The 41,458-nt window shown below is 37.6% G+C and carries 38 protein-coding genes, 2 pseudogenes and 2 other annotated features; of the genes and pseudogenes, 8 read left to right on the forward strand and 32 right to left on the reverse strand.

Going from position 1 to position 41,458, the window contains the following annotated elements:
- Nucleotides 1–449 (forward strand): IS30 family transposase (locus AC5KOD_RS07890; protein ID WP_496914002.1); only part of this gene is annotated, 449 nt, incomplete at its 5' end.
- Nucleotides 450–807: 358 nt separating this feature from the next.
- Here the strand turns inward: AC5KOD_RS07890 and AC5KOD_RS07895 are convergent.
- Nucleotides 808–1,593, reverse strand: coding sequence for a pseudouridine synthase (locus AC5KOD_RS07895; protein WP_496914003.1), 786 nt, complete (start codon nt 1,591–1,593; stop codon nt 808–810).
- 760 nt (nt 1,594–2,353) lie between these two features.
- On the opposite strand from AC5KOD_RS07895, the gene AC5KOD_RS07900 reads away from it, so the two are divergent.
- Nucleotides 2,354–3,382 carry an ROK family protein gene (locus AC5KOD_RS07900; protein ID WP_496914004.1) on the forward strand — a complete coding sequence of 343 codons (1,029 nt, stop codon included), beginning with the start codon at nt 2,354–2,356 and terminating at the stop codon, nt 3,380–3,382.
- A gap of 62 nt (nt 3,383–3,444) precedes the next feature.
- Here AC5KOD_RS07900 and trpA read toward each other — a convergent pair whose 3' ends face one another.
- The 18 genes and pseudogenes from trpA to parE all read right to left on the reverse strand — a co-directional run bounded on the left by trpA (nt 3,445) and on the right by parE (nt 26,621).
- On the reverse strand, nt 3,445–4,221 hold the full coding sequence (gene trpA, locus AC5KOD_RS07905) for a tryptophan synthase subunit alpha (protein WP_496914005.1): 777 nt from the start codon (nt 4,219–4,221) through the stop codon (nt 3,445–3,447).
- Complete coding sequence (gene trpB / locus AC5KOD_RS07910) at nt 4,214–5,419, reverse strand: tryptophan synthase subunit beta (protein WP_496914006.1); 1,206 nt, start codon at nt 5,417–5,419, stop codon at nt 4,214–4,216. Before trpB ends, trpA begins: the two co-directional genes overlap by 8 nt.
- A complete protein-coding gene (locus tag AC5KOD_RS07915) occupies nt 5,416–6,033 on the reverse strand; it encodes a phosphoribosylanthranilate isomerase (RefSeq protein ID WP_496914007.1) in 618 nt (205 codons plus the stop codon). The genes trpB and AC5KOD_RS07915 overlap by 4 nt, the downstream gene beginning before the upstream one ends.
- Nucleotides 6,030–6,791 carry an indole-3-glycerol phosphate synthase TrpC gene (gene trpC, locus AC5KOD_RS07920; RefSeq protein WP_496914008.1) on the reverse strand — a complete coding sequence of 254 codons (762 nt, stop codon included), beginning with the start codon at nt 6,789–6,791 and terminating at the stop codon, nt 6,030–6,032. Before trpC ends, AC5KOD_RS07915 begins: the two co-directional genes overlap by 4 nt.
- A gap of 3 nt (nt 6,792–6,794) precedes the next feature.
- The gene (gene trpD, locus AC5KOD_RS07925; RefSeq protein ID WP_496914009.1) at nt 6,795–7,817 is read right to left on the reverse strand and encodes an anthranilate phosphoribosyltransferase; all 1,023 of its coding nucleotides are present in this window, start codon (nt 7,815–7,817) and stop codon (nt 6,795–6,797) included.
- Between the two features lie 4 nt (nt 7,818–7,821).
- A complete protein-coding gene (locus AC5KOD_RS07930; protein ID WP_496914010.1) occupies nt 7,822–8,403 on the reverse strand; it encodes an anthranilate synthase component II in 582 nt (193 codons plus the stop codon).
- Nucleotides 8,387–9,763, reverse strand: a pseudogene (trpE, locus tag AC5KOD_RS07935) (anthranilate synthase component I). The gene AC5KOD_RS07930 and the pseudogene trpE overlap by 17 nt, the downstream one beginning before the upstream one ends.
- Before the next feature lie 69 nt (nt 9,764–9,832).
- Nucleotides 9,833–10,063: a binding site (T-box leader), on the reverse strand.
- A 47-nt stretch (nt 10,064–10,110) separates the two neighbouring features.
- Nucleotides 10,111–10,333 (reverse strand) — a binding site (T-box leader).
- Nucleotides 10,334–10,436: 103 nt separating this feature from the next.
- Complete coding sequence (locus AC5KOD_RS07940) at nt 10,437–11,369, reverse strand: DUF1803 domain-containing protein (RefSeq protein WP_496914011.1); 933 nt, start codon at nt 11,367–11,369, stop codon at nt 10,437–10,439.
- A gap of 165 nt (nt 11,370–11,534) precedes the next feature.
- Nucleotides 11,535–12,461 (reverse strand): manganese-dependent inorganic pyrophosphatase, encoded by a 927-nt coding sequence (locus AC5KOD_RS07945; protein ID WP_496914012.1) that lies wholly within the window; start codon nt 12,459–12,461, stop codon nt 11,535–11,537.
- A gap of 15 nt (nt 12,462–12,476) precedes the next feature.
- A complete protein-coding gene (locus tag AC5KOD_RS07950) occupies nt 12,477–13,430 on the reverse strand; it encodes a LysR family transcriptional regulator (RefSeq protein WP_496914013.1) in 954 nt (317 codons plus the stop codon).
- A 157-nt stretch (nt 13,431–13,587) separates the two neighbouring features.
- Nucleotides 13,588–15,307 (reverse strand): annotated as a pseudogene (locus AC5KOD_RS07955) (ABC transporter permease/substrate binding protein).
- Nucleotides 15,300–16,493, reverse strand: a complete 1,194-nt coding sequence (locus AC5KOD_RS07960; RefSeq protein WP_496914014.1) for a quaternary amine ABC transporter ATP-binding protein — start codon at nt 16,491–16,493, stop codon at nt 15,300–15,302. Before AC5KOD_RS07960 ends, AC5KOD_RS07955 begins: the two are co-directional and overlap by 8 nt.
- Before the next feature lie 236 nt (nt 16,494–16,729).
- Nucleotides 16,730–17,368, reverse strand: a complete 639-nt coding sequence (locus AC5KOD_RS07965; RefSeq protein ID WP_496914015.1) for a GntR family transcriptional regulator — start codon at nt 17,366–17,368, stop codon at nt 16,730–16,732.
- Nucleotides 17,352–18,443, reverse strand: a complete 1,092-nt coding sequence (locus AC5KOD_RS07970; protein WP_496914016.1) for a zinc metalloprotease — start codon at nt 18,441–18,443, stop codon at nt 17,352–17,354. The genes AC5KOD_RS07965 and AC5KOD_RS07970 overlap by 17 nt, the downstream gene beginning before the upstream one ends.
- Nucleotides 18,444–18,535: 92 nt before the next feature.
- Nucleotides 18,536–19,312 (reverse strand): pyruvate formate-lyase-activating protein, encoded by a 777-nt coding sequence (pflA, locus tag AC5KOD_RS07975; RefSeq protein ID WP_496914017.1) that lies wholly within the window; start codon nt 19,310–19,312, stop codon nt 18,536–18,538.
- A 150-nt stretch (nt 19,313–19,462) separates the two neighbouring features.
- Nucleotides 19,463–21,709, reverse strand: coding sequence for a formate C-acetyltransferase (pflB, locus tag AC5KOD_RS07980; protein ID WP_496914018.1), 2,247 nt, complete (start codon nt 21,707–21,709; stop codon nt 19,463–19,465).
- Between the two features lie 350 nt (nt 21,710–22,059).
- Nucleotides 22,060–24,528: a DNA topoisomerase IV subunit A gene (parC, locus tag AC5KOD_RS07985; RefSeq protein ID WP_496914019.1), complete on the reverse strand. Its 2,469-nt coding sequence runs from the start codon at nt 24,526–24,528 to the stop codon at nt 22,060–22,062.
- 14 nt (nt 24,529–24,542) lie between these two features.
- Nucleotides 24,543–26,621 (reverse strand): DNA topoisomerase IV subunit B, encoded by a 2,079-nt coding sequence (parE, locus tag AC5KOD_RS07990; RefSeq protein WP_496914020.1) that lies wholly within the window; start codon nt 26,619–26,621, stop codon nt 24,543–24,545.
- A 355-nt stretch (nt 26,622–26,976) separates the two neighbouring features.
- On the opposite strand from parE, the gene AC5KOD_RS07995 reads away from it, so the two are divergent.
- Both AC5KOD_RS07995 and AC5KOD_RS08000 read left to right on the forward strand, forming a co-directional pair.
- Entirely contained in the window at nt 26,977–27,156 is a 180-nt protein-coding gene (locus tag AC5KOD_RS07995; protein WP_496914021.1) for a hypothetical protein, read from the forward strand.
- 294 nt (nt 27,157–27,450) lie between these two features.
- Nucleotides 27,451–27,852 carry a Rossmann-fold NAD(P)-binding domain-containing protein gene (locus AC5KOD_RS08000; protein ID WP_496914022.1) on the forward strand — a complete coding sequence of 134 codons (402 nt, stop codon included), beginning with the start codon at nt 27,451–27,453 and terminating at the stop codon, nt 27,850–27,852.
- Nucleotides 27,853–28,048: 196 nt separating this feature from the next.
- On the opposite strand, the gene AC5KOD_RS08005 is transcribed toward AC5KOD_RS08000, so the two are convergent.
- The 3 genes from AC5KOD_RS08005 to AC5KOD_RS08015 form a co-directional block, all read right to left on the reverse strand.
- Nucleotides 28,049–28,327 carry a hypothetical protein gene (locus AC5KOD_RS08005; protein ID WP_496914023.1) on the reverse strand — a complete coding sequence of 93 codons (279 nt, stop codon included), beginning with the start codon at nt 28,325–28,327 and terminating at the stop codon, nt 28,049–28,051.
- A 433-nt stretch (nt 28,328–28,760) separates the two neighbouring features.
- Nucleotides 28,761–29,189, reverse strand: coding sequence for a CoA-binding protein (locus AC5KOD_RS08010; RefSeq protein WP_496914024.1), 429 nt, complete (start codon nt 29,187–29,189; stop codon nt 28,761–28,763).
- 83 nt (nt 29,190–29,272) lie between these two features.
- Nucleotides 29,273–29,599, reverse strand: coding sequence for a MazG nucleotide pyrophosphohydrolase domain-containing protein (locus AC5KOD_RS08015; RefSeq protein WP_496914025.1), 327 nt, complete (start codon nt 29,597–29,599; stop codon nt 29,273–29,275).
- Nucleotides 29,600–29,740: 141 nt separating this feature from the next.
- Here AC5KOD_RS08015 and AC5KOD_RS08020 point away from each other — a divergent pair, with 141 nt between their 5' ends.
- The 3 genes from AC5KOD_RS08020 to ald all read left to right on the forward strand — a co-directional run bounded on the left by AC5KOD_RS08020 (nt 29,741) and on the right by ald (nt 32,337).
- Nucleotides 29,741–30,307, forward strand: coding sequence for an LOG family protein (locus AC5KOD_RS08020; protein ID WP_496914026.1), 567 nt, complete (start codon nt 29,741–29,743; stop codon nt 30,305–30,307).
- 109 nt (nt 30,308–30,416) lie between these two features.
- Nucleotides 30,417–31,046, forward strand: a complete 630-nt coding sequence (gene plsY / locus AC5KOD_RS08025; protein WP_496914027.1) for a glycerol-3-phosphate 1-O-acyltransferase PlsY — start codon at nt 30,417–30,419, stop codon at nt 31,044–31,046.
- Nucleotides 31,047–31,224: 178 nt separating this feature from the next.
- Complete coding sequence (gene ald / locus AC5KOD_RS08030; RefSeq protein WP_496914028.1) at nt 31,225–32,337, forward strand: alanine dehydrogenase; 1,113 nt, start codon at nt 31,225–31,227, stop codon at nt 32,335–32,337.
- A gap of 196 nt (nt 32,338–32,533) precedes the next feature.
- Here ald and AC5KOD_RS08035 read toward each other — a convergent pair whose 3' ends face one another.
- From AC5KOD_RS08035 to AC5KOD_RS08075, 9 genes are all read right to left on the reverse strand, one after another.
- The gene (locus AC5KOD_RS08035; RefSeq protein WP_496914029.1) at nt 32,534–33,409 is read right to left on the reverse strand and encodes an aldose 1-epimerase family protein; all 876 of its coding nucleotides are present in this window, start codon (nt 33,407–33,409) and stop codon (nt 32,534–32,536) included.
- Nucleotides 33,410–33,425: 16 nt separating this feature from the next.
- A complete protein-coding gene (codY, locus tag AC5KOD_RS08040) occupies nt 33,426–34,217 on the reverse strand; it encodes a GTP-sensing pleiotropic transcriptional regulator CodY (RefSeq protein WP_496914030.1) in 792 nt (263 codons plus the stop codon).
- 18 nt (nt 34,218–34,235) lie between these two features.
- A complete protein-coding gene (gene hslU / locus AC5KOD_RS08045) occupies nt 34,236–35,633 on the reverse strand; it encodes an ATP-dependent protease ATPase subunit HslU (protein ID WP_496914031.1) in 1,398 nt (465 codons plus the stop codon).
- A gap of 12 nt (nt 35,634–35,645) precedes the next feature.
- Nucleotides 35,646–36,194 (reverse strand): ATP-dependent protease subunit HslV, encoded by a 549-nt coding sequence (gene hslV / locus AC5KOD_RS08050; RefSeq protein ID WP_496914032.1) that lies wholly within the window; start codon nt 36,192–36,194, stop codon nt 35,646–35,648.
- 47 nt (nt 36,195–36,241) lie between these two features.
- Complete coding sequence (xerC, locus tag AC5KOD_RS08055) at nt 36,242–37,141, reverse strand: tyrosine recombinase XerC (protein WP_496914033.1); 900 nt, start codon at nt 37,139–37,141, stop codon at nt 36,242–36,244.
- Between the two features lie 187 nt (nt 37,142–37,328).
- A complete protein-coding gene (locus AC5KOD_RS08060) occupies nt 37,329–37,877 on the reverse strand; it encodes a GNAT family N-acetyltransferase (RefSeq protein ID WP_496914034.1) in 549 nt (182 codons plus the stop codon).
- Nucleotides 37,878–38,332: 455 nt separating this feature from the next.
- Nucleotides 38,333–38,800 (reverse strand): ASCH domain-containing protein, encoded by a 468-nt coding sequence (locus tag AC5KOD_RS08065; protein ID WP_496914035.1) that lies wholly within the window; start codon nt 38,798–38,800, stop codon nt 38,333–38,335.
- A gap of 31 nt (nt 38,801–38,831) precedes the next feature.
- Complete coding sequence (locus tag AC5KOD_RS08070) at nt 38,832–39,185, reverse strand: hypothetical protein (RefSeq protein ID WP_496914036.1); 354 nt, start codon at nt 39,183–39,185, stop codon at nt 38,832–38,834.
- A 279-nt stretch (nt 39,186–39,464) separates the two neighbouring features.
- Nucleotides 39,465–39,941 (reverse strand): GNAT family N-acetyltransferase, encoded by a 477-nt coding sequence (locus AC5KOD_RS08075; RefSeq protein ID WP_496914037.1) that lies wholly within the window; start codon nt 39,939–39,941, stop codon nt 39,465–39,467.
- Between the two features lie 115 nt (nt 39,942–40,056).
- Here AC5KOD_RS08075 and AC5KOD_RS08080 point away from each other — a divergent pair, with 115 nt between their 5' ends.
- Entirely contained in the window at nt 40,057–40,833 is a 777-nt protein-coding gene (locus AC5KOD_RS08080) for an HNH endonuclease (RefSeq protein ID WP_496914038.1), read from the forward strand.
- Here AC5KOD_RS08080 and AC5KOD_RS08085 read toward each other — a convergent pair.
- Nucleotides 40,830–41,312, reverse strand: a complete 483-nt coding sequence (locus AC5KOD_RS08085; RefSeq protein WP_496914039.1) for a hypothetical protein — start codon at nt 41,310–41,312, stop codon at nt 40,830–40,832. The two genes, AC5KOD_RS08080 and AC5KOD_RS08085, sit on opposite strands and share 4 nt — an antisense overlap.
- Nucleotides 41,313–41,458 lie beyond the last annotated feature (146 nt).

Consider the following 41,458-nt stretch of genomic DNA (forward strand, 5'->3'; position numbering starts at 1 on the left):
TGTCTAAACGTGGTGTATCAGCTTGTTTAGCAACGTTTGTAGAGCGAAAGACACGGAAATACGTTGCGATTAAGATGGCGAATCAAGACTCCCATTGTATGTTGAAAGCAATGAAACAGTTAGTCGAGCTTCAACCAAAAAATAGTATTAAATCGATCACTTGCGACCGTGGTAATGAATTTGTCCATCATGCAAACATTGGGATTGTTGAAACAACTTTAGGTGTCAAGATTTATTATGCCAATCCTTATTCACCGCACGAACGTGGATCTAATGAGTATCACAATGGCTTATTGCGTGAATACTATCGAAAACCCACTGACTTTAGAAAAGTCAGTCAAGAGCACTTAAATGACTCCATAAACGCCATCAATACTCGTCCACGTAAAACATTGAAATGGCAATCAGCAAATTATAGATTTGAAAAAGAATGTCTCATGCTAAAATAATTAGTTTAATAGACGTATTCTTATTTCTAAGTCAAAAAAATAATTATGTTATTTTTTACCTCCAAACGATTTTTACCTAACACGTAAAACTGTCACGTATTAAAAACAGCTAAAATGTTATTTTAATTGGTATATCAACAATACTTTGTTGCATTTAACCTTGACATGTGGCCCCTAAAATCTACTTCGTATAATATATATTATGTAAACTAAAATGTTATTTGATTTTCAAGAGAAATACTATAGTACTTCTCTATCCTTTTCCTAAGATAAAGAACATTTTAAAACTGCTTTATATGTCTGTTTAAAGCCAATTAACTGCTAATTGATATTCATAACAACTAATTGGCTAATATTTTTATTTTTTTATAGCTTCATTAATATCAATTAATTCTTCTTTAGTCAAGTAGCGCCATTGTCCTTCAGCTAAATTTCCTAATTCAACATTCATAATTCGTTTGCGTTTTAAGTGAACTACTTGATAGCCTAACTCTTGACACATCCGTCTAATCTGACGATTTAATCCCTGTCTTAATATTAAATTAAAGCTTTTATGCCCGATAACTTCCACTTTTGTAGGTAAAGTAATTTGTCGTTTATCTGCTACTGGATTGTATATCTCTACCCCAGTCTCCATACACGTTACAAACGTTTCATCAAATTTCTTGTCCACCATTACCTGATATTCTTTATCATGACCATTTTCTTCCCGCAGGATCTTATTCACGATATCACCATCACTTGTTAACAAAATCAGTCCGGTAGACTCCTTATCCAGACGACCAATAGGGAAAATCATTTCCGGATAATTCATAAAATCCGTCAAATTTCCTTCAACAGCCTGATCCGTAGTACTTGTTATACCGGCAGGCTTATGTAAAGCGATATAAACTTTCTCAATTCTAGGAGTTACATTATTGCCATCAATGGCTACTTTCTGCTCTGGAGTGACTCTTAATCCAATTACAGCAGCCTTCCCATCAACGGTCACTCTACCAGCTTCAATTAAACGATCAGCTTCACGGCGGGAACAATGACCCGCATCACTAATATATTTATTCAATCGCAAGCTTTCTTTTGCTTCATGCTGAATATGAGAACCTTGGTTAGCTTGCTTAAGCGATTGTTGACGTGCTTGTTTCATTCTTAACTCCTTTTTAGACCTGTTATTTTATTCAATTATAACATATATCAAAGCACTTAATTCAAATTATTATCTCTTTAGCTAACTCATAACATAAGGGTTAGTTCCGTAAGTTCAATAAATCACATAGATAGATATAGTAATTATCATAAGAATTAAAATGAAGTAACCGAGCTGTTTATTATACTTGATTATTTGTGCTAGATTAGTTTTTAACAGATTCATTTTTAAAGAATAACGAGGATCCTTTAGAAACCAAGCTTCTTTATTAAGTATTGTGTCTTTTTCCAACGAAATGAGTGATAAATTTAGATAAGCAAGTTCATCAGAAGTCTTTCTATAAATGAATATAATAATAAATAACAAAAAAAGCATAAAAAGAAACGGAAGCCACTGAATGATGTACAATACTAAACTGAGCACCAAAAAAGTTGGCAACCTAGCATAAGTTGTTGCTGCTTCGCCATTGATTGATTTAGGTTTTGTAACCATTGTTTAAATGCTTTCTCCCCAAAAGCTCCCCTCCCAACTAACTTCTTTTATAAACATTGTAACATGTTGGAACAAGCAACTCTAGCCTTCCGCTTAATAAATATACCTTTAACGAAAAAATGGAAATAAAAAAAGGAAGTAGTTTCCGCTACTTCCTCCCCATAGGATGAAAAAAATTTAAACAAAATTATTGTGAACATTTACATACTTAATATAACATCTTGAAGCATATTCGTAAAATCAAAAAATTCATGATGATGTGCAGTTTTTGAAACTTTTTTATCAACAACTAAAAGTAATATACTTTGCACTTCTAATCATGATAACTTACTATAAAGAGAGAAAGAAATTAAATAACAGAATGGATGTGACTATTTTGGCTCTTTTAGCACTAGACATTGGTGGCTCAGCGGTTAAATTTGGTATTTGGGAAGAGAATGATTTACATGAAAAAAATAGCTTTCCAACACCTCTTACACGTAAATTGTTTTACGATGCAATAAACGACTTATTAAAAAGACAAAACGATACTTATCTAATTACTGGTATTGCGCTAAGTTGCCCTGGAGATACTGATGAAACAACTGGGATGATTAATGGGCTCAGTTATGTGCCATTTTTACATCTTGGAGAATTTCAACAAGAATTTGCAACAGCGACTGGACTTCCAGTATCAATGTTAAATGATGCAAACAGTGCTGCTCTAGCAGAAATGACAATGGGCGTTGGTGTGGGTCATCAAGAAGCTATTTTTCTAATTATTGGATCTGGAATTGGATTTTCTATTGTTTCAAAAGGAAAAATTCTGACAGATACTGCTGATAAACTCGATAAATTAGATAAGTTAGTGGCTGATGGCGTTAAAACAATTAACAATAGTAAAGTATCACCTGTACACATCGCTCGCCGTGTTTCCTTAAAAAAACTTAAACTCCCCTCTGCTATTGATGGCAAAGATGTTTTCCAATTGGCTGCAGATGGTGATTCTGTGGCATCTAAAGAACTGGATAATATGTATAAATCGCTTGCTGAAATTGTTATTTCTTTAAATACAGCCTTCCAGCCAGAATTAATCGGTATTGGTGGCGGTGTGAGTAATAACAAAGAACTTTTACCTAACCTAGAAAAAGCAGTTGATACATTGTTGAAAGAAGAAAATGGGTTGTTAACTATTTTCAAAACTCTCTTTACTTCTCAAAAAGAATTACCTAATCCTAAATTAACTCTGTGCAAATACAAAAATGATGCCAATCTTTTAGGTGCTGTGATTCATTTTCAACAAACTAAACAAAATTAACTATATTAACTATATTGAAAGGATCTGTCTTATGAATTAATTACGATAAGACAGATCCTTTGTTAATAAGTAACTGAAACTACCTCTGTTAAGAAATCAGTTAGCTCTTCCGTCTGGTTATCAAGTAATAATTTAACCAGTTTACTGCCAATAATTACACCGTCACAGCTCTTAATAAATATCTCAACCTGCTCTTTATGAGCGATTCCAAATCCTGCAAGGACAGGAATATCCGTCTGCTGTTGTAAATTTGCCAAGTATGAACCAACTGAATGATCAAACGCTTGTCGCTGTCCTGTTGTTCCATTCACTGTTACAGCATAGATAAAGCCCTCAGCTTGACTAATCAACTCTTTGATTCGCTTCTCTGAACTTGTAAGTGAAACTAATTGAATTATGGCAATATCTGTTTGTTCCAGATGAGGCTGTAGATAATCTTGGTGTTCTACAGGTAAATCTGGAATAATCAGCCCCTTTACAGTTGTTCCCTTGAGTTCTTCAACAAAATGCTCTATGCCCATTGAATAAATAGGGTTAAAATAACTCATGATCACTAAAGGTGTTTTAACGGTTGTCTGCTGAATAACTTTGATAATTCTTTTTAAAGTAACTCCGGCTTCCAACGCTCGCAAACCTGCCATTTGAATTATCGGTCCATCTGCTACTGGATCAGAGAAAGGAATTCCTATTTCAATCGCGCTAACGCCAGCTGCTTCTAACAATTTTAATTCGTGTTCTAGCTGGTCTAACCCCTGGGCCCCTGCCATTATATACGGAATAATCAAAGCTTCTTTTCGTTTCTTAATTGTCTGCAAATGAATTTCTAGTGTCTTAGCCATTAATATTTACTCCTTCTAACCGTTTCTTTATTTGCGCAACATCCTTATCGCCACGTCCAGATAAGCAAATGATCAGCGACTTATCTGAGCCTAACTCAGCTGCAAGTTCAACTGCATAAGCAATTGCATGAGAGCTTTCCAATGCTGGAATTATGCCTTCAGTTTGACATAATAATTGAAACCCGGTCAGTGCTTGATCATCAGTAATACTTACATAACGAGCCCGTCCTAAGTCATTAAAATAGCAATGTTCGGGACCTAAGCCAGGGTAATCTAACCCTGCTGAAATTGAAAAAGCTTCCTCAATTTGTCCATGTTCATCCTGCAAAAGCTTCATCAGAGCGCCGTGTAAGATGCCATTTGTTCCTTTTGTAATAGACGCTGCATGAAAAGCTGTTTCTAATCCCAACCCAGCAGCCTCAACCCCATACATCGACACCTCTTGATCGTTAACAAAAGGATAAAACAAACCCATAGCATTACTACCGCCACCCACACAAGCTACTAAAGCATCTGGCAATTTTCCAGTTAAATCAAGATATTGCTGCCGAGCTTCTTTACCAATTACACTTTGATAATCACGAACAATTTCTGGAAAAGGGTGAGGGCCTAAAACTGAACCCATCACATAATGTGTGTCCTCTACATTAGCCACCCAAAATCTCAGTGCTTCATTGACGGCATCCTTGAGTGTTTTACTGCCAGATTCAACGCTTACTACTTTTGCTCCAAGCAACTCCATCCGAAACACATTAAGAGCTTGCCGCTCGACATCCTTAGCACCCATAAAAATGGTACATTCCATGTCAAACAATGCTGCTACTGTTGCAGTCGCTACTCCATGTTGGCCAGCTCCTGTTTCGGCAACTACTTTCTTTTTGCCCATTCGCTTTGCAAGTAGCACCTGACCAGTTGTATTATTAATTTTATGAGCGCCTGTATGATTTAAGTCTTCTCGTTTTAAGAAGATTTTCGCGCCACCAGCCGCTGCTGTTAATCGTTCAGCAAAATATAGCGGTGTCTCCCTTCCGACATATTTTGTTAAATAATAATTAAGCTCCTCTTGAAAAGACTTGTCATTTTTAGACTCCTCGTATGTTATCGCTAATTCATTAACAGCCTTCATCAATGATTCTGGTACAAATTGGCCGCCATATTGTCCGTAAACCCCTTTTTTTGTAGGTGCTTTATAAGTCATTTCTTGTGTTCCCCTTTCGCTTTCATAACAAATTCATTTATTTTATTGCCGTCTTTTCTTCCCTTTGTTTCTACTCCAGAAGAAACATCCACTCCGTAAGGTTGAAAATAAGCAATAGCTGCGTTCACGTTTTCTGAGGTCAAGCCACCTGCAATAAATAATCGATCTTTAGGTAACCTCTCTGACTCAATCTTCATCCAATCAAATACCTGACCATTTCCTCCTAGACACCTGTCACCTTGTGTATCAATGAGAAAAGACACAGTAGAAGGAAAGGTGTCGATCGTTTGTAAATAATGTCTATCATTAGCGGCAATCGCCTTAATAACTGGACAATTAAACTGGGCAACAAACTCTGGTTTTTCTTGACCATGTAACTGAACAACATCAAGAGGCACCTTCTTAATGGCTAAAAGTACCTCTTCTAATGTTGGATTGACAAATACCCCCACTATTTTAACTTTATCAGGAATATTTTTAGTCAAATCATGAGCTTCTTCCAGAGTTACTTGACGGCGACTGGACGCAAATACAAACCCGACATAGTCAGCTCCGGCAATCACAGCTGCTTCAACATCCTCTTTTTTACGCAGTCCACAAATTTTTACTTTCATCTCCTCACCTGTAAACTGCTAGCCACACTAGCTGGATTTTTTGCTCTCATCAAGGTTTCTCCTATTAAGACGCCATTGAAATAAGGAGCTAACGCCATTACTTCATTAGAGTCACGAATACCAGATTCACTAAAATACAGAGCAGATGTTTTAAAATGAACGCCTAATTGATGGCTCACATCAAGATTGACTTCAAAAGTCGTGAGATTTCGGTTATTAACACCAATTAATCGAGCCCCTAATGATTCTGCAACATCCAACTCAACTTGATTATGTACCTCTACCAAAATCTCAAGTCCCAAATCAACTGCCTTTTGATATAGCTCCTCTAATCTCACTTGATGTAAAGCAGCAACAATCAATAGCACGATAGATGCACCAGCATTTCGTGCCCGAATAAGTTGTTTCTCATCAATAATGAAATCCTTACATAAGATAGGGAGCTCAATTCTTTGAGCAATAGCTTGCAAATCAGTGATTGATCCTTTAAAAAATTGTTCATCTGTTAACACTGAAATCGCACTAGCTCCAGCCTTTTCATAAACCTCTGCCTGTTTGATGCTATCTACAGCCACCATAATATCCCCTTTTGAGGGTGAAGCTCGCTTGACTTCTGCAATAAGGTGCATCTTCGTTGGATTAGCTTTAACCATTTGATAAAAAGATGGTCGCTCTTTAATTATTGCCAGTTCTTCAAAAGGCATTTTAGCTATTTCTTCTTTTTTTACCGCGATAATTGTATTAAGAAAATCTGTCATTTATTATTCCCTCGCTTTCATATACTGTTGAAAAGTCAATAGATTACTTAACACTTGCATAGCAGCACCGCTTTGCAAAAGTTGATTCGCTTCATGAACGCCTTCTTGAATAGTTGTAACTCTTCCACCGGCAAATAACCCCAATCCAGCATTCAAAAGGACAGTATCATAGTAGGGGCTCTTCTCTCCCCTTAACACCGCTAATAAAATCTCAGCATTCTCAGTAGCATCACCTCCACGAATAGCCTCATACTCATAAAAAGGTAGGCCTACATCCTCGGGAGTTAGGACATGACAAGAAATTCTACCATCGGCTAGTAGGGCATAATGTGTCTCGCCAGACAAAGAAGCTTCATCCATCTCTTTTGATCCGGTCACTACGATGGCTCGTTTACGTCCTAATTTTTGAATTGTTTCAGCCGTTTTTATTAATAAACTTCGTCGATTAATCCCCATCAGTTGATACTCCAAAGCAACAGGATTAGTCAAAGGTCCGATTAAATTCATAATTGTAGGAGTCTCCAAACTTTTGCGTACTGGCATCACGTAACTCATCCGCGGATGAACATGGGGAGCGAACAAAAAAGTTAAATTAGTCGCAGCCAGCTGTTGAGACTGTTGCTCAGCAGATACTAGGAAATCTATACCTAGAGCCTCACATGTATCAAAACTTCCAGCTTTGCTTGAGATACTTCGATTTCCCGTTTTAGCGACCTTCATTCCAGCGGCAGCCAGAACGAACGCTGCCGTTGTACTGATATTAAAGCTGTTTGACAGGTCTCCGCCTGTCCCACAATTACAGATCGTATCTGTTAATTGGGTCTCGATTGGCACTGAAAACTCTCTAATTGTCTCCACCAACCCAGTCATCTCTTCGACTGTCTCACCTTTTATTTTCAAGCCAATTAGTAACGCTCCGATTTGCGCATCACTTAACTCTCCCTCAAATAATTGTCGCGATAACTGTTTCATCTCTTCTTGAGCTAAATCATTTTGCTCATATAATTTAGTTAGTAACGTATTCATTCATCTACCCTTCTTCCTCATTAACGATTGTCATAAAATTCTTTAGTAACTGATGCCCATATTCGGTCCCGATTGACTCTGGATGAAACTGTAAGCCATAAATAGGCAATGTGCGATGCTTCAATGCCATAATTTCTTGATCGTCAGTAGCAAAGCCTATTATTTCAAGCTCAGCAGGTAGCGTGTCTATCTTCAAAACTAAGGAATGATACCGCATAATCGCAAATTCATTAGGTAAATCTATAAATAATGAGTTATCTTTCATCCAACTCATCCTAGAAATTTTTCCATGACGGATTTCATTAGACTGAACAATCTCTCCTCCGTAGTGCTGAGCAATTCCTTGATGCCCCAAACATATACCAAGAAGAGGCTTGTATTCGGCATAAGCCGCAATCAACTCGTTCATTTTGCCAGCATCCTCAGGTCTTCCAGGTCCAGGTGAAAAGACTATCGCTTTTGCTTTTTCGGCCAACACAACCAGATCGTCAGCGTCATTCCGTCGGACTATCACCTCGCCATAAGGACTCAGGTAATGCAATAAATTGTAAGTAAAAGAATCGTAATTATCAACAAGTAAAATCATTACTATCAACCTCCAGTAAGGCCCTAGCTTTATGTAAGGTTTCCTCATATTCTTTGGTTGGATCAGAATCATGAACCACTCCCGCTCCAGCTTGAACATGAGCAATCCCTTTGTGTAAAACCATTGTTCTAATCGCAATTGCAAAATCGGCTTTACCTGAGTGAGTTAGATAACCGACTGCCCCACCATAAACATTACGCTTGGTTGGCTCTAACTCGTAAATACGCTGCATCGCTCGAATCTTTGGTGCACCACTGATTGTTCCAGCAGGTAAGGTAGCCTTTAGCGCATCCATCGCAGTCACGTCCGGACTGCGGACACCTTCAACAACTGAAACCAAGTGCATGACATATCGGTATTTTTCAACAACTAAATATAGCGGCACAGTAACCGAACCAGCTTCGGTAATTTTACTAATATCATTTCGACTTAAATCTACTAACATCCGATGTTCGGCCAACTCTTTTTCATCATGACTTAGCTCATCTGCCAATTGCTGGTCTTCTTGTACAGTTCGTCCTCGCTTACATGTTCCTGCAATTGGATTAGTTATAACTCGAGGTCCTTGTACACTCACAAGGCTTTCTGGTGAGGAGCCAATAATCTTAGTTTCACCAAAATCTAAATAGTAAAGATAGGCTGATGGATTAGTTAATCGGAGCCCTCGATAATAATCAAAGCTATCAAAAGTAAAGGGAGCTGATAATCGTTGTGAGGGTACTACTTGAAAAATATCTCCCCTTTTAATAAGTGTCTTACTTTTTCTAACTAATGCTTCGTATTCGTGTTGCTTAAGATTACTAGTAAACGTCAGAGGCTCAAGCTTGAGTTTTCGCGTTTCATCCGGATGTGGCACTTTCAACTGTGCTACCATCACTTCAATAGTGCTCTCCATGTCCTCTACACTCCGTTGAGAATATAGATTATCTTGAATTAATATGACCTGTTCCTTCAAATGATCAAAAATAACAAAAGACTCCTACACATAAAAATGACAATCAGGTATACCTAACTGATCTTCTGGTATCCTTCCAACCTCTTCATAGAGTGCACTGACATCATAGCCCACATAGCCAATTGTCCCAGCTTCAAAAGGTAGGTCTGTTTCTTGCTCTTCACGACTTATGAAGCTTTCAATTTCTTTCAAAGGATCGCTTACTTCTTTGATTTGATTATCAATTATAAGTTGGTGACCAAAGGATTGAATCTCATGGACTGGATCCACCCCAACAATTGAGTAACTAGCTTGTTCTCGATCCCGTGGAATACTTTCTAATAAACACTTTTTATTACCTGATAATCGTAAATAAATACTAATAGCTGTTAAACAATCAGCCGACTGAGTTCTAATCCTTCTCATTTCTCCAACATCCTTTCATACTTTTATAACCAAAACACAAAAAGCCCTCAAATAATTAATCACTAATCATTTGAGGGCGAATTTCACTCACGGTGCCACCTCAATTTGGACATACCTCTGCCCATCTCAACAGTCATCTAACAATAACCTACTCTGTAACGGGAGCTCCCGTAAATCCCTACTATTATTTCAAGATTTAACTAACAGGTCCATTCCTTTTTGTGTTGCTATTAGCTCTCACCACCGCTAACTCTCTGAAAACATCAACTAAAAAGTACTCATCCTGCTTAACGCAGTTACTATTCACTTATAAAACAAAAAAGCTCTCACACCTATTTTCTACTGAAAATAAGGACGAGAAACCCGTGGTACCACCTTAATTGATTGATATGTCAATCCACTTATGCGCTAAAAACGCGTGTCCCGATAACGGTGAACTAACCGAATATGCCTACTAACTTCAACACTTAGCTCAAAAGTCCATTCATAATTGTGGTTTACTAACTTCCAGCACCGTTAACTCTCTAATAAAACCGATCAATTACTACTAATCTTTCTCATTGCTTGTCTTTTTTACAATACTACGTGATTAAAGATTAAAAGTCAATGATAAAATAAAAAGTTTTTTATCATAACATTTTTTAATTATCTCTAACAAAAAATCAACACTAGATTAAGTGCTGATTTTTTTGGGTTTTGATACCATGACAAGTTCTTTTTTTCCTTGCTGTTTTTTTAGCAGAGCATTGATAACTAAAGCCTTAAGAACATCTTTTTCTACATCGTCATCTAGATTCATCTTATTCAGGGAACCATCAATAATTTGACTAATAATTTTCTGACTTTCATTTAATTGAGACGCCTCAATTTTAGACAACACTGCTTCCGTTTGATAGCCTTCTGTCTCTTTTATCACATAATCTAACATTTTAAGAGTCTTCAAAAAGATATTTCCTCGACTATTTCGTGGTTGCTTACCGTCAGCGATTAATTTTAATTGTTTGCCTGACATTTCTAAAAAATAACTTGGATTAACATCCCCAATATCTTTCAACAACTCTTGACTAAAAGAGCTTTCCTTAGAACCAGCGAAATAGCTCGCTAAACCTATAGGTTCATCCTTAGTTTTATTAACATCAACATAGAGAAATTTTCCACTTTGCTGAACAGCAAAAAAAATCGGGTGAACAGCTGATTGAGGCAAAGCTACAACTCGAGAAAATGTTTTTCGCTTCACTTCAGCCAAAGTCGCAACAATTAGCCAAGGAAATTCTGTTATTATCGGTAAATCAGTAAACACAGACTCTTCGATTTCCTTACAAATTTGTAAACTATTATCATTAAGCGCAGTAAGCTCATCTTCAGTTATCTCTGGAACCAGACATCGATAAACACGCTTATCACGTTCGATCAGATGATGACTCACAAAAATTTCCATTTCTCGGTCAACTGTCTCCCAATCTGGAATAGCGCGTTTAATTTCTTGCATCGTCGCTCCATTAGTTTGACGCCTTAACCAATTATGAAGCTTTCCTAATTGAGTCAAATTAACCAATTCAAACGTATCTACTTGCTTTAAAAACGGCACTTTAATCATATCAAACATCTTATCATCCCAATCTAGTTAACATAATATTATTATGATCTACTTATAATGAAAAATAACGAGGATGGGACAAAAAGTCTCATCCTCCATTTATTTCACGTATGTTATGTGACAAACGTGCTCGGAGTCAAACCACTTTATGTCCGAGCTACGTTTGGTTAACAATTATTTAAATGCTTCTGTCAATTGTGGTACCACTTGTTTTTTACGTGAAACAACACCTGGTAAATGTGCAACGCCGTTCATCAATGACGTGTTAAAGGCTTTTTCCACCTTATCTTGATCATCCCCGACAACAATAATGGCAGAATCACTGTCTAATATATTGGTAATAACCAAGATAAATAAATCATAGCCTGCTTCACTATTTTGAGTCGTCATCGCCGTCTCTAACACTTCTTGACGAGCCAAAACTTCATTAACATCAACCGTGTTAACTTGACCAATTCTTACATTCTTCTCACCCATCGGGAAGCTTTTAGCGTCCATATCCAACAACTCAAATTCAGTTTTAGTACTAAGATTGGTTCCCGCTTTTAACATCTCTAATCCATATGACTCAATGTCTACCTCGGCAATTGCGGCTAATTCATTAGCAGCAGCCATATCTTCTGGCGTACATGTTGGTGATTTAAACAGTAGAGAATCAGAAATAATCGCTGATAACATCAATCCTGCAATATTTTTCGGAATCTCAATGCCGTGTTCTTTAAATAGCTTTAAAATAATTGTGTTCGTACAACCAACAGGCTCAGCGCGGTAATAAAGTGGATTAGCCGTCTCAAAATTAGCGATACGGTGATGATCAACAACCGCTAAAACCTCTAACTCACTAATATCACTCACACTTTGTTGCGCTTCATTATGATCCACAAGCATCACTTGCTTTGTTTCACCACTTGCTGATTCAATCACACGGGGAGCCGGAGTATTAAAATAATTTAAGGCGTAATCTGTTTCTTCATTCGTTGCTCCTAAGGCAACAGCTTCAGCGTCAATCCCCAATTGTTGTTGTAAATAAGCAAAAGAAAGAGCTGATGTAATCGCATCAGTGTCGGGATTTTGATGCCCGAAAATTAAAACGTTAGACATAATAAAATGACTCCTTTATTCTTTATTTTTTAAACGAGAAATATAATCCTCATTGTTTATATAGTGATCGAATTCTTTAAAAAAATGATGAATTCGTGGAACATCGATTTTTTCCTTGCGGTAAACAAACGCTAGCTCCAATTGAATAGCAGGTTCAAATGGTATCGCCCTAAGCGCCCCTTCTGTTTGATGAGCTTGAAAAAATGAACGGGGTAAAGCGGTATTTATCTCAGTTTCATTGCTAAAACGAAACATTTGATCCGGTTTTGTAAAATGCGCCACACTTTGCGGCAGTTTTAAGCCATGCTTTTCAAAAGCTGATTGAATAACCTGAGAAACAAAATAACTTTTAGGATAGGACACCCAAGGAAAAGACAGCGCCTCATCGTACGTAATACTTTTTTTATTAGTTAACTCATCATTATGATGCAAAAATAACAATTCATCATGAATAATGGTTCGAGCAGTAAAATCCTTATGTTTAAGTAATGCACCTGTCGGTAAATATAAAATAGCAATATCAATTCGATTTTTTTCTAAAAACTCCCAAACTTCTTTACGCCCTACCATAAACAAAGTAACAGCAATATCAGGATAGTCCTTAAAATACTCAGTAATAAAGTTGGTAAAAACTCGGTCTTCAACTGAAGCAGAAATCCCAATTGTGATTTTACCCCGAGTGCTTGAATTCTCATCATGAATCCGTTCTGTCGCCTCTACTAGTGTTTCATAAATTGACTCAACTGTTTCCCGCATAATCAAACCAGCTTTAGTTAAATGAAGCTGCTTGCCAACCGTATAAAATAGAGGAGCCTCGAGCTTACTTTCCATCTTTTTAATCTGTTGAGTTAGAGCTGGCTGCGAAATCCCTAAGAGATGAGCCGTTTTTGTATAATTTAATGTTTCCGCCAACTGCAAAAAATAGGCAAATGCTCGTGACGCAATCAACTCATTTGGATTATCCTTCATCAACGTCCCCTCTTTCTAACTTAAAGATTCTTACCTCATTCATCGAACTCTAAACCCCTGTATATTGTATCATAAAACCATTGGATTAGACATTCGTTTTTAATTGACAGAACAAAAAACAATCATTTCCCTCTTTAAGAAAATGATTGTTAGTTAGTTATTCTTTCCACTTAGCGACTTTATCAGGATTCGTAGTAATCCAATTCTTAGCTGCTACCTCAGGGTCTTCCCCTTTATTGATTTGCAACATTACCTCTTCCATATCTGACTCATCCCATTGGAAGTTATCTAAAACATGATACACTTCTGGTAAATCCTCCTGTAGACCTTGACGAACAATTGTGTTTATTGATTCTTTTCCACCAAAGCTTTGTTCAGGATCGTCTAGATATTTTAAATCATGTTTAGCAAACTTCCAATGAGGAGACCAACCAGTGACAATAATTTCTTCTTTATTACGAATGGCTTGGTCCAAAGCAACTGTCATCACACCTGATGACGAAGTATCAATTGTCCAATCACTCAAATTCGGATAATCTTTTAAGGCTTTTTCAGCAGCCATAACAACACCAGCACCTGGTTCAATACCAACAATTGTTTTCTTTGCTTCATCCTTCAAATCAGCAATTGAATCAACTGACATGTAAGTTGGAACAACTAAACCTACTCGAGCTGTTGGCAAATTAATCCCTAAATTATCAACTTTATCTTTAAATTTTTCGTAATGAGCGCCACTCGTATTTGGTAGCCAAGCCGCTACCATACCATCTGCTTCTCCTTTTGCCACAGACTCCCACATAATAGCATTATCTAAAGGGGTTAACGTGACGTTGTAGCCCATATCTTCAATCACTTGTCCGATAACATTAGTTGAAGCTAACTCGGTATCCCATTCCACATAGACAAGAGAAACATCGCCCTTACTTTCGCTTTTTTCTGTTTGACCACAACTGCTTAATATGAATAGGGACAATACTCCCAGCATGATAACCCATTTCGTTTTTCTCACAACAAAACTCCTTTTATGCATCGTATTTATCCTTGTTAAGGTATTGAGTAAAACGATCAATTATAATCGCCAAAACAACAATTGCCACCCCACTCACAAAGCCATTTCCAACCTGAGCACGTTGTAAAGCAGACAATACTCCACGCCCTAGCCCGGGTGCTCCAATCATTGATGCAATAACAACCATTGACAAAGCAAGCATCACTGTTTGGTTAACGCCAGCCATAATAGTATTTTTAGCTAATGGTAGTTCTACCTTCAATAGCTTTTGCCAACCTGTGCTACCAAAAGAATCTGATGCTTCAACTAATTCAGTCGGTACCTGACGGATGCCTAAATTAGCAAAACGAACTGTTGGGGGTAAGGCAAAAATTACCGAAGCAAATACTCCCGGTACGACACCAATACCGAAAAATGCAACTGCAGGTATTAAATAAACAAAGCCAGGCATTGTTTGCATGAAATCGAGAAAAGGCGTCACAATTGTTTGAACTTTGTTGCTTTTCGCCATTAAAATACCGAGTGGCACACCAATAACCACAGAAACTAAACTCGACACAATAACTAACGTAATAGTATTCATTAAGTCATTCCATAATTGCTGATTATAAATAAATAATAGCCCTACGCCACTAAACACTGCAAGTCCCCATTTTTTACCAGAAACAAAATACGCAGCCACCATAACAATTAAAATAAAAATAAACGGCGGAATCATCACTAGCGAAGACGTAAAAGATTCCATAATAAATTGCCCAATAACCTGAATAACTCTAAAGAAGCCTGCAAAACTTTCAGTTAACCAATCAACCAATGTTGTGATCCATTTAGCAACAGGTAATTTCGTCATCATACTTGTATTACTCATTATTCGTCACCCCATTTGTCTTAGTTAAAGCTGCTACAATCGCGCCTCTAATGATAATTCCCAATAGACGACCATTATCAGTAACTGCTACAGGTGCAGGTGAATCATGAATCAAATCAAAAATATCATTCAGTAAGGTATCACGATCAATTGAAATTATATCCGTTCGCATAACCTCAGCCAATGATAACTCTTCCTTACGAGCTCTCAAAGCATCGTCAACCGTTACATAGCCTTTTAATTGACGTTTTCGATCAACTGCAATTAGCAGACTTACTTCTGATTTTCTTATTCGACTTAACGCCACATTAGGGCCATCAACATCGATGTTTGTCGTAATTCCAGGAATCATAATACTCTCTGCTGTTAAAACTTTAGAGCGATCAATTCCTTCGATAAAACTTTCCACATAATCATTTGCTGGATTTTTTAAGATTTCTTCCCCTGTCCCGACTTGCATAATTTCGCCATCTTTCATCAAGGCAATTCGATCACCTAAACGTAGCGCTTCATTCAGATCATGGGTAATAAAAATAATAGTTTTCTTTACAGTTGCTTGTAAATCTAATAGCTCATCTTGCATCTCATGACGGATTAATGGGTCTAAAGCTGAAAAAGCCTCATCCATCAATAATATTTCTGGATTATTAGCTAATGCACGAGCCAAACCTACACGCTGCTGCATTCCGCCAGACAACTGGTTAGGGTACTGGTCCTTATAGGGTAACAAGCCAGAGTTTTCCAATGCTTGAATAGCCTTTTTTTCACGCTCTACCTTAGTAATTCCGCGAATTTCTAGCCCAAATTCTGTATTCTCTAAAATTGTTTTATGTGGAAATAAACCAAAATTTTGAAAAACCATACTCATTTTAGTGCGTCTAACTTCACGCAACCCTTCTTTATCCAAAGTTGAAATGTTTTGATTATCGATAAAAATATCGCCATCAGTTGGCTCAATTAAACGGTTTAAAAGACGAATCAAGGTTGACTTACCACTACCAGATAAACCCATAATAACAAAGATTTCACCTTCTTCTACTTCAAAATTCACATTATAAACACCAACTGTCGCACCTGTGGCTTTCAAAATAGCTGTCTTACTTTCATTATTTTTTGTCATTGACAACGCTTGTTTAACTTTTTTTCCAAAAATTTTTGTTAAGTTTTCTATTTTTACTTTTGGCAAACTGACTCCTCCAACTAACTTTTTTTTTTACGATACATCGTAAAAGTGACTTATCTACCATATAACGATAGAGTCACTTTGTCAAAAAAACACCTTAATTATCAGTCTAAAACTAGTTAAAAAAACTACTCTGTTACACGTTTCCATTAGTATAATGATAAGGATTTTAAACTACCACAAAAAGAGACTACCTTTAGTCTTGCTAACTGACTTAAGGTAGTCTCTTTTCTTCTGTTTTAAGATGGCTCTTCAGGGTAAAATAAGTTTTCAACCTGCTGATTAGAAAAATCATTGCCGACAAAATAAAGTAAATCATCAACTAACAATTGGGCATATGGACCTGGAGAAACAAATAATTCATTGTCACGATTAATCGCGATTAAGGTCGCCGTGGTCTGTTGCCAAATATTAATATCTGCTACAGTTTCATTAAGATAACGACACTCTTCTGTCACCTTGACATGAAAAGGGTTCAAGGGATTAGTTGTGTAAAAATTATCTGTTTGTGCAAGTAATTGATTAAGCGCACCAGCAAAAAAATTAAGCTCCTCTTGTTGGCGAAGCATGCTATCTTCTAACATAGTTTTCAAATCACCAATCGACTGAACGTCGTGATACTGCTCAACAAACTCTCTCGCTAGTTCTGTTGAAGCAACTGTAAAACCACTACCATGCTTTACTTTGACTATATCCAAATCAACTAAGACTGTCACAGCTTTTCGAGCAGTTTCTGGTGACACTTGATAATACTTTGCTAATTTTGAACGAGCATGAAGTTTGTCACCTACTTGAAACTCATTTTTAGCAATTCTCTTGGCTACATCAACGGATACTTTCTGATAGCGTGAGCGACGTGCCTTAGGCTGGTTTAACATCTGCTTCACCTCTTGTATTAATATAAATAACCGCCTGCTCATCTACCCATTCAATTAATTTGACTTCCAAAACAGCTTCACCCTTTAATGGAGACTTGTCGACTAGCTCTAAGCCGGCTTGTGTCAGCTGAGAACCAGTTTTCCAATCGTCCTTCACAAAATAATGATAGCTGGCCAATATTCGTTTATTACTCATCAAAGGATAATTAAGACTGCTAGCGACTAATTTATCAGCCATAATTGCCTCAATTCGCGGATCCTTAGAATCTAAGACTGCCAAACAAAATAAGAGCTCTTTCTTTAATTCGATACGATAGAGCGGAACAAGCGATTCTAATTCACACCACAATTCCTCTAGTAGCCCTCTTGCTTGATCTAACTCAAATCGCTCTAGATAATAGGTATAACGAATCAGTGTATGATAAGTAAAAAAATAATTATCATTTGCTGCCGACAATGGCTTAAAATAAGTTTCAGGTAAATCATCAAAAGTCTTCTCTCTGGAGAATTGGTAATTTATTTCAAATTGTAAGTATAATAAGTACTGAACCTCTTGATTATTCCAAGCCAATTTTAAACTCATACCATCATTGAAACCAAAAGGAATCAAATTAGTTATTGCTAAAAAAACACCAATCACAAAAAATAGAAAACTATATACTGAGGTTGGAAATATAGCGAACACAAAACCACTACTAATAAAATTGGCCAGAACACCGCCTAACAAATAAAGCTTAAAAGGATACTTTCCTGACACATAGGTCGGTGGTTTCATTAAGCACTGCCCCAAAGTGCCTGGGACCTTTTGTCGACGATAAACTACCCCACCTTCTTGCCACACCCAGAGATGAGAAAATAATCGATAGCTGACCATCCGATACCCCGTAATATACCCACATATTGCGTGACCTGCTTCGTGAATAGCGATTTGAGCAATAAAAAATAGGACTAACAAACTTACCTGATAAAAAGATAAGTCTTTATTGGCCAGATAATACCCAATAAAAAAACCAGCGATACCACAAATAATTAGAAAAAATAAAATAGCGATACTCTTTTTAATCCCTTTTTTCATCGACGCTTAACTCCTTACTAAACTAGCTTTCTTGGACAATTATATCGTACCTACCCAAAAAAGGCACTAAGTGTCTTACTCAGTGCTTACTACTATTTACCGTAGGTTTGAGTCGCATAGCCTTGGTAATCATTAACATGGAGTATCTCTTGAGCATTTTTAACCCGCTCCTGAGTAGGTGGATCGATCCCTAGTAACGGATAGTCCAGACCTAGTTCATCCCATTTATAGATTCCCATTTTATGATAAGGTAAAATTTCCACTTTATCTACATTTGATAATGTTTCGATAAACGCATTTAAACGAATTAAATACTCATCATAATCAGTGCGTTCAGGAACTAAAACGTGGCGAATCCAAACTGGTTTCCCTATTTCAGATAAGTATTTTGCCATCTCTAAAATATTTTCATTCGTGTTTTGAGTCAAAATCTTATGTCCTTCAGCATCAATGTGTTTAATGTCAAATAATAATAAATCAGTATACTTCATTAACTCCTGAAATTCGCTAAAGAACGGTTCTTCACGAGTGAAAGGCTTACCACAGGTATCGATCGTAGTGTGAATCCCTTCAGCTTTTGCCTTTTTAAAGAGATCGGTTAAGAAACCTAGTTGCAACAATGGTTCACCACCACTGACTGTTATACCACCTTTTTCACCCCAATAACTGCGATATTTAATCGCCTCGGCTAAAATTTCATCCGCAGTCACTTCGCGGCCGCCAACTCCAATTTTCCACGTATCAGGGTTATGACAAAACTGACAACGCATTCGACATCCTTGAGTAAAGACGATAAAACGCACGCCTGGTCCATCAACGGTACCAAAACTTTCTGTTGAGTGAATTCTTCCTACTGCTGACTCTGTCATGTCTCTTCCTCTTCTCCTATTTAAAAAGGTGTGACTTGGCTTAGTCACCTAGTCACACCTCTAAGTATCAGTTTATTTTAAAACTTTTTTGTAAGAATAGCTACTAGAATGTCTTACTAGAACTATATCACTTACGTTTTAGGCACTTTCTTACATGTGGTCATGAGATGTTCTTGAAATAACATCTGCTTGTTGTTCTGGTGTTAAATCACGGAATTTAACTGCGTAACCAGATACACGAATTGTTAAGTTAGGGTATTTTTCTGGATGAGCTTGCGCATCTAACAATAATTCGTTAGTAAAGACGTTAACATTCAAGTGATACCCACCATTGTTAAAGTAACCGTCCATTACGTTACGTAAGTTGTTAATACGTGTGCTATCATCTTTACCTAAACCATTAGGATTGATTGTTTGTGTATTTGAAATACCATCTAAAGCATGAGTGTAGTCCAAACGAGCAGTTGAATTAAGTGATGCTAACAAGCCGTTCTTTTCACCTAAGTATTGACCGTCTTGATAACTTGGGTTTGCCCCTGGAGCCAATGGTTTACCAGCACGACGTCCGTCAGGTAAATTACCTGTAGCTTTACCATAAACAACGTTAGACGTAATTGTCAATAATGATGTTGTTGGTGTAGAGTTACGGTAAGTATGTTGACGTTTAATTTGTGTCATGAAGTAATCCAAGATCCAGTTAGCCATTGCATCAGCCTCTTCTTGATCATTACCATAAGTTGGGAACTCATGAGTTGGTTTGTAGTCAACTGCAAGACCATTTTCATCACGAATCACTTGAACGTTACCATGTTTAATTGCCATGATACTATCTGTTGCATGAGAAATCCCAGCAATACCAGTAGCAAATGTACGTTTTAGGTTACTTTCCATGAAAGCTAATTGTGGTGCTTCATAAGCGTATTTGTCATGCATATAGTGAATAACGTTTAATGTGTTAACGTATAATTCAGCTAACCAATCCAAGATATCTTTATAGCGATCCATAAATTCGTTATAGTCTAACGTGTCACCAGTCATTGGACGGAATTTAGGTGCTACTTGTACTTTAGTCATTTCATCTACGCCACCATTGATTGCGTATAATACAGCTTTTGCTAAGTTGGCACGAGCGCCAAAGAACTGCATGTCTTTACCCATAACTGTTGCAGATACACAACAAGCAATTGCACAGTCATCAGATCCCCAGTTAGCACGTAACAAGTCATCATTTTCAAACTGAATAGAAGAGCTTTCTTTTGCAATTTTAGCAGCAAAAGTTCGGAAGCCTTCTGGTTCATGTGAAGAATACAAGACAGTCAAGTTTGGCTCTGGTGAAGGACCCATGTTAGTTAATGTATGTAAGATACGGAAGTCATTTTTCGTAACTAATGAACGGCCATCTAATCCCATACCAGCAATAGACAATGTTGCCCAAATTGGATAACCAGAGAATAATTGATTGTATTCTGGCGTTCTAGCAAATTTAACCATACGTAGTTTCATGATTAAATGATCAATCATTTCTTGTGCTTCAAACTCAGTAATAACCCCATTATCTAAATCACGTTGGATGTAGATATCTAAGAATGCAGAGATACGTCCGATAGACATAGCAGCTCCATTTTGAGATTTAATTGCTGCTAAGTAACCAAAGTATAACCATTGGATTGCTTCTTGAGCATTTTTAGCTGGCTTAGAAATATCATAGCCATAAGTAGCAGCCATTTCTTTAATTTGTCCTAATGCACGATATTGTTCAACGATTTCTTCACGTAAACGAATAACGTCATCTGTCATCACTTTATTACCTGTATTAGCATGGTCTTTTGATTTTTCTTTCATTAAGAAATCAATCCCATATAAAGCTAAACGACGGTAGTCACCAATGATACGACCACGGCCATATGCATCAGGTAACCCAGTAATGATTTTGTTTTTACGAGCCGCTCTCATTTCAGGTGTATAGGCATCGAAAACACCTTGGTTATGTGTTTTTCTCCAGTTTGAGAAGATGTTAGTCATTTCTTCATCTACTTCATAACCATTTGCTGTCAAGGCATTGTTAGCCATGTTAATCCCACCAAATGGCATGAAAGCTTGTTTCAATGGTACATCAGTTTGTAAACCAACGATTTTTTCTTCTTCTTTAATTAGGTAACCAGGACCATGAGACGTCACTGTAGCAGGGATATTGCTATCCATGTCATACACGCCATTTTTTTCATGTTGAACTTCAAATAGTTCTTGTAATTTTGTCCATAATTTGTCTGTACTTGGTGCGATTGGTTCTAAGAAGCTATCATCGCCAGTGTACTCTGAGTAGTTCGCTTGAATAAAGTCACGAACATCTACTGCTGTTTTCCATTTTTTGCCTTTAAAGCCATTCCAAGATTCCATTTAATGGGCCTCCTTAAGATTATATGATTTTTATCATATGTAACAGGTTGATAAACATAGTATAACACAAGATCATAAAATCACAAGCATATTTTGCTTAAAAACCAACAAATTAATAAAATTCAATTAAAATAAACAAAGAAACGCTGTTTTAACAGCGTTTTTAATTTGAACATTATTTAACAAAGTTTATTTAAACAAAGAAAACACTGTGTTAAAATAGCGAAACACTGTACTATAACAGAGTGTAACAACTCCATCTTTTGTATAACAGAAACGGTTACCTTTGTTTGTTGATTCACTAACAAACAAAAAAACGAGGCAAGAAGTTACTCCTGCCCCACTCTCATTTAATTAGTTGCCTCAGGCTCAGGAACACTCACCTTCGTGACTGTTCTAACTGAGTAAACTGTCCCATCCTTCTTTTCATCAGAGATGAAAGAACCATTCGATGTTCGATCACTAACTGGATATTCCTTAGCTTCAAATTCATAACGAGTATTATTTTGAGTCGTTATTTCAATTACCTGATTAGCAACAGATTCATTCATAAAGACCACGCGATGTGGATTATTTTTTAACTCACGGATAACCATCAATCCACGCTTAGCGCGACTTAAAGTCGTTACCTCCTGAGCCAACATCCGCTTAATTGAGCCACGTTGCGTCACAATCGTAATCGGTGTGTCACCATCTGGTAGCACGAGAACCCCATTAACCACGTAATCACCATCTTTTAAATTGATTGATTTAACACCTGCTGCACGAGCGCCAACTGTCGGCACCTCGTTTAGCGGGTAACGTAAACCAAATCCACGATAGCTAACTAAAAAGACATCCAAATCTGAGCCATCCTCAACTAAATAGCAATTGACGATTTCTTCAGCCTCACCTTTTAAATTCATGCACATTGTTGGACGACCTTTATAAGTTCGCCAAACTGCAAATTCAGATAATTTAGTTTGCTTAATCATACCTTCACGAGTAATGAAGACTAATGATTTCTCTTGACTAAGTACTTTATAGTCAAACACAGCAACAATCACTTCGTCGACTTCAAGTCCTGAAATATGTTGTGAAATATGCTCACCGACATCCTTCCAGCGAATATCTGGCAATTCATGAACCGGCCGATAGATCATATTACCTTGATTAGTCACCAATAGAACATGCTCTAGCGTGTTTAACTGTTTGGCAAAAATTAGATAATCTGTATCCTTCATACCAATTTCATCTGCGCTCGAAGCAGCAAAGGAACGCAAGCTACTGCGTTTCATATAGCCTTCCTTTGTAACCGTCACAATTACATCTTCTTGTGTCACCAATACTTCTGTCTCAACAACTAATTCTTGAATTTCATCTTCAATAATGGTCATTCTTGGAGACGCGTATTTCTTTTTAACTTCCCGTAATTCAGCTTTCATCAGCTTCATCAATTCAACATTATCATTTAAAATAGTAGTCAAGAAATCAACAGTTGCCTGTAATTCCTTCGCTTCACCTTCCAACGCCGTAATATCTGTATTGGTCAAACGATACAACTGTAAAGAAACAATTGCTTCAGCCTGCTCCTCAGTAAAGTCATAGGCATCAACTAAATTTAGTTTGGCATCTTTTTTATCCTTACTGCTACGAATCGTCGCAATGACCTCATCTAAAATGGATAACGCCTTAATTAATCCATCAACAATATGCTGACGCTTGCGGGCCTTCTTCAAATCAAATTGACTACGGCGCGTAATCACCTCTTGACGGTGAGTGATATAAGCTTCTAAAAAGCGTTTCAAGCCGACCTGTTTAGGCCGCTGCTGATCAATCGCCACCATATTAAAGTTATAGTTAACCTGTAGTTCGGTATTTTTAAACAAATAGTTTAAAATTCCCGTCGCATTGACATCCTTCTTTAATTCAACAACAATCTGCAAGCCAGTCCGGTCAGTTTCATCTCGAACTTCCGCGATTCCGTCAATTTTCTTATTCAGACGAATTTCATCCATCTTCTTAACTAAATTAGCCTTATTAACCTCATATGGAATCTCGTTAATTACTATCTGCTCTTTGCCACCTTTAATGCTTTCAATCTTTGTTTGCGAGCGTAAAACAACTCGCCCCTTGCCAGTTTCATAAGCTTGCTTAATTTCCTTTCTCCCTTGTAAAATTCCACCTGTTGGAAAATCAGGTCCAGGGATATAAGTCATCAATTTATCTAAAGTAGCATTTGGATGGTCAATTAAATAAATCGTGCCATCAATAACCTCACCAAGATTATGAGTAGGAATATCCGTCGCATAACCAGCAGAAATTCCTGTAGAACCATTCACTAATAAATTAGGGTACTTAGCAGGTAACACAGTCGGTTCTTTTTCAGTATCATCAAAGTTCCACACCATATCAACGGTTTCTTTTTCAATATCTTCCAGCATTTCGCCACTTAATTTAGACAGTCTAGCCTCTGTATAACGCATAGCCGCCGGTGGATCACCATCCATACTCCCGTTGTTCCCATGCATTTCAATCAAAATAGCTCGTAGCTTCCAATCCTGACTCATCCGAACCATCGCTTCATAAATACTGCTGTCACCGTGGGGATGATAGTTACCCATGATATTCCCCACAGATTTAGCAGACTTACGAAAACCTCTGTCATACGTATTACCATCATGATCCATCGCGTATAAAATCCGACGCTGAACAGGTTTTAAACCGTCACGAATATCAGGCAATGCTCGCTCTTGAATAATATATTTTGAATAGCGACCAAAACGATCGCCCATGACTTCTTTCAGGGCAAGTTCTTGAATATCATCGCGTGCACTCATCTCGTTCTTCCCCCTTAATCCTCTAAATCAAACAAGCTAATGTCACTTATTTCATCATTTGTTTCATTCAAGTCTTTCTCTTGACTTGTAAATTCTTCATAAGACAATGAATCTGTTTCATTCTCATTGTTTTTGTTTTCTAAAATACTGTCGGCCTCTTCTAATGTAAAGGCTACATTATGTTCAATCCAAGATCGACGACGATCAACTTTGTCGCCCATTAAAGTAGAAACAATTCGCTCATTGCTCCCAGCTTCGCCATCCTCTTCATCTAAAGTAACGCGAATTAATGTCCGAGTCTCAGGGTCCATCGTTGTTTCCCATAACTGATCAGCGTTCATTTCACCCAGACCTTTGTAACGTTGAAGCATATATCCCTTGCCGATCCTTTCAGCTGCCGCTTCCATCTCTTCATTCGTCCAAGCGTATTCTGATACAGCTTTACGACCAATTCCTTTTGATATTTTATACAAAGGCGGTAAAGCAATATAAACCTTTCCCGCTTCAACTAAAGGTTTCATAAAGCGATAAAAGAAAGTTAATAGTAGGGTTTGAATATGAGCCCCATCAGTATCCGCATCGGTCATGATAATTACTTTATCATAGTTGCAGTCTTCCAAAGAAAAATCGGGATCAATCCCTGCCCCAATAGTATAAATCATTGTATTAATTTCTTCATTCTTTAAGACATCTTGAAGTTTTGCTTTTTCCGTATTCAGAACTTTTCCTCGAAGCGGTAAGATCGCTTGGAACTTCCGATCTCTACCTTGCTTTGCTGAACCTCCAGCAGAGTCCCCCTCCACTAAATAAAGTTCATTTCTTTTAGGATTACGAGATTGAGCAGGAGTCAATTTACCCGACAATAGGGATTCGCCTTTTCGACGTTTTTTACCCGACCGACTTTCTTCACGAGCTTTCCGCGCCGCATCACGGGCCTCACGAGCCTTGATCGCCTTACGAATCAGCATTTGACTCATGTCACTATTCTCTTGTAAATAAAACCCCATCTGTTCGCTAATAACATTTTCAACAACAGATCGAGCCATTGGTGTTCCTAATTTCCCTTTAGTTTGCCCTTCAAATTGCAACAAATTCTCAGGAATGCGAACAGAAATAATCGCAGTCAAACCTTCGCGAAAATCACTGCCCTCTAGATTTTTTTCTTTTTCTTTTAACAACCCCGCTTTACGAGCATAATCATTAAAGGTTTTAGTCATGGCTGTCTTCATCCCAACTTCATGGGTACCGCCATCTTTAGTCCGCACATTATTAACAAAAGACAAGACATTCTCTGAGTAGCCGTCATTATACTGGTACGAATACTCAACCTCGATGCCCTCTTTTTCACCAGAAAAATAGACAACAGGTGTCAAATCATCCTTATCTTCATTCAAATACGCAACAAACTCTTTAATTCCTTCCTCATAATGGAAGACCTCTTCAACTGGTTCTTCAGGACGTTCATCGCGAATTGTAATCTTAACGCCTTTTAATAAAAAGGCTGACTCACGCAAACGCTCAGCTAACGTGTCATAAGAAAACTTAGTAGTCGAGAAAATAGTATCATCAGGTAAGAAACGGATAAAAGTACCGTTTTTCTTCTTTGTTTTACCAATCTTCTTTAATTTGCCGTCAACTTTACCACCGTTGATGAATTTTTGTTCATACTCGACGCCGTCTCTAACAATTGATACGTGTACCCATTTAGATAAGGCATTGACCACACTCGCCCCAACTCCGTGAAGTCCACCAGACGTTTTGTAGCCCCCTTGGCCAAATTTACCACCTGCATGCAGAACAGTGAAAATCACTTGAACCGTTGGCACACCAGAAGCGTGCATCCCAACAGGCATACCCCGACCATAATCTTGAACCCCAATACTATTATCTTTATAAATTGTTACATCAATTTCATTTCCATAACCAGACAAAGCTTCATCCACTGCATTGTCAACAATTTCATAGACCAAATGATGCAATCCGCGAGAATCTGTTGAGCCAATGTACATCCCTGGTCGCTTACGGACTGCTTCAAGTCCTTCAAGCACTTGAATGGAAGCATCATTATAATCATTCATAACTTTTTTTGGCATTATATAACTCCCTTGTTTCAAACTAATCAGGCTTGGTGGCCTCTACTTAACTATCACAATTGACCACACCATTTTTAATCATACTCTAAAATTAGCAAATTGAAAAGGCAAATCAAATGATAAATCAGATTTTTTTCGCTCATATTCGCATTTCGACGCCAATCTTAGCCGTAATTACTTCAAAAGTTCCTCAGATAGTCCCTATCTGTCATCTATTGAAGCTGTGCTACTTTACCATAAAACGCTGCTCATTTCAACTTTTACAGACATTAGACAATTGACTTTTATGACCAGTCCTCATACACTGAAATAAATCAAGTAACCCAATCCTATTCCCAAGAAAGGAAACATCTTAATGAAACAACTTTTAATTTTTGGCGGCACTCGTTTTTTCGGTAAAAAAACAGTTGATTACTTTAGCAAAAATGGCTACGATGTGACACTCGCTACAAGAGGTAACACCCCTGTTTTATCTCATCCAACAATAAAACACATCGTCATCGATCGAGCTGATCCCAATCATTCAAACTGGTAGATATTAGCTGCTACTCATTGGGACGTTGTTTTTGACAACATCTGTTAGACGTGGGAAGAGGCAAAGATTTCTATCGATCAACTCCCGTCAGTCACCCACTATCTAGTCACTTCAAGTTTAGCTGTTTATCAAGGTCACGTAGATGAGTTCGGTTTTAATGAATCTCAATTTGATCCAACTGTCTATACCTATCAGCCGAGCCTAGAGGTCAGCTACGGTGAAGGAAAACGACAGGGTGAAGCGTATTTTGCAACTCATGGGAATTTCCCCGTTACCTACTTACATTTTCCTGTCGTGCTTGATGACGATGATTACACCGAACGCCTTCACTTTTATATTCGCCAAGCGTTAGCAGAGAATGAGATTATCTTTAAACGAAAATCTGGCATATTTTCCTTTGTAAAAGCCTCTGACATCCCCTTAGCTATCGAATTTATTCTTGACCATCAGCTAACAGGTCCTATCAACATCAGCTCAAGTGAGCCTTTTACAACCAATCAATTCCTCAATTGCTTACAAGTAGCTACTAATAAAAATCTGGCGATTGTGATTGATCCTACTAAAAAGCTATCCCCTCTTTCTCAATACGACCAAGCCATGGATCCGACATTACTCGAAAAAACTGGCTACCCAGTTTCACCACTGGTCTCTTGGCTACCCGCGTTAATGAAGCGGTTAGTTGAACAAGAGCGGTGAACTTAAGAAAAAACTAGTCATAGTAAGATAGGGTGGTGAGACAATTTATCTCCCTAGCTACTATGACTACATGTGAAAAGCACTTTCAAAAATCTACTCTCTTTTTAATGTAACTGCCAACAAAAAAACCGCCACCCTAAAATAAGTTGACAGTTTTTTGCTTATTATTAACATTAGCTCACAAAGTACAGCGAACCTAATCTTTGTTACGTTTCTTTTTCTTACGAGATCCGCCATCTTTCATAGATAATTCTTCTAACTTATCCTCAAGATATTCTACTCGGCCTTTAGTTCCATTTGCTTTAATAAAAGCAACTAAACTAATAATTAATGCTAAAACACCTGCGACGATGCCGACATATTGCATGATTGCATCCATTAAATCCCTCCATTCGATCATTTCAATTGTTGGTTTATTTGTTGACTTGTTGTCGATTGTTAGTGGAAAATAAATAAAGAGTCCATTCGTTTTCACTACACTCTCTCATTTTATCACATGTTTCTAGGGATGTTAACTAATTCCTGATATTTATTAAGCTTCACTTTCAAAAATCACCCTTTTATTTAACGGGTTCTTTTCTATTTATTGAACTAAAATCTCACGTCTCATCTAAGCCAAAGTTCCTTACCACTCACACTTGTTGTTAAAGGTTCAAATTACGCAACGAAACGTCGCAGCTCAACCACTTTCTTATCAGGTGTATTCCAAAAAAATAAGTAGAAATGGCTTCTCATTTCAAAAAAACGCTTATCCTCGGATTTGTTCCTCTCCAAATACTCACAGCTGACTAATTCAAGTGTTTCTCTTGATAGTTCATTAATCCTAAGACTAATATCTCAAAAAAATCAGTTATAATAGCTTACTAGTTTTAATTGCTAAAAAAAGCAAACATTGCCACTCTTATATTCTAGCTTTGTCCTAATTGCTGTAATTCAATCGCAGTGCATCGATTCATGACAACTGCTGTTCGACCAGCAGCCGCTAAAATATCCGCTGCTTCATGACTTTCTAAGCCTAGTTGGGCCCAAAAAACAGTCGCATCTGTTTGGATAAACTCCTTTGCCACCTCTGGTAAAAATTCACTTCGACGGAAAATATCAACCAAATCAATTTTTCCAGGAATCTCTTTCAAACTTCCGTAAACCCTTTCTCCTAGTATTTTTTGACCAACTAAAAGTGGGTTAACGGGAATAATCTCGTAACCGTACCGTTGCAAAACCTCTGCAACCTGATAGCTCTTACGATCAGGCTTATTACTCAAGCCAACAACAGCAATTCGATTAGCTTCTTTCAAATACCTTAAAATGGTCTCTTGATTGGGATTACTAACACTCATCTCTTTATCCTCCTAATGGCCATACTTGATTGTCTACCTCACTCTTATTTTAACGCACTTCAACTTAATATAAAAGAAATTGTTTACTTAAAATCAAGGGAGTGACGTTCCTCCAATTTTTCACGGTGAGCATCCAGTAGCGCCGATAAACTTAAATCATATTTACTTGCCAAGATCAGCACACTACCTAATACATCGCCTAATTCTTCTTTTAATTCTGCTCTCAACTCATCATCAGACTTCTGGCGCTCATCTGGTCGATCGCGGCCGATTTCTAGCGCACGTATTGCACGAGCTACCTCCCCTGTTTCTTCAACTAAAAAGCCGATACGAATAAAAGGATTCAATTCTTTCCATCCTCTTTGCTGATAGTAACACTCTAACCATTCTTGAAATTCCTTAATTTCCATTTTCCTCTTTCCTCACCTAACTTTGAATTATTTTATTTGATTTCACGCTTGAATAAACCTATTTCATTATGATACTATATATCGTGTTATCGGCAAACGAAAAAACTATATACAGTGTCTATTTTAAAGGAGTTGGAATCTATGAAAAAGAATATTGCTGTTTACTGTGGCTCAAGTACTGGTAAAAAATCAGATTATACCAAAGCAGCTCAAAAAGTTGGTAATTGGTTGCTAGCTCATGATTATGGTTTAGTCTATGGCGGCGCAAGTCTTGGCTTGATGGGAACAGTCGCCGATACTGTCTTAGCAGGAGATGGCCAAGTCATCGGAATTATGCCCGAAATTTTGGCTAATCGGGAAATTGCCAAACCTGCTATTACTGAATTTATCACGGTGCCTAATATGCATGCACGTAAACAGCTAATGATGGATAAAGCGGATGGGTTTATTGCATTACCAGGTGGTTGCGGAACAATGGAAGAAATCTTCGAAGTTATTACTTGGTCACAAATTGGCGCCCATCAAAAACCATTTGCCTTTTACAATGTGGCTGGCTACTATAACCACTTAATTGACTTTCTCAACACAATGGAGGATGAAGGCTTCACTAATCCCAAGCATCGTCGGGATATCATCATCACAGACTCACTAAAAGAAATTCAAGAGCACTTTACTAATTACCAAAGTCCCGGTCCGAAAGACTATTAAGGTATTCAATTTAACTTCCCTTTGACGAAAAATTGATTAGAACTTATTGTCCCTAACAGGCATTCGTGGTAAAATGATTGCTAGTCTTAATACGAGGAGTTATTATTTCATGAAACTTATATTGATGGTGGTAATCGGCTATTTACTCGGCTCTATTCCATCTGGCGTCTGGATTGGCAAGCTTTTCTTTAAAAAAGATGTTAGAGATTTCGGTAGTGGCAATTCAGGTACAACTAATACTTTCCGAGTTCTAGGGAAAAAAGCTGGGACCGCAGTTTTATTGATGGATATTCTAAAAGGAACCTTAGCAACGAGTTTACCTATAATTTGGGGAAGCTCTGTCAACCCTTTATGGATTGGTCTTAGCGCTGTAATCGGTCATACTTTCCCAATATTTGCTGGCTTTAAAGGTGGTAAGGCAGTCGCAACAAGCGCAGGGATGATTCTTGCATACAATCCTCTCTTTTTTGTTTTTTCAGCTACTATCTTTATCATCTCGCTTTTTATTACAAGTATGGTGAGTTTGACAAGTATGATTAGCGCCGTTCTTATCACACTATCAACTGTTATACTACCAGTTATTTGGCCTACAATCTTACCAAAATTCGATTGGCTGTTAACCTCAATTGCCTGTGGCTTAACAATTTTCATTTTTTTCCGTCACAAAGAAAACATCGTCCGTATCAAAAATGGCACTGAAAGCAAAGTACCTTTTGGCTTAAACAGTGAAAAAAAATAAAATTTTCACCATAAAAATGAGAAACACAAGTGACTTCGTTAGCGATTTCACTTGTGTTTTTGCTTGTTTAACGCGTATTCTAATTAAAAACATAGTAATTATGAGAACATTTTAATAATTTTCATGGTATACTTATTAACGTAACTATTTTTCAAAAAGTGAAAGTGGGTTTGAAATTATGATAATTGGAATACCGAAAGAAGTTAAAAACAATGAAAACCGAGTTGGCATGACTCCGAGTGGTGTCGCGTCCTTTGTTGCGAATGGACACGATGTACGAGTTGAAGCAGGCGCAGGAACAGGTTCGGGCTTTTCTGATTACGACTACGAACAAGTAGGAGCATCTATCTGCGCTTCAGCAACAGCTGTTTGGGCAGCAGAAATGGTCATCAAAGTTAAAGAACCACTCCCTGAAGAATACAGTCATTTACGTGCAGATTTAATCTTATATACCTATTTACATCTGGCGCCAGCAAAAGAGCTCACACAACAATTAATCGCAAGTGGCACAACAGGTGTTGCTTACGAAACAATTCAATTAGAAGATCGCAGCTTGCCATTACTTGTTCCGATGAGTGAAATAGCTGGACGGATGTCTGTCCAAGTCGGTGCTGAATTTTTAGAGAAAACAAAAGGTGGCAAAGGAATCCTTCTTTCTGGAATCCCGGGAGTTAAACGTGGCAATGTCGTAATTATTGGTGGTGGTAACGTAGGTGCTAATGCTGCCAAAATTGCCTGTGGTTTTGGGGCAACCGTCACAATTTTAGATGTGAATCAACAACGTTTAGCTGAATTAGATAACCAGTTTGGCAATCAAATTCAGACCCTAGTCTCTAACCCTCACACCATCGCCGAGGCAGTAAAAACGGCTGACTTAGTTATCGGAACAGTCTTGATACCTGGTGCTAAGGCCCCGACACTTGTGACAGAAGAGATGATCATCGCTATGGAAGAAGGTTCAGTCATTGTCGATGTGGCGATTGACCAAGGAGGAATCTTTGAAACAATCGATAAGATCACGACTCACGATAACCCAGTTTACATAAAGCATGGCGTTCTCCATTATGCTGTAGCGAATATGCCAGGTGCTGTAGCGAAAACTGCGACTATCGGTCTTACAAATGCCACCTTGCCTTATGCTCTACAGATCGCAAATAAAGGGCTAGAAAAAGCAGTTCGTCAAAATGACGCCTTACTAAAAGGTGTTAACACCTATCAAGGGTACTTGACTAACGAAGCAGTTGCTCATTCACAAGAAGCAGATTATACAGAATTACTAAGCCTAATCTAATGTTAATACAATCAAAAAGAGTGAGACATAAAGTCGTTTTGCTCCGAGCAATCTCGAAAAACCCGAACAATTGGTAATTTCGATTGCTCGGGTTTTGAGAAATTGTCGAGAGAGCAGACTTTTGGAGCGCGTTTGTCACATAATATACGTGAAAAAAACGAGGGCGAGACTTTTTGACTCACCCTCGTTTTTCTGTTTAAACAATCTCTATCTGATAGCTTGAATGAAATCTCTCGCCTGCTTCTAGACGATTAATCCCTAACTTTTCAGATAATTCACCTGTCGCATTGACTGTATCAGCGATTCCGCACCACGGTTCAATACACACAAAAGGAGCTTCTACAGGGTATGGACTCCATATCCCAACAAATGGCATGTCTTCATAAGAAACAGTCACCCCATGAGAGGTTTTTTCAGATTTAATACTGTAGCTATTTGAGCCAACTGTTTCATAGATCAAGGCATCATTTCTAAACAGCTCTCTCGTCAATAATATATCCGTATTCGTCTGACCTAATGTTTTATTGTCACTATCAACATAAGCGCCAGCCAAAGGTAGACTTAACCGCGATTTACGAGGAGAAAACTGCAAGAAATAATCATCAAACTCACCTTGACCATCTAAAGGAACATTGAATGCTGGATGACCACCAATTGAGAAATACATCTCATCATCCCCAACATTACGAACTTCATACCCACATGTCAATTGACTCCCAACTAATTCATAGCTCAGAATTAATTCAAACTCGAAAGGAAACAACGTTTTAGTTTCTTCATGACTCTTTAAGATAAATAAGAGACGTGTTTGACTTTCTTGTTTAGCAACAAAAACTTGATCCCGAGCAAAGCCATGCTGTCCAACCTCATAAGTTTTGCCTCGATATGTATATTGATCTTCTTTCAAACGACCAACAAACGGAAAAAGAACTGGTGCTCTCCGTCCCCAAAACTCTGGATTGCCCTGCCATAGATACTCAATACTTGTATCTTTTGCCACGAGACTCTGTAATTCTCCACCTAATTCATTAAAACTTGCTTTTAACACGTCATTCTCAATCACCCATGCCATAAACAATAATCTCCTTTTAGACAGTTTCCTGATTTAATTCATCTTTAAACTGTGTATTAATGATTTTAATATATGTCCCCTTCATTCCTAACGAACGAGACTCAATAATTCCCGCTGATTCCAGCTTACGTAAGGCATTCACAATAACGGAACGGGTGATTCCGATACTATCGGCAATATTAGACGCTGTCAAACGCCCCTCATCGCCTTCAAGCTCTTCGAAGATCGCCTTAACAGCTTTCAGCTCGCTATAAGATAACGTACTGATTGCCATCTGAACTGCCGTAGAACTGCGGATTTCCTCTTCAATACTACGAGAAACTTGATAGAGCATCTGCATCCCAACAACCGTTCCGCCATACTCAGCCAACACCAAGTCTTCTTCAGTGAAGACTTCCTCTAAACGCCCCAAAATAATTGTTCCCAAACGTTCTCCTGCTCCGTAGATTGGCACAATCGTCGATAAAGCATTAGGAAACATCTCGAGTAACTCTACTGGAAAGGCAGTCATCGGATTGGTAATCTCGACATTAGCCTCTGTCATCTGCAACTGTAAGACATTATTTGTGTACACTTTAGGAAATTTCAAGGTTTCCAACATGTTTTTAACGCGATCATTATTAATATCATGAAGCACATTATACCCTAAAACACTGCCGTCTGTATTGATGATATACGTATTTGAATCAAGTGTCGTCCCTAAAACCTTTGCCATCTCATTATACGGAAATGACACTCGATCACTAAAGGTATTTTTTTGCTGCAACATTTGATTAATATCCCGTGTTTTTTCTAACAAACTTGCCATTAATTAACCTCCTATATTTTATAAGATAAAGCGACTTAAATCTTGATCCTTCACAATATGTCCTAATTTTTCATTCACATAATTTTCAGTAATCATAATCTCACCCATTTGCATATCAGGAGATTCAAACAACAAATCCTCAAGCAACTTCTCTAAAATTGTATGCAAACGACGAGCACCAATATTATCCGTCTCGCTATTCACACTATAGGCAATATCTGCAATTCGTTTAATTGCTTCAATCGTAAAGGTTACATCAATGTTTTCAGTGCCTAATAAAGCAATATACTGTTTAATAATCGCATTGGTAGGCTCCGTCAAAATCCGAACAAAATCTTCAGCTGACAAATCATCAAGCTCTACGCGAATTGGAAAACGACCTTGCAACTCAGGAATAAGATCACTAGGCTTACTTAAGTGGAACGCTCCTGAGGCAATAAATAAAATATGATCCGTCTGAATCACGCCATATTTTGTCGTAACCGCTGACCCTTCAACGATCGGTAAAATATCCCGTTGAACGCCTTCTCGTGACACTTCACCAGATTGTTGCGATTTTGAAGTGATTTTATCAAATTCATCAATGAAAATAATGCCATTATTCTCAGCTAACTTAATTGATTCACTATATAAATCACCTTTATTGACTAATTTTTCTGACTCTTCGCGAATCAAAATTTCTCTAGCTTCAGCAACAGTAACAGTTCGTTTAATTTTCTTTTTAGGTGATAAAGCGCCAAGAGTGTCACCTAGATCAATTCCCATCTGCTCCAACCCATTATTCATAGCAGGCATTGCCTTTTTAGGTTCATCCATTTCAATTGTCACTTCACGATTTTCAAGGGTCCCTTTTGCTAATTCATCTGCGATTGTCCGACGATTTGCACGAATAGTGTCTGTCACTTCTTCTTTTTCTTCTTGAGGATTCTGCATCGCATTCATCATCTGTGTCATCATATCAAATTGATTGTTAGTTTTTTTCTGCTCTTTCTTAATGCCTGGCACAAGCAATTTGACTAATCGACTTTCTGCTTGCTTTTTAGCCTGTAAGTAAACGCGACTGTACTGTTCTTTTTCAACAATACTCAAACTGGCTTCAACTAAATCCCGAACCATTGATTCGACATCACGTCCCACATAACCAACCTCGGTAAACTTTGTCGCCTCAACTTTGACGAATGGAGCTTGAATAATTTTTGCCAAACGTCGGGCAATCTCAGTTTTACCAACACCTGTTGGGCCAATCATTAGCATGTTTTTAGGCGTGACTTCTTGCTGCATTTCTTCATCTAGCAACATCCGACGATAACGATTTCGCAAAGCAACCGCCACAGCTTTTTTAGCCATTCCTTGCCCAATAATATAGTCATCTAAATCTTTCACAATTTCTCTTGGTGTTTTATTCATTTGATTCATAATGCGACCCCTCTACAATTCTTCCACAATAATATTGTGGTTAGTAAATACACAAATATCCCCTGCTACATGCAAGGCTTCACGAGCAATATCTCCCGCGGACAACTCATTCTTACCATGCTTCTTCATGGCTCGAGCAGCTGCTAACGCGTAGTTTCCACCAGAACCAATCGCTAAAATCCCATCATCCGGTGCAATAACTTCACCCGTCCCAGAAACGATCAACATTTCTTTGTCGTTCATAACAATTAACATCGCCTCAAGCTTTTGCATCATCTTATCACTGCGCCACTCCATCGCTAATTCCACAGCAGCACGCATTAAATTCCCTTTATATTCACTTAATTTCGCTTCAAACTTGCCCTCTAAATTGAAGGCATCAGCAACGCTTCCAGCAAATCCAACAACCACCTGATCATTGTAGATACGGCGGACTTTTTTCGCCGTTCCCTTCATCACCACTGATTCTCCCATAGTCACCTGACCGTCACCAGCCATAGCGAATTTTCCGTCTTTTTCAACGGCACATATTGTTGTTGAATGAAAAGTTGTATAACCCATTCGAGTACCTCCTAATTATTTATCTATGATTAACTAAACGCCGCGTGCTATGCTCGCGGATGGAAATTACGATAATTCTTTTGAAGACTTTCTTTCGTCACATGTGCGTAAATTTGTGTTGATGACAAACTTACATGGCCCAGTAATTCTTGAACAGTCCGCATATCAGCACCATTATTTAACAAATGCGTTGCAAATGTATGCCGTAGCATATGTGGGTGAATATCTGTCGTCAAACTACTTCTTTTTATGATTTGTTTTAAAATGTACTGAATACCTGTAGCAGTAATTTGCTCACCATGATGATTCACAAAAATGTAAGAATGTTGCTTATGATATTTTTCCATCAGTAGGGTGCGGCCTTTTTCGAAATAAGTTGCTAACGCTTCACCTGCAAAAGAGCCAAAAGGAACATATCGCTCCTTATTTCCCTTACCATGAATTAATAAAACATTCGTCTCAAAATCCACATCCTGTAACTGAATATTCGCACACTCACTAACGCGGATTCCCGTCCCATACAACACCTCAAGTAATGCTTCATCTCGTAAGTTTAGCGGGGATGACCCATGAGCTGCTTCAAACAAGGCTTCAATTTCTTTTTCATAAAAAAAACGAGGCAAGCGTAACTGTCTTTTTCTCATTTGGATATAAGCAAAGGGATTTTCTTCGATAAGCCGTTGCTGTAACAAATACTGATAAAAAGAACGTAAACTAGAAATTTTTCGGCTAACAGAATTACGGCTATAATTTTTATCGTAAAGATACGACAAATAAATCCGAATTTCCTGATGGCCGACAGCTAAATACTGGTCGTCTCCTGTTTCCTTTAAAAATTCAAAAAAATCTTGAATGTCATTTCCATAAGCTTCTTGCGTCTTAATGGAGTAATTTCGCTCTACTACTAAGTAATCAAGAAACTCTTGTAACCAATTCCGCTCCTCCATAACACGTCCCCCACTTTTCTTCACATCGTTAATGTATCACAATGAAAAAATGAATACAATTAAATTGTCAGAATTTAGTCAATTTTTTCAAATTTGGACACACTTTAGTCACAATTTAACGAAAAAAGAATAATCTCTTCCAAAATAAAAAAACTCATTCCAGTTTTCCCAGAAATGAGTTTTTTTATTACGAGTTTTTCAACCACTCGTCTCTTAATACGCCATACTTAATTGAATCATAATAGGTTTGCTTGTAGTAACGAACATTCCGAATTCTACCTTCTAACGTCATACCTAACTTTTCACCTACACGCATCATTCGTTTATTGCCTGACCAAGTAGTAAATCCGACTCGCTGTAGATCGGGCTTTAAGGCAAACAAATAATTGATCCACATTCGCGAAATCTCTGTCCCTAGCCCTTTGTTCCAAGTTATTTTAGGAAACAGACAGAGACCGAATTCCAACCACTTTTCTAACCTACCGTCTTCCCAGTGCCAAGAAATGACGCCTAAAATTTCCTTTTCATTTTCAACAAGCATCTGATTTGGATCTTCCACCCAATTAGGACCAATTTTTTGCATAAATAAATCAAAGCTATAGTCAGGATCATTAAAATAGGGGCCGTTCCACCTCATCCATTCGTGATCTTCTCCGTAGGCAATCAGCCACAAATCAGATAGATCATCTGTCGTAATTCGTCTAATATTGATTCCATTTTCAGTTAACTCTTTCACTCGCTATTGTCCACCTCTTATACGTATTATCTAGCAACTTATAGTAATCTCACTTGTCTTTTTCATAATAATCACCCTTCATATTAGTCAGTCGACTGTCACACAGCGCGTGACATCACTCATTATTTTTAAAGCTTAATTTTTATAATAGTTTGGAGTAAATTGCCACTTTTTAACTTTTTTCTGAATGAAAATACTGGTATCATTAGGTTTCATAAATCTAGCCAACTCCGACACATACTTAATTGCTCTTTTAAAGTGTCACATGCTGCGTGACATGACTCGATATTTTCATAGATTTCTCTCAAACACAATTGCTCATGTATGCGCAATCGATCCAGTAAATGAAAACATTGTTTAACCCAAAACCACATGCTATCAAATTATATTGTTTGGCTAATTGTACCACATAATCACTCTAATAATAGCTTTTTATTCAAATTTCTTGATTAATATTAATTTATAGGTAACTCGGCAATAACCTTAAACCACTCACAATGAAGCTCTGTCTCTGGTGTCAAACAATCATCTAAAAAAGCAAGCTGTTGACTATAATATGGTGTATGAATGGCTTGCCAATTTGCCAGGGTTTCGTCGCCTTCATCTACAGCAAATTGTTGATCTATCTCACAAAATCTGCGGACCTCAACTTTTATCACTTGAAGAAACGCAACTGGTTTCTGCTGCCCATCCACTAATAAATAGCAATCACCAACCTTACTCATACGAAGATGATTACGGAGTGCTCGAATTAATAATGAAGATGTCGCTATCTTTTCTCTTTTTAGTACCCGTTCAGCTAGACTATTCCCCATTTCAAGTGTATTTCCAAATTGTAAAAAAGTAAAATCCAATGGTAATTCCTCTTCACTACGCGTTCTGATTGTCTCCCATACCGATAATCCCCTGTGTTTTTCGATCATTTATCCCTCATTTTTCTCATATTAGAAAATGTCAAAGTAAATTTACCTTGTTTTTCTTATTTTTAAAAATCATCTTCAAAAACGCCAAAACATCTGTAATGATATATCCTAAAAAAAGATAACCAATTTGTAAATATAAATGAAACCTTGTTTCGGCCGGAGTTAAACTGTGATTGCCAATATTTTGAACAGCAAAAAATAGTAAGCTACCCAAAATAAGTAATAAACCAAAAACTCTATTAGTGAATTTCCATATTCGACGACCAAAATAATAAAAACTAACCCCTCTATAACCAAATTTGCATGAGTGATTTGATGCTCTAAAAACAAAATAGATACCACCTAATAACATCAAGAGTACAAGTATATTTATGATCACTAGCATATTATTCCTCCTAAAACACGGTTGCTTTAAAGCCTTAAAGCGTTAGGGTGCAGCCTTACTTAATCCTCTATAATTCCTATTATAGTCAAGAAGTCATCATTATCTTGTCAATTTTTTCTTTTTATTCTGCAAAAATTGAAACTAATAAGTGTTTATTACCTAGTTTATCCTGTTACTTTAAGTTATGCAATAGTGTTTTAACAATCTTATAATGAACCATTAATTGATTACTCAAATTACCTCACATAAAAAAGCCACCGCAAAGGGTGACTTTAAACTCTATACTAATTGAAATGCACTAACTTCATAGTCAGATTCAGAAAAATCACCTAAATAATGACAATTATGCTGATCATAAAATTGTTTCAATTTTTCGTTCCCTGACCAACAATCTAAATAAACGCCTAAATTAGCCGACAAACCTAAAGCATGACAGAAACTTAAAACTTCTCTACCGTATTCCAGCCCTTGAAAATCTGGTAAAACAGCAATCCGAGATAAATACAACGCTTTTTCTTCGATCCTTAAGGTTTCAATCCGCTGCATTGTCCCTATAAAAAAAGTGCCAACAACTGCTTCATCTTCCAAAATAAGATAAACATTGTGCAAACCAATTTCCTTTTCTATACTCGCTTGTGGCCAAGGATAATGCCATTGTCGCACACCTTTTTCTAACAAATCTAAAGTAACTTCATTTAAAATTGACGTCACTTGTCCAATATCTGCAATTTTTGCTAAGGTAATCGCTAGTCCCATGTCCCTCTCCCTTTCCCTAAATCTCACGAGCTCTATATTACCCCAAATGAAACGGTCTGACAAGTGTCATTTTCTGAGGTATAATTAAATTAATTAAGAAGCAAAGGGTGTTTGAATGAACTATTATCGTTTTAAATCAATTAAAGCATATTGCCCAACCTGTTCCCGCAAACTTGATTTACTTTTCCCAGAAGAAAAAAATACAGGCGAAGGATTTTATATCTGCTTTAAGTGTCGCACAATTCATCAATTTGGCGAAGGCTTATTGACTCCCTCTAACAGTTTGAGTGCATTTAAAAATTCGGAACGAAAAGCTGAAATTAATCAAGTTTTGGACACTTTACCAAGTAAATTCAACTATAAAGCCAAAGGAAGTCAGTTACGACTAACAGGTCAAACTTATACTCGACAGTGGCTAAGCATTAGAGAATACCGCATCAATTTTGATAGTGAACCACCATCAGCTAGTCTTGATCTCAGAACGACTTCTGATACTTGTAAGTGGTGCGCCCAGCCTTTGAGTGGCTCAAGACGATCTTTTTGCTCAGACCGTTGCTCCAGAGCGTATACAAAAGCCACCTTCAGAAAACGGACAATTGCGGCTTTACCATACCGAATTGCCTGCAGAGATCACTTTTTCTGTCGGGCAACTGGAGAGGATTTAGCGATTACCAATAAATTTGGCGTAAGAATTCCGGCAAGCAATGGCAAGTTAGATGTCCATCATTTAATTTTTGTCTCCGAATCTGGAACTGATCATGAAAGTAACTTGATTACCCTTAGCAGAGATGTTCATCATGAGTATCATCGAGATGTTCCCTATGCGGTCGAACTGATTGACACTATAAAAAATCAACAGCTAGAATTGCACCAGATCAAAATGATGACTTAATCTGCTTTCCTCGCCAGTATACATATAACTGCGGGAATCGCCCAAGCACCATTCACTAGTAGTGTAGTCAAAGCTAAGCTTGAGCTTGTGGCCGACCCTGTTAGAAAACTGACAACTACAGCCAACAATAATTTAAACAATTGTAAATAATAAGGCCAGACACTGACTCTTTTTCCTTGTACGATTGCTCGATGATTATAAAAAAAGGCCGCTACTGTTATCAATCCAATTATAATCATTAGAAAACTATACCCCTGATAAAGCGGATTATCAAGAACTGCCATAGATCTTTCGAGCGTTTTCATGACAGCAGGATCAGTTACATTTGTCAAAGCAAGATTACTTTGATCAATTGTAGCTGGCGGATTAAAGATCGTCGGCAACTCAGCAATCCCCATTGCACTACCGACTGCTCCAAAAATAAGCAATATCATATTCCAAAGTTGGATTCTCTTCGTCGAATTAGATTGTCTTTCCATTTTATCCCCTTTCACTCAGTAAGTATTAAGAGTTTGGGACGTAAGTCCCAATGAAAAATCCAGATATCAGTCAAATTGATTGGCATCTGGATTATTTTTTTGTACAAAAATAAGAACACCTTTGCTAAAATAAAAGTGACAAAACA

The sequence above is a fragment of the Vagococcus sp. WN80Y genome, from assembly GCF_059621045.1.

What these genes read in the sequence shown, in the direction of transcription:
- AC5KOD_RS08035 (WP_496914029.1), bottom strand. Translation starts at nt 33,409, where the DNA reads ATGGCATGGGTGATTGAGAATGACGTGTTAAAAGCAAGTTTTAATGAA.
- AC5KOD_RS07940 (WP_496914011.1), bottom strand. Translation starts at nt 11,369, where the DNA reads ATGTTTGATATGATTAAAGTGCCGTTTTTAAAGCAAGTAGATACGTTT.
- codY (WP_496914030.1), bottom strand. Translation starts at nt 34,217, where the DNA reads ATGGCAAGTTTGTTAGAAAAAACACGGGATATTAATCAAATGTTGCAG.
- AC5KOD_RS07950 (WP_496914013.1), bottom strand. Translation starts at nt 13,430, where the DNA reads ATGAAGGATAATCCAAATGAGTTGATTGCGTCACGAGCATTTGCCTAT.
- AC5KOD_RS08070 (WP_496914036.1), bottom strand. Translation starts at nt 39,185, where the DNA reads ATGCTAGTGATCATAAATATACTTGTACTCTTGATGTTATTAGGTGGT.
- xerC (WP_496914033.1), bottom strand. Translation starts at nt 37,141, where the DNA reads ATGGAGGAGCGGAATTGGTTACAAGAGTTTCTTGATTACTTAGTAGTA.
- AC5KOD_RS07970 (WP_496914016.1), bottom strand. Translation starts at nt 18,443, where the DNA reads ATGAAAAAAGGGATTAAAAAGAGTATCGCTATTTTATTTTTTCTAATT.
- hslV (WP_496914032.1), bottom strand. Translation starts at nt 36,194, where the DNA reads ATGGGTTATACAACTTTTCATTCAACAACAATATGTGCCGTTGAAAAA.
- AC5KOD_RS07965 (WP_496914015.1), bottom strand. Translation starts at nt 17,368, where the DNA reads ATGTTAAACCAGCCTAAGGCACGTCGCTCACGCTATCAGAAAGTATCC.
- AC5KOD_RS08075 (WP_496914037.1), bottom strand. Translation starts at nt 39,941, where the DNA reads ATGGGACTAGCGATTACCTTAGCAAAAATTGCAGATATTGGACAAGTG.
- plsY (WP_496914027.1), top strand. Translation starts at nt 30,417, where the DNA reads ATGAAACTTATATTGATGGTGGTAATCGGCTATTTACTCGGCTCTATT.
- AC5KOD_RS08020 (WP_496914026.1), top strand. Translation starts at nt 29,741, where the DNA reads ATGAAAAAGAATATTGCTGTTTACTGTGGCTCAAGTACTGGTAAAAAA.
- AC5KOD_RS08080 (WP_496914038.1), top strand. Translation starts at nt 40,057, where the DNA reads ATGAACTATTATCGTTTTAAATCAATTAAAGCATATTGCCCAACCTGT.
- hslU (WP_496914031.1), bottom strand. Translation starts at nt 35,633, where the DNA reads ATGAATCAAATGAATAAAACACCAAGAGAAATTGTGAAAGATTTAGAT.
- AC5KOD_RS07995 (WP_496914021.1), top strand. Translation starts at nt 26,977, where the DNA reads ATGAAACAACTTTTAATTTTTGGCGGCACTCGTTTTTTCGGTAAAAAA.
- AC5KOD_RS07945 (WP_496914012.1), bottom strand. Translation starts at nt 12,461, where the DNA reads ATGTCTAACGTTTTAATTTTCGGGCATCAAAATCCCGACACTGATGCG.
- parC (WP_496914019.1), bottom strand. Translation starts at nt 24,528, where the DNA reads ATGAGTGCACGCGATGATATTCAAGAACTTGCCCTGAAAGAAGTCATG.
- AC5KOD_RS07915 (WP_496914007.1), bottom strand. Translation starts at nt 6,033, where the DNA reads ATGAAAGTAAAAATTTGTGGACTGCGTAAAAAAGAGGATGTTGAAGCA.
- trpB (WP_496914006.1), bottom strand. Translation starts at nt 5,419, where the DNA reads ATGACTTATAAAGCACCTACAAAAAAAGGGGTTTACGGACAATATGGC.
- AC5KOD_RS07930 (WP_496914010.1), bottom strand. Translation starts at nt 8,403, where the DNA reads ATGATTTTACTTGTTGATAATTACGATTCTTTTACTTACAATTTATTG.
- AC5KOD_RS08015 (WP_496914025.1), bottom strand. Translation starts at nt 29,599, where the DNA reads ATGGAAATTAAGGAATTTCAAGAATGGTTAGAGTGTTACTATCAGCAA.
- ald (WP_496914028.1), top strand. Translation starts at nt 31,225, where the DNA reads ATGATAATTGGAATACCGAAAGAAGTTAAAAACAATGAAAACCGAGTT.
- AC5KOD_RS08085 (WP_496914039.1), bottom strand. Translation starts at nt 41,312, where the DNA reads ATGGAAAGACAATCTAATTCGACGAAGAGAATCCAACTTTGGAATATG.
- trpA (WP_496914005.1), bottom strand. Translation starts at nt 4,221, where the DNA reads ATGGCTAAGACACTAGAAATTCATTTGCAGACAATTAAGAAACGAAAA.
- AC5KOD_RS08010 (WP_496914024.1), bottom strand. Translation starts at nt 29,189, where the DNA reads ATGAGTGTTAGTAATCCCAATCAAGAGACCATTTTAAGGTATTTGAAA.
- AC5KOD_RS07895 (WP_496914003.1), bottom strand. Translation starts at nt 1,593, where the DNA reads ATGAAACAAGCACGTCAACAATCGCTTAAGCAAGCTAACCAAGGTTCT.
- parE (WP_496914020.1), bottom strand. Translation starts at nt 26,621, where the DNA reads ATGCCAAAAAAAGTTATGAATGATTATAATGATGCTTCCATTCAAGTG.
- trpD (WP_496914009.1), bottom strand. Translation starts at nt 7,817, where the DNA reads ATGAATACGTTACTAACTAAATTATATGAGCAAAATGATTTAGCTCAA.
- AC5KOD_RS08065 (WP_496914035.1), bottom strand. Translation starts at nt 38,800, where the DNA reads ATGATCGAAAAACACAGGGGATTATCGGTATGGGAGACAATCAGAACG.
- trpC (WP_496914008.1), bottom strand. Translation starts at nt 6,791, where the DNA reads ATGACAGATTTTCTTAATACAATTATCGCGGTAAAAAAAGAAGAAATA.
- pflA (WP_496914017.1), bottom strand. Translation starts at nt 19,312, where the DNA reads ATGACAGAGTCAGCAGTAGGAAGAATTCACTCAACAGAAAGTTTTGGT.
- pflB (WP_496914018.1), bottom strand. Translation starts at nt 21,709, where the DNA reads ATGGAATCTTGGAATGGCTTTAAAGGCAAAAAATGGAAAACAGCAGTA.